Source organism: Phycisphaerae bacterium, assembly GCA_035384605.1.
Taxonomy (GTDB): Bacteria; Planctomycetota; Phycisphaerae; order UBA1845; family PWPN01; genus JAUCQB01.
This window is the reverse complement of sequence record DAOOIV010000029.1, coordinates 1-49,503: the sequence shown is the minus strand read 5'-3', so window position 1 is coordinate 49,503 and position 49,503 is coordinate 1. Positions and strand designations below refer to the sequence as shown.

Here is a 49,503-nt window from a genome sequence, read left to right as displayed (position 1 = left end):
GTTCACCTGAGCGATGACCAGCTTGGCCGATTCGGCGGCCGCCTTGGTGATGTCCACCGAGACGCCCAGGCTGCAGTTGCCGTGCTCGTCGGGCGTGCTGACCATGATCAGCGCCGCGTCGATGTCAATGCGCCGGGACTTGAACATCCCCGGAACCTGGGACAGGAAAATCGGCGTGTAATCGGCACGGCATTCATTCACCGGCCCGCGCACGCTGTTGCCGATGAAGAACGCGTTGGCCCGGAAATTCGGCGCATAGCGCGGGTCCGTATAAGGGGCCACTCCGAGGGTCAGCACGTGGATCACCTCCGTGTCGGCCAATCCGGCGCCTGCTTCCACCATCGTTCGCACGAGATGCTGCGGTTCGCCGCAGGCCGAACCCACGAACACCCGACTGCCCCGGCCGATCCGCTTGATGGCCTCGGCGGCGGGTACCAGCTTTGCGGCATATCGATCACGCCAGTTCGTACTCATCGCTCATGACTCCGACAAAATGATCCGCGCGTCGGCGACCATCGCGCCGCTGCCGCGGGCGTAGACGATCAAGGGGTTGATATCCAATTCCTTCACGTCCGGGTTCTCGGTCACGAATTGTGACAACCGCATGATGCACGCCGCAATCGCCGTCGTGTCCGACGGGGCTTCTCCCCGCACGCCCTGCAGAAGACGATGGGAACGAATGCTGGTCACCATTTCGCTTGCCACGTTCTTGCGGATCGGGGCCAGACGGAAGGCCACATCCCGCAGGGCCTCGGTGTAGATCCCTCCCAGCCCGAACATCAGCAACGGCCCGAAACGCGGGTCGCGGCTCATGCCCAGAATGATCTCCTTGCCCGGCGGCAGCATCTTCTGAATCAGCACTCCCCAGATCTCCACCTCACGCCCCATCTTGCTCCGCACCGCCGCCAGTATCTCGTCGTACGCTTGGCGGACCGAGTCGGCGTCTTTGAGGTTCAACCTCACGCCGCCCACGTCGGTCTTGTGCAGAATCTTGGGGCCGGAGATCTTCATTACCACCGGGTAGCCGATCTTCTCGGCGGCCGATGCCGCCTCCTCCGCCGAGGCGGCCAGAGAATAGGGCACCAGCGGGAAACCGTAGTGCCGCAACGCATCCAACGCCTTGATTTCCACCAGTTGGTTTCGACCGGCACGCCGCTCCTCGGCAAAGATCGCGGTTGCCCCCTCGCGGTTCGCCTCAAATCGTTCATACTCCTGCACCGGCGACCGGACCCATTCACCAAATTTGGCCTTGGCGGCCAGCGCCTTCATCGCGTTCTCCGGAAAGCGGTAGGTGGGTACGCCGTATTTCTTCTGAAGCAAATCAATCGCGCCGGCGACGTCTTCAAGACCCATCAGGCACGCTGCCACGGGCTTGTCCGTGAACTGCTTTGCTTCTCCGATGACCTCCGCGATCTCCATGACGTTGGTCATCGACTGCGGCGTGACCACCACCAGAACCTGGTCCACCCCTTCGTCCGCGATAACCGCATCCAGCGCCGCGCGGTAACGGTCATGTCGGGCGTCCCCGATGACGTCAACCGGGTTCTTCAGGTTGCTCGTCGGCGGAAGCTGGAATCGAAGCGACTTGGTCGTGTACTCCTGAAACTTGGCAAGCTTCAATCCGTAGCGAATACAGGCGTCGGTGGCCATGATGCCCGGTCCGCCCGCGTTGGTGACAATCGCCGTCTGCCGACCCCGGGACATCGGCGGGTCCGCGAACATCTCCGCCAGGTCAAACAACTCTCCCACGGACTCAACGCGAATGACGCCGGCCTGTGAGAAGATCGCGTCATAAACCTCGTCAGAACCGGCCAGCGAACCTGTGTGAGAGGCGGCCGCCGCGGCACCTTCCTGCGTCCGTCCCGTTTTGATCACCAGAATCGGCTTGGGGTTCGGCCCGTGCGTGATCTCGTGCGCCGCGTCAATGAAGGCCTGGCCGCCCGACAGGTCCTCGATGTACATGAGGATGACCTTCGTGCTCGGGTCGGCGGCGATCACCCTGAGCAGATCGATCTCGGTGACGTCGCACTTGTTGCCGAAGCTGACAAATCGCGAGAAACCGATTGCCTGTCCCTGCACGTAGTCGAGCAGCGCCGCAGCCAACGCCCCGCTCTGGGAAATCAGGCCCAGACACCCGGCCTGCGGCATCTCGCCGCCAAACGCCGCGTTCATCCGGACATCCGGGTGCGTGTTGACGATGCCCAGACAGTTGGGGCCTACGATCGAGAGCCCGCGCTCCGCGGCCAGGGCCTTTAACCTCTGCTCTCGCTCCGCGCCATCGCCGCCGATCTCCTTGAACCCCGCCGAGATGATGAGAAAGTGTTTCGTTCCCCTGTCCGCGCATTCGGTCACCACCGCCTCGACTCCCGGCGCGGGAACGATGATGACCGCCAGGTCGACGGTTTCATCGATGGCCGAAACGTTGGGAACACAACGAATACCCAGGATGCTCTTGGTCTTGGGGTTGACCGGGTAAACCACGCCGGTATAGCCGCCATAGATCAGATTGCGGAAAATGTCGCTCCCGGCCGTGCCTACGCGACGCGAAGCGCCGATCACGGCGATTGATCGTGGGGTGAACAACGGCTCCAGATCGCGAGTCTGTCGTTGGTCGGTTTGGCCGGTTGGCGATGCTTCGGTGCTCAGAGGCATCTGGCTCGACTCCTGCTGGAAAAACTGCGGTTCCCGCCATCTCGTGACCGCCCGGCGGGTTTCCGCTGACAGTCGGATGGTCAGCATACCATCCGAATCTGCAGTTTACCATGGGGTTGCTCGCACCGGCGGCGAGGCGAAGTCGCCGTCCATGCGGGGTGTTACGGCAGCTCGGCCCGGGCTGCGCTTCCCAGGTCGTTGCGGTGGGCTGGCCGGCATCTCCCATGCCTTCCGCACAAAGGATAACCGCAGCGTCTGCACGTCGCAAGAAACATCACTGCCGCCGCCGTCCACGCCCCGTTGAGCGTCCTTGTTCGTTTTCCGGTCCCCGGGCGATCTCCGGAAGCAACTTGTCGGCATGAATGCTCACTCGGCTGCCTCCGATGAGCGACCTCGGCGATCGGCTGAGTTCAAAAAGACGACGACGGCCGGCTCCAACGCCGGCCGCCACCGGTTCATGTCTCAATCGCGCCCCGATGCCCTCAGCCGTTCCAGCCCCGCCAGGTCTGCAGCAGCTTCATGTAGTTGCCCCGTATGAATGCCTGTGGGTCGGGGCACTTCTGCAAGCTCATGCTCCCTTGCATCTGACGCAGTGAAGCGTAGTCGTGCTCTTCCAGCCACGCGCTGACCTTGCGGATCATGGTCCGGATGTATTGCGGCCCGTTTTGGAGCAAAGCCGAAACAATCTGCACGGCGTGAGCCCCGCACATGACCGCCTTGATGGCGTCCAGCGGCGTGTGAACGCCCCCCGTCACCGCCAGCGAAGGCGACACCCGACCGGAGAGGATCGCCAGCCACCGCAACCGCAGGGGCAGTTCCGCCGAAGTGGACAACGTCAAATGCTGAATCACCTCAAGATTGTCAACATCGATGTCCGGCTGGTAGAAACGGTTGAAAAGAACCAGCCCGTCAGCCCCGACCTTCTCCAGCTCCCGCGCGACGTTCGCGAAGGACGAATAGAAGGGGGACAGCTTGACCGCCACCGGCACCTTCACGGCTTGCTTGACCGACTTGACCATGTCGATGGTCGCGGCGAAACGGGCTCCGCTCGGCTCATCCGGATCGGTCGGAACCTGGAAGACGTGTAACTCGATGGCGTCCGCCCCGGCTTCCGCCATCTGCCGCGCGTAGCTCAGCCAGCCTCCCGGCGTGCTCCCGTTCAGCGAGGCGATCACCGGAATGCCCACCGCCTGCTTGATCTTGCGGATCTGTTCCAGGTACTCGTCCGGTCCAAGTACGTAGTTGTCAGGAGTGGGGAAATAGGTCAGGGCTTCCGCGAAGGATTCGGCCGGCCCATCCATGCTCTGATAGGCCGTCATGCCCTCCGCTGCCAGTTGTTCCTCGAACAGCGATCTCATGACGATCGCCGAAGCACCGGCGTCTTCAAGTTCGCGGACCGTGTCCAGATTGTCCGACATGGGCGAAGCGCCCGGCATAAACGGATTCGCCATCTTAAAACCGAGGTAGGTCGTCGCAAGATCCATGACTCATGTCTCCAGTCTGTCAGATGAGGGTGAACTCGTAGCTCGCCGGTCTCTGCCGTTTCTCGCACCTGGTCCTACGCCTTCTGACCGTCTCCGTTGCCCTTGGGCACGCTGAGCTTTGCCAGATGATCGTACACCGCCACGCGTCTCGTGGCGGCAAGCTGCGCCTCGATCGACAGCCGTTGGAACCGGGCGGGATCGATCTTCTCAACCATCCGGAACCGGGTCTCATTACGCATGTATTCCTGCACCGGAATCCCGCTGGGCGTCGAGTCAAGCACGAGCGGCGGCTCTCCGGCGGCTTGTCGCCGCGGATCGTACCGGTAGAGCGGCCAGATGCCGCTGTCCACGGCCATCTTCTGTTGCTCCAAGCCATGGACGAGGTCGTAGCCGTGGGCAATACAGTGCGAGTAGGCGATGATCAGCGAGGGCCCGGGATAGGATTCCGCTTCCAGGAACGCTTGGACGGTGTGGGTGTCCTTCGCGCCCATGGACACGCTGGCTACGTACACATGTCCGTAGCTCATGGCCATCAGGCCCAGATCCTTCTTGCCTACCGACTTGCCTGCTGAGGCGAACTTGGCCGATGCCCCGATCGGCGTGGATTTCGACGCCTGACCGCCCGTGTTCGAGTAAACCTCGGTGTCCAGTACCAGCAGGTTGATGTCCCGCCTCATGCTGCAAACGTGGTCCAGGCCGCCGTAGCCGATGTCGTAGGCCCAACCGTCGCCGCCCATTCCCCAGACGCTCTTTTTCACCAGGTAGTCGGCCAGAAGGTTCAGCCGTCGAGCCGGCTCGCTGTCGATCCCGGCCAGTTTCTGACGCAGTGCGACCACCCGGTCGCGCTGGGCCTTGATCCCCGCTTCGGTGGACTGGTCGGCGCTCAACAGCTCGCTGGTCAGGTTGTCGCCGATCTGCGAACCGAGTTGGACCAGCAGTTCGCGGGCCTGCTCAATATGCTTGTCGATCGCCAGTCTGAAGCCGAAGGCGAATTCGGCCGCGTCCTCAAACAGCGAGTTGTTCCATGCAGGGCCGCGCCCGTTGTGGTCTTTGCAGTAGGGCGTCGTCGGCAGATTGCCGCCGTAGATCGATGAACAGCCCGTCGCGTTCCCGATCAGCAGGCGGTCGCCGAACAACTGGGTCAGCAGCTTGACGTAAGGAGTCTCGCCGCACCCGGTACAAGCCCCCGAATACTCGAACAGCGGTCGGAAAAGCTGCGAGCTCTTGACGTTGACCCGCTCGATGGTCGTCCGGTCCACGTCGGGCAGGTCGAGGAAGAACGTATAGTTGGCGCGCTCGCGGGCTCGGATCGCAATCTGCGGCTCCATATTGATGGCTTTGTGCTTCGGATTGGACTTGTCCTTGGCCGGGCACACGCTGACGCAAAGCCCGCAGCCCGTGCAATCCTCCGGAGCCACCTGGACCACAAACTTGCAGCCCTTGTACTCCTTGCCCTTGTAGTCCGTCGAGCGGAAATCCGCCGGCGCCTTCGAAAGCAACGCGGCGTCGAACACCTTCGGTCGGATGGCCGCATGCGGGCAGACGATCGAGCACTTGTTGCACTGGATGCAGAGCGATGGGTCCCAGATCGGGATTTCAAGGGCGATGTTCCGCTTCTCCCACTGAGTCGTGGCCGTGTCGTAGGTGCCGTCGACCGGGAAGGCGCTCACCGGCAGGGCGTCGCCCAGGCCGGCCATCATTACCGCAGTCACGCGCTTGACGAAGTCCGGAGCGGCATCCGAGACCATCGGCAGCCGCTTCTGCGTGGCCGTCGCCCGTGGCGGAACGCTCACTTCGTGCAGCTTGGCAAGCGTGGCGTCCACCGCGGCGTAGTTGCGCTTGACCACCTCTTCGCCTTTCTTGCCGTACGTCTTCTTGATCGCTTTCTTGATCTGGTCGATGGCCTCCTCACGCGGCAGAACGCCCGAAATGGCGAAGAAGCAGGTCTGCATGATGGTGTTTACCCGCGACCCCATCCCGGTCTCCTTGGCCACCGCGTAACCGTCAATGACGTAGAACTTCAGCTTCTTGTCGATGATGTCCTGCTGCACCTCCAGCGGCAGATGATCCCAGACCTCATCCTTGCCGTAAGGCGAGTTCAACAGGAATACCGCCCCCGGAGCCGCGTAGCTCAGCACGTCGTATTTCTCGAGGAACACGAACTGATGGCAGGCCACGAAGCTCGCCTTCTTGATCAGGTAAGGCAGACGGATCGGATTCGGCCCGAAGCGAAGATGCGAGATCGTCATCGCGCCCGACTTCTTCGAGTCGTAGACGAAGTAGCCCTGAGCGTGGTTGCCCGTCTCCTCGCCGATGATCTTGATCGAGTTCTTGTTCGCCCCCACGGTGCCATCGGCGCCGAGACCGAAGAACACCGCTTTGACGACGTCCGCCGGCTCGATGTCAAAGCTCTCGTCTACGGCCAGCGACAGATGCGTCACGTCGTCCACGATGCCCACCGTGAAATGCTGTATCGGGTTGCTCTTGGCCAGCTCATCGTACACCGCCTTGACCATTGCCGGCGTGAAGTCCTTGCTCGACAACCCGTATCGACCGCCGATGATCCGCGGGTCGTTGGCCAGCGGCGACGTGCCCCGTGCCCGCGCCTCCCGGATGGCCGCTACCACGTCAAGGTACAACGGCTCTCCGATCGCACCAGGCTCCTTGGTCCGGTCCAGAACGGCGATCGATTTCACGCTCTTGGGCAACGCTTGCAGCAGATGCTTGGCCGAGAAAGGACGATAGAGGCGAACTTTCACCACCCCGACCTTCTCCCCCTTGGCGACCAGGTATTCGGCGGTCGCGTGGGCGGTTTCCGCCCCCGAGCCCATCAGAATGATCACCCGTTCCGCATCCGGCGCGCCGACATAATCAAACAGGTGGTACTTGCGGCCGACCCGGCCGGCAAACTTGTCCATTGTCGCCTGGACGATCTCCGGGCACGCGTCATAGAAGCGGTTGCAGGCCTCGCGAGCCTGGAAGAAGGTGTCCGGGTTCTGGGCCGTGCCCCGAAGCAAAGGTCGGTCCGGCGTCAGCGCCCGATCGCGGTGCGCCTTGACGTACTGCTCCTCAACCATGAAACGCAAATCGTCGTCCGACAGCAACTCCATCTTGGCCACTTCATGCGAGGTCCGGAATCCGTCGAAGAAGTGCAGGAATGGTACGCGGCTCTGAAGCGAGGCTGCCGTGCCGATGCACGCCATGTCGTGGGCTTCCTGCACCGAGCCCGAGGCCAGCAGAGCAAAACCCGTCTGACGACAGGCCATGACGTCGGAGTGATCACCGAAAATCGACAAGGCGTGTGTCGCAAGAGTGCGGGCCGTCACGTGCATGCAGAACGAGGTCAGCTCGCCGGCAATTTTGTACATGCTCGGGATCATCAGCAGCAGACCCTGACTCGCCGTAAACGTCGTCACCAACGCACCGGCCTGCAGGGCCCCGTGGACCGCCGCCGCCGCACCGGCCTCCGACTGCATCTCGGTGACCTGCGGCGCTGTACCCCAGATGTTCTTCTGCCCCTTGGCCGACCATTCATCTGCGAACTCTCCCATGGGCGAAGAGGGGGTGATCGGATAAATCGCGATAACCTCACTGAGCCGGTGCGCCACCGAGGCCGCCGCTTCATTGCCATCTATCGTGGTGATGTTTCTTTGAGCCATTCGAGATCACTCCTTTGGAAACCGATTCCCGCTTCGGCTGACCGAGGCCGGCCGATCGTCGTTCTCGGTTGAACGTAGCTGGATTCATTTTCGGGGGCCAGCGGTTACCCCCGTCTTGCGGATGCACGATCTTGCCGGCTTCGAGCCGGTTCCATCGTAGCCGCGTACTGTAACAGGAATAGTGATGGTCTTCCAGCAGTCGCGAGCCGGTTTGCTTTTCGGCCTCTGCGACAGTCCGGGCGGGGGTACCACTGGGTGCTTTTCCCCCAGCGTCTTCTCTCGCCGCGCCAACACACGCGGTTGGTCCGTCGGCGTAGACCGGGAAGCCATCAGTCCAGAAGACCCAAGCCGCCCAACAATACCTGCCTTTGGTCTGGCGGGCCTCATTAGAACCTTACGGTCAGGCATCTGTGCGGCTTGCGCGCATGTTTCTGGATCGCAGAACGCTTGGTTGCGGCCCGCAAAAAGGCGGTCCGCCTCAGAACCTTACGGCCGGATATCTGTGCGGCTTGCGCGCATGTTTCTGGATCGCAGAACACTTGGGTTGCTGCCCACAAAAAGGCGGTTCGCCTTAGCTTCTCTGACCGGGTCCGAAACACCCACAGACGCGATCGCGGCCTCGGTGCGCTCGTGTCCTGGCGAAAAATGGCGGAAAAGCGACGATCAGCATCGCCGGGGTAGAGACACGGCGCCTTATGCAGCAGCGCCTATCTACCCAACCTCAACACACCGGTGTCGGCCCACCCCCTGCATCGATGAGATTCGGGGCCCTTGTCGTTCACAAATTCCTACCATAAAACAAGTTGTGTTAACGAGGGCAAGAAGAAACCGCCGGGCTGGGCGTTGAAATCCCTGTGGACACACCGCAAGGCACATCTCTTGGCGGTTGCCTGACAATCCCAATCCCCAACCTTGAATCTTGGCAGGATCCCCGGTGGCGGGCCTTACGGTTGTGCAACCGCTTTGGCGTTCTGACCTGCCTTCATCCCGCTCGCGGCGGTGGTGCGAGGTTGCGGGGTCGGGCTCTCCTTCGAGGGTAATCACCAGACCTCGCGCTCGCACGACAAGGCTGCGTCTGCTGTTGCCGGCGACGCCGTTGCACGGTAACTCGACAGCGTCTAAAATGCGGCCCCTCCCGGATTCGACTCCGGGATGCACCGCATGGGCGAACCGGCTTTGCTCCGCCCGGACACAAGCGGAGCTTCCGGGATCGCGACAGAGAAACCCATTGTGGGCGCCTCCCCGGCCGTGGTATTCGTTAACGATACCTTGGCTGGACCTCTGTCGGCGGATGACGGTCTTGAGGAAAACACCGGCCTGATCGGGCACGACCGCGAACCGGCGTGCTCGCGAGAGACGACTAACGTACGGTTGTCTCCGACAGGCGTTCATTTTCTGACTGAAGGAGCTTGTCTGAATGAGTGGCAGTGCACCATCCACGACTCAAGAACGCGTCTTTATGCCGCCGCCCGAATTTACGGCCAAGGCGTATGTCAAGTCCATGGAGCAGTATCAGCAGATGTACGATCGCTCCATCAAAGATCCCGAGGGTTTCTGGGGAGAGATGGCCTCGGAGTTCTACTGGAAAGAAAAGTGGACAAAGGTCCGAGAGTTCGATTTCAACGGCGACATCAGCATCAAGTATTTCATCGGCGGCAAGACGAACATCACTTACAACTGCCTGGACAGGCATCTCGACACGCGCGGCGACCAGGTCGCCATCATCTGGGAAGGTAACACCCCCGGCGAAGACGCCAGATTGACCTATCGCCAGCTCCACACCGAGGTCTGCAAGTTTGCCAACGTGCTCAAGAGCCGCGGTGTCAAGAAAGGCGACCGCGTCTCGATCTACATGCCGATGGTCAAGGAACTGGCGATCGCCATGATGGCCTGCGCACGTATCGGCGCGGTTCACTCGATCGTGTTCGGCGGATTCAGCCCCGAGTCGTTGTCCGATCGCATCGTCGATTCCGGTTGCCAGACGCTGATCACCACTGACGGCGTCTACCGAGGCTCAAAAGCCGTCACCCTTAAGGCCAACGCCGACGAAGCGATGGAAATGAGCGAGAAACAGGGCGCCCCTATCAAGACCTGTATTGTCTATGAACGCGTCGGCCAGGACCAGTTGCCCGTCTACATGAAGTCCGGTCGCGATTTCTGGTGGCACGACCTCATGAAGGACGCTTCACCCGTCTGTGAGCCGGAGTGGATGGACGCCGAGGACCCCCTGTTCATTCTCTATACCTCGGGTTCCACCGGTAAGCCCAAGGGCGTTCTGCACACCATCGGCGGTTACATGGTGTTCGTCGCGATATCGCACAAGTACATCTTCGACTACCACGACGGCGACATCTATTGGTGCACGGCGGACATCGGTTGGGTTACCGGGCATTCTTACATTGTCTATGGGCCGCTTTGCAACGGCGCTACCACCCTGATGTTCGAAGGCATCCCCACGTATCCCGATGCCGGACGCTTCTGGGATGTGGTGGACAAGTACAAAGTGAACATATTCTACACGGCCCCAACCGCCATCCGCGCGCTGATGCGAGAGGGCGAAGGCCCGGTCCTGAAGCGAGATCTGTCGAGCCTCCGGCTGCTCGGTACGGTCGGAGAGCCGATCAACCCCGAAGCCTGGATGTGGTATTACAAGTACGTGGGCAAGGAACGCTGCCCGATCGTCGACACCTGGTGGCAGACCGAGACGGGCGGTATCCTCATCACGCCGCTGCCCGGCTGCACCCCGCTGAAACCCGGTTCCGCCACGTTCCCCTTCTTCGGCGTCAAACCGGTCCTGCTCACCCCGGAGGGCAAGCGCATCGAAGGGCCGGGATCCGGCGTGCTGTGCATCGAGGAGCCGTGGCCGGGCATGATGCGGACGGTTTACGGCCAGCATGCCCGCTTCAAGGAAACGTACTTCTCGACGTATCCCGGCCTGTATTTCACCGGTGACGGCTGCCGCCGTGATGAAGACGGCTACTACTGGATTACCGGTCGCGTCGATGACGTCATCAACGTTTCCGGCCACCGCATTGGTACGGCCGAGGTCGAAAGCGCCCTCGTGTCACACCCCGCCGTGGCCGAGGCCGCCGTGGTCGGATTCCCCCATCAGATCAAGGGGCAGGGCATTTATGCCTATGTGACCCTCGTCGTCGGCCAGGAGTACACCGACGCGCTCAAGAAAGAACTGGTCGCCCACGTTCGAAAGCACATCGGGCCGATTGCCACGCCCGACGTGATTCACTGGGCACCGGGCCTTCCCAAGACGCGTTCCGGCAAGATCATGCGACGCATTCTCCGCAAGATTGCCGAGGGCGAGCCGGACAAGATCGGCGACACCACCACGCTCGCCGATCCGACGGTCGTCAAGAACCTCGTTGAGACGTATAAGCCGCTCTCGTGACCTGACAGTCACCGGCCGTGGGGATGGTCGACGACCGTCCCCACGGCCTTTTGTCTCATTGACGAGAAAAAACCAGATCTGGTACACAGCCAACGCATTTCCCCCGAGGAGCCGTTGGCTTGGAGCATCTCACATGACAAACGACTCCATCTCAGCTCCCGCGCCGCTTATGAACCGCTGGCTGGTCGTCATCGGCGCCGTCCTCATCCAATTGTGTCTTGGGGCGATCTATGCCTGGTCCGTCTTTACCCCGCCGCTGACCGCTGAGCCGTTCAACTTCAGCAAAGTCCAGACCCAGGTCATCTTCTCAGTGGGGCTTGCGGCTTTCGCGCTGGTCATGATCAAGGCCGGTATGTGGCAGGCGAAGTTGGGCCCGACGCGAGTGGCCAGGCTCGGTGCCGTTGTCCTTGGCCTCGGATACATTCTCGGCGGTCTTGCGAGCATGTCACTGACCGGACCAAGTGCATTCTGTGCCATCCTGGTGACCGTCGGATTGATCGGCGGCGCGGGCATCGGCTTGGCATACGTCGTCCCGATCGCCGTAGGCGTAAAGTGGTTCCCGGATAAGAAGGGCATGATCACCGGTCTCGCGGTGGCCGGTTTCGGTTTCGGAGCCCTGATCTGGATCTACCTCGGGCAGGGATTGCCCGACTGGACGCACATCGAGTGGGACGGACTCATCAAGCCTTTGGGTGTCGGGAAGGTGTTCCTGATCTTTGGCATCGCCTTCCTCGTGCTCATTCTCGTCGGCTCGATCTGGATGAAGAACCCGCCCGAGAACTACAGGCCCGCCGGTTGGGAACCGGCTTCAACGCCCGGCGCGGCCGGCTCTTCATCCGCCCAATTCGATTGGGACCAGATGCTCAGAACACCCCAGTTTTACATGCTGTGGGCTATGTTCATCTTCGGCGCGCTGGCCGGCCTGATGGTGATCGGCATCATCAAACTCTTCGGGATCGACGCATTACAGGCCGGTGGAATGGATCCCCGCCAGGCATCCCTTACCGCAGGCACGGCCATGGCTCTCTTTTACGCCTTGGCCAACGGTTTCGGCCGGATTATCTGGGGTACCGTCTCGGACAAGCTTGGTCGAAAGGCCTCGCTGGTGCTCATGATGGGGGCCCAGGGCATCGTCATGCTTCTTTTCTTCCATATGGGAGGCACGCCCGCCCTCCTCTATCTCGGAGCGGCCTTGGTGGGCTTCAACTTCGGCGGCAATTTCGCTCTCTTTCCGGCCGCGACGGCTGACTTCTTCGGCAACAAGAATGTGGGCAAGAACTACCCTTGGGTCTTCAGTGCATACGGCATCGGCGGAATCGTCGGCCCCATCATGGCCGGCCGGTTTGGCGATGCCGTCGGCTCCAGGGGCGTCGAGGCGTGGAAGCCGGCCTTTATCATTGCCGGTGTTGCCTGTCTCATTGCGGCGGTAATCGGGCTGATGTTGAAGCCGCCAAGACCGAAGGCCATCGCCTGACCGTGGTGGACATCGTGGACGGTCGCCGTCGTCGGGGAGGTGTCAATGCCACACGGGGCCTTCGTGACCGTAGTCAACTGCATGGATGGACGGCGATGGACGGGTTCAGGAGCCGGTGTCCGCTTGGCTGAACCAGCGGTTCCACGCGGACTGCGTGGACGCCGTCACAGAGCCCGGCCCTGACGGCCTTTTCAGCAGAAGCCAGTACAGCCTTATCGAGTCGATCCGCCGGCGGATGGACATTTCTGTTAATGCCCATGGCTCGCGCGTGGTCGCCCATCACGATTGCGCCGGCAACCCCGTGGAGAGGGACCAGCACCTGCGGGATCTCGCATGCGCATTGCGATGCATGGGGTCGTGGCATCTTCCCGTTCGCCTCCTCGGTCTTTTCGTCAACGAACGTTGGCAGGTCGAGCTGATTTGGGACACCGGCGGCAGCGCCTGAGCGAGGCGGTTCCGGCCTGGTGACTTGGTGGTGAAGAGGCCCTGATAGACTGCGGAATATGCGGAGTACACGGAAGGCGATGAGCGGATGGCCGGGAAAAGGCGGGGGGCGCTTCGCCAGTTGTCGGTGGCGGGGAGGGCGAAGTCGTCAGTGATGAGTTTTCAGTGGTCAGTGGGTGGGGGAAGGCTGCTGGACTGTTCGACTATTGGGCTGTCAGGCCATTCGGGTGCTGGGGGAAAGGGGCGGTAGCGATCGGTTGGTCGGAGACGCTGGGACTTGGCTCGACTGAGGCCTGAAAACTGACAACTGATTGCTTTCCGTCCCCCGTGCATCGGGCAAAATGCGGGGATAGTATGGAAGCTTCCGGTGGCACAGTGGGTGGAGCATTTCGGATCTGAGAGGCGGGTGGGATCAAGAGTGGGAATCGAACGGGTGGAGGACGGTGGGCGAATGGGAAAACGAACCAATGCAAAAACGAACCTGTCCCGCTTTCCGGATTCGCCCCGTGCTCGTTGACATGTTTGGACTCGTCAAAGCCGCGCTGATCCGGCCGTTCGATCATCTCACCACTCATGACCGCAGGTCTCCGAATGCCCTTGCGACAGTATACGTAGAATACCTCTTGCTGCCAGCCTGATGCGACGCCACCCCCCACCAGACCGTCTGAAACCTGGGGAGGACGAGACCTTGGCGGTTGTCCGCGTCTTTGGACCTGTGCGGCTTCGGCTTTCCATCAGACAGGGGCAGTTTGCCACTATTCCAGTGACAGCATATCCCAAGGTGTACGGGATGCCAATAAGGGAAAAGAAGCCCTCAGACGTCAGCAATCTGCGGTCAACGGGAGTCTGTTGGCACAATGGCCTGTTCGATTACCTGACTGCTCAACCGTTCGGCGATGAACAAGGGCTCCATTCCCGCCGCTGAGCGAGTGGCTACGTGGCTGGCGCGGGGCGAATGTGGAATGCTGAATGATGATGGGGCGGTGGGCGAGCCGGGTAACAGCGGCGGTCTCTGCGGCCTTGCGAGTGATTCGGGGGTTGTCGGTTGGAGGACCACGGGGATGGATTCGACAAGCTTACCCCCGACGAACTGCGTGGCTCGTCGAGGCTTGGGCACGGCGTGTGGTGGGCGCGGTGCGTCGCAGGCGGTAGGATATGAACCCGATACCACCGCGATGGTATTCTCCAGAGTGGAACGAGCATCAGGAGACGCAGCATCGGCCGATTCAGATCCGTTTTCGCGTCCGTGTTCCTCACCTTGGGTTGGCTGATGTCTGGGGAGGCCATCGCCGAATCGGCCGGCAGCCAGCCGACCTTTGAGCTGGAGCTGGTTCCCGGGAAAGAGGTGAGTCACTGGTCCGGGTTGCCCGTCTGGGGTGAAAAAGAGGCCCGCGAGCGCGGTTTCGAGCTGCCACCGCCACTGGGCGTCTCGGGCAACGTCTACTCGGCCAAACACAACTTCGACATACCGGAGACGAAACTTGGGGGGCCACGAGGTCCGTTGCTGGATGTCGGCAGCCTCGTTCGCGTCACCAATGTCAAGATAGCAGAAACAGCATGGACCTCTCGCTTTGACGCATGGGTCCTCCCGTTCCTGAACCTGTACGCGATCGCCGGCTACGTGGACGGAACGGCCGACATTGGAGTACGGCCTGCCATGCTCCCGATCGGCCCCAAGCTCGATATCCACCTGGAGTACGAAGGGCCGACGGTGGGTCTCGGGGGCACCCTGGCCGCCGGCTTCAACCCGATCAAGGATCGGCCCACGATCGTGTTCGGCCTGGCGGACCTGAACTTCACCCAGACCTTCCTCGACTTCAAACGCCTGGTCGCATCCTTGGATGCGGTCGATGTCGTGGTGTTCAGCATGCGGCTCGGGGTGAGGGAGCGCATCCTGCAGAATTCGTCACTCGGCGACGTGTACGTTTCCCTGTGGGGCGGCGCCATGTACCAGGGCGTCCAGGAGATCATGACGGGGCGCCTCGAGATCCTCGACTTGGACTACCGTGCGAAAGTGGAAGCCGTCAACCCGTGGAACACAATCGTTGGTGGCCGCTTGGAGATAGGCGAGAATATCTATTTGACAGTCGAGGTCGGCATTGGGGACCGCGAGTCGCTGATGCTGGAGGCCTCGTTTCGATTCTGAGATGCGGCAGGCCGTAGAGTCTACCTCGGGAGAAGCATCGGGGCTCCTGCTGCGCTCTGGGAGCTACGCAGGACGAGTGATCGTTGCTCCCCCACCCGGCGCCGCGCGAGATAGGGGAAGGTAGACAGGAGAGCAGGGGACAGTTGAGCAGGAGAAAGAGAGCTGACAGTCGAGGAGGGTCCGCGAGCGCGGACCGCTATAAGGAGACTGCTGCTTCCTCCCGCCTTCGGCGGGCTTCGGCGTGGCGAGCACGGTCGCGGTTCTGAAAGGAGAACAGCCGCCGGCTTACGAGCTGCTGGGCGGGGCTGTTCTTGGGTTCGGGGGTGGGGCGGCATACAATACTTGCGTGAGGACTGGCTCATCGAGCGATGTCGAGCAGGAGCGGTCGCGCCGGCGGTTGGCCGTCCAGGGGCGTGTGCAGGGAGTCGGCTTCCGGCCCTTCGTCTGTCGACTGGCGAATGCCCTTCGGCTGGGGGGCTTCGTCGGCAACGACACCCATGGGGCGTTTATCGAGGTTGAAGGCCCCGCCTCGGCGATCGACGAGTTCGAACGGCGATTGAGAGAGGAGCTGCCGCCGCTGGCCCGTATCGCACAATTGACCGGCAGTCCGATTGCGTCGGTCGGCGAGACGACATTTCGTATCATCCATAGTTCGAGCGCCGGCCGGCAGGACGCCGAGATCACGCCCGACACGGCCACCTGCGCAGATTGCCTGCGAGAACTGTTCGATCCAGCCGATCGGCGATACCGCTATCCCTTCATTAATTGCACGAACTGCGGCCCCCGGTACTCAATCATCCGGGCGGTGCCGTACGACCGGCCCAACACCACCATGCGGCGGTTCGCCATGTGCCCGCTGTGCCAGGCCGAATACGACGACCCGGCGAATCGGCGGTTTCACGCTCAGCCGAATGCGTGCCCGGTGTGCGGGCCGCGTGTGTGGCTGAGCGACGGGAACGGGCGCGAGATTCCCGGTGACGCCGTCCGGCTGGGCGCCGCGATGCTTCGTGACGGGGCGATTGTTGCGATCAAGGGCATCGGCGGATTTCACCTCGCCTGTCGGGCTGATCAGGATGAACCGGTCGCCCGTCTCCGCGTGAGAAAAATGCGCGAAGCCAAGCCACTGGCGCTGATGGTCGCGACTATTGAGGCAGCAAGCGAGATTGCTGAGGTCGATGAGGCTGCGGTCGCCGAAATGAGCAGCCCGGTACGCCCGATTGTGCTTCTGCCCAGGAAGCCGCAGGCCTCGATCAGCCGTAACGTCGCGCCGGGCAATGACTGTTTCGGTATCATGCTGCCGTATACCCCGCTACACCACTTGCTGATGGCTGAAGGAACAGGACCGCTTGTGATGACCTCGGCCAACCCCACCGATGAGCCTCTGTGCGCCCGAAACGAGGAGGCGATGGAGAGACTCGCGACCATCGCCGACGCCTTTCTGATGCACGATCGCGACATCGAACGCCGCGTCGACGATTCGGTCGTCAAGTTGATGACCGGACCGCATCGCAAGCTGGTGATGGTACCCATCCGCAGGGCTCGCGGCCTGGCCCCGGCGCCCATTCACGTGCCCGCGGAATCGCCTCTTCCCGTGCTCGCTGTGGGGGCCGAATTGAAGTCCGCCGTTTGTGTCCTCGACGGCCGGCAGGCCGTCCTGAGCGAGCACCTTGGCGAATTGGAGAATCCCGCCGCTTTCCGCAATTTCACCGCCACGATCGAGCAATTCAAGAAGCTCCTCCGCGTCGAGCCACGAATCGTCGCCTGTGACATGCACCCGGACTATGCCGCGACCCGATACGCCGCAACCCTGGGACTTGCCGTGACTCGGGTCCAGCATCATCACGCCCATATCGTCAGTTGCATGGCCGAGGCAGGCATCACCGGGCGCGTGCTCGGCGTTTCCTGCGACGGCACCGGCTACGGCACCGACGGTGCCATCTGGGGCTGTGAGGTCTTGGCCTGCGACGAGGCAGAGTTCCAACGCGTCGGCCACTTGCGATACTTCAAGCTGGTGGGCGGCGATCAGGCGGCCAAGGATGCCTGGCGGCCGGCGGCGGGCCTGCTGCACGAAACATTCGGCCAGGACTGGATCCGGGTCGCCGGCCCGTTCCTGGGCAGAATCGAGGAACAAGCCCTGAAGCTCGTCGCTCGGCGCTTCGCCTCTGCCGGCCGGATTCCCTGGACGTCCAGCCTCGGCCGACTCTTCGATGCCGTGGCCTTCCTGCTGGACATCTGTGATCGGAATCAATACGAAGCAGAGGCGGCCATGGCTCTGGAGGCCGTGGCAAGAGCGGCGGCGCCGACAGGCCCACTTGCTTACAACGTCCAGAAGCCGGAGAATGATGGCCGGCCGGCCGTCTGCGACTTCCGGCCGATGGTCAAGGAGCTGATGGCTCGCGCAGCCGATGGCCCGGATGCCGGCACTTTGGCTCGGGCATTTCACGAAGCCTGTGCCGGCATGCTGGCCGATGTTGTTGAGTATGCCGCGGCCCGGACAGGTATACGTCGTGCCGTTCTGAGCGGCGGCTGTTTCGCGAACCGACTGCTGCTGGAATCGCTGACCGACCGGTTGATCCAGCGAGGCCTGACGGTCTTCTCACACCGGGAGGTTCCGACGGGTGACGGTGGTATCGCCCTTGGGCAGGCGGTGGTCGCCGCTGAACGCGTCAGAAGAGGTCTCGTATGTGTCTAGCCGTGCCTGGCAGAGTGCTGGACATCCGCACGCCCGAATCAGGCGCGCCAATGTCGACCGTCGGCACCGTCGATTTTCAGGGCACGCGCCTGGAGGTCGGTCTCGCCTTCACGCCGGAGGCCAAGGTCGGCGACTGGGTGCTGGTACATGCCGGTTATGCCCTCAGTGTGCTGGATGAGGCCGAAGCTATGCAAACCTGGACGTATCTGAAGGCCGCAGGCCTGGCCGATCTGCCGCCGGAGTTGTCGGGCGGGCAGTAACGTCGTCAACCTCGACTGTGAGCTGATATGTCGCACCTGAGCATTGAAGAAATGAAGGAACGGATCGCCGACGTTGCTCGAGGATTGCGGCCGATTCAACTCATGGAGATCTGCGGCACCCACACAGTGGCTCTCTTCAGGACCGGCGTCAAATCGCTCCTTCCCCCGACAATCCGCATGGTCAGCGGCCCGGGTTGCCCGGTTTGCGTGACCTCCCAGGGATACATCGATGCCGCGTGCGAAGCGGCCATCCGCCCTGAGGTCACAATTTGCACCTACGGCGACATGGTGCGCGTCCCGGGCAGGACCGGCAGCCTCGAAAAACAGCGGGCTCGCGGTGCTCAGGTGGTGGTCGTGTATTCCGCTCGTGATGCAGTCAAGTATGCCGCTGATCATCCCGATCGTCAGGTGCTCTTCCTGGCCGTCGGTTTCGAGACGACCGCCCCGATCACGGCCGCCGCAGTGCTCGACGCCCAGAACCGCGACCTTCGCAACTTCTTCATCCTGTCCGGTCACAAGCTGGTCATCCCGGCCATGGTCGCACTGCTCTCGGCGGGTGACGTGCCGATCGACGGCTTTCTCTGCCCCGGCCATGTAACGGTTGTGATCGGTTCGGCGGCTTATCGGCCGGTGGTCGAGCAGTTCGGCAAACCCTGCGTGGTCGCCGGCTTCGAGGCTGGACAGATGCTCCTGGGCTTGTTGCGTCTGCTCGAGCAGATAGCCTTCGGGGAGTCGAGAGTCGAGAATGTCTACGGCGTTGCCGCGACCGAACAGGGTAACCTGGCCGCCCGCGAATGTATCGATAGGATCTTTGAGCCCGCCGATACCGTCTGGCGGGCCATGGGCACGATTCCCAAAAGCGGCCTTGAGCTTCGCCCCGCATTCAGGCGGTTTGATGCTGTTGCCGGGTTAGGCCTGACCATCGGTGAGGATTATGAGCCGCCCGGTTGCCGATGCGGCCAGGTGATTCAGGGCAGGCTCCTGCCCACCGATTGCAGTCTATTTGGCAAGGCCTGCATGCCGACTACGCCCGTGGGGCCGTGCATGGTCAGTTCTGAAGGCACGTGTGCGGCTTGGTACAAATATGGTGGAGCGCGCTTTGCGGAACGGTGATGAAGGCCATATGTACGCCGGGCCGTGGGCATGGCGCCCGGCACCTTTTGGACAAGCATGACCCATGACTCGGAATGAGCCATCAGGAGAGGAGCAAATCGTCCTGGCCCACGGCGGGGGCGGCGAGCTGACGCGGCGACTGATCCAGGAGCGTTTCCTGTCCCGCCTGTCCAATCCTTTGCTGGAACCGCTGACCGATAGCGCCATACTCTCGGTTTCCGGCCGGGTCGCCTTTACCACCGATGCCTTTGTGGTTCAGCCGCTGGAGTTCCCCGGCGGAGACATCGGTCGCCTGGCAGTCTGCGGGACGGTCAATGATCTGGCCGTGGCCGGAGCGATACCCAGAGCCTTGAGCCTCGCCATGGTTATGGAGGAGGGCCTTGAACTGGCCCTGCTGGATCGTGTGATACGATCGATTGCCCAGGCCGCGTCCGAAGCCGGCGTTGTAATCGCCACCGGCGATACAAAAGTGATCGAGCGACACGGCGGCGACGGATTGATCATTACCACCGCGGGAGTCGGCGATGTGCGAGAAGATGCCCGTCTTGGCCCTGACCGGTTGGTGCCGGGTGATGCCGTGGTCGTGACGGGCCCCATCGCCGAGCACGGCTTGGCGATCATGTCGGTTCGTGAGGGGCTCGGCTTCGACACGCAACTGACCAGCGATGTGGCGCCCCTCGCCGGCCTCGTCGATGCCATGTTTAGTAGCGGGGCGGATATCAAGTTCCTGCGCGATCCGACGCGAGGCGGCATGGCAGGGGTGCTGGCCGATCTGGCTGAGGAATCCGGCCTCACCGTCGAGGTGATCGAAGAGTCCATCCCCATTACGCCCGTCGCACGCCACACCGCCGAATTGCTCGGCCTGGACCCGCTGACGGTCGCCAACGAAGGCAAGGTCGTGGCTCTCGTCGCGGGAGAAGACGCGGGCCGGTTGCTGCAAGCGTGCCGCAATCATCCGCTGGGCCGTCAGGCGGCGGTCATAGGCCGGATCGTTCGGCGCGATCCGCCGTTGGTCGAACTCGTCACCCCCGCAGGGGGACGAAGAATCATTCAACGGCCCTACGGAGAGGATCTGCCGCGGATCTGCTGACCGCCTCGGGCATTCGAGAACGCGTTGCGATGCACGAAATGGCCATTGCTTCCGAAATCGTTGATTGCCTGCTCGACATCGCAGGGCGCTACAAGGCCGCGCGCATCGGCGAAGTCGAGGTCGAGATTGGCCGCATGCGCCAGGTCGTCCCTGAGGCTCTCGAAATGGCCTTCAGCGCCGCCGTCGTGGGGACCGTGGCCGAAGGGGCGACCTTAAAGCTCCGGGAAATCGACGTTTCGGCAGTGTGCAATGATTGCGGCGCCGCGTACAGCCCGGACATCGATGTCAGCTTCATGTGTCCTTCCTGCGGCCATGCCAACCCCCGCATTACGGCCGGTGATGACATCGTCCTTCGCAACATCACTTGCGACGTGGACGAGGAGTATCGATATGAAGCAGATCCACGTGATTGAGAGCGTCCTTAAGGCCGCCGAAACGGCGGCCGGCGAGAATCGCCGTCTTCTTGATCAGGCCGGCTTGTTGGCGATCAATCTCATGAGCGCCCCCGGCAGCGGCAAGACCACCTTGCTCGAAAACACCATTCCGGCCTTGGGCCCCGACTGCCCGTGTGCCGTGCTGGTAGGCGATCTTCAGACCACGCGCGATGCCGAGCGGCTCGGCCCTCTCGCCGTTGAAACCGTCCAGATCAATACCGGCAAAGGCTGCCACCTCACGCCCGGCCAAGTGGCCGAGGGGTTGCGCCGCCTCGACCTGTCCCGGTTCGCGTTCCTGTTTATCGAAAACGTCGGCAACATGGTTTGCCCGGCCGCGTTCGATTTGGGCGAACACCTGCGCGTCGTGCTCCTCAGCATCCCCGAGGGCGACGACAAGGTCGCCAAGTACCCCACGCTCTTTCAGAAGGCCGACGTCGTGCTCCTGACCAAGGTGGATTTGCTCGACATCCTCGATTTTGACGTCTCAAGAGTTCGCCAGGATCTGTCGCGGCTGAATACCCGAGCCCCGTTCTTTGAAATATCAAGCAAGCGCGGCGACGGCATGGACCGCTGGTTGGCATGGCTCAACGACCGGCGACAGGCACGATCGAAAGCAAGTCGATAGGCCGTGCAAGTGCCCGCGTCCCCGCATGGGCAGGTGCAGGACGCAGGGTCTGCGCCTGTGGACCCGTTCGGACCTCTGCACTGCCATGGCGTCGCTCCGTCTCGACCGCACGTTCCGGAGCATGCCTCATGTTCTCCCGCCCGACAACACCGGCGCAGCCTCTGCGAGCCGGCCGGAACCGTCCGTGGCCCATGGCCTGCACCGCTGCTCTTTGAGAAGTGAAGATCGACTCCTCCGGCCGAAAGCCAAGACCGGTTCGTGACGGTCTGGGCGGCGCTTTCAGAACCCCGCGCGGAAGCGAGCGGGCGGACCGCAAAGGGCCAAGATCGCCAGGGACGCTGTCCCTGCGGTCGCGGCTCTGAAAAAGCCGCAGGGTCTCCCGGTCTCCCCGCCACAACCCCCGCCCGCCTTTGGGACAACGAAGATACCTTCCGCGCCAAACGAACCCAATGGATGACCTAACCTATTGTATAATAAAGAGATACAAGCGTCTTCCAGTCTGAGAGTCAATTCGGCAGCTTCTCACCCAAGGCTGCGCAGATGGCCTCGAGATCGTCGGCCACCTTTCGCGGCGTGTTGGCAAACCTGCCCTTGGGTGGAACGGGTGGCGGGGGGGGAATCGCCTTCATGTCGATGCCGGTATGGTACTTGACCGTGGCATCCGGGTCCTTCAACTCGTGCCCGGTAAGAATGCAAACCACCTGCTCGTCCGGCGAGATGATCTGCTCGCGCAACAGCATGTGCAGACCGGCCACACTGGCGGCGCTGGCCGGCTCGCAGCCGAACCCGTACCGGCCGACCAGGGCCTTATGCTCCAGAATCTCATCGTCGGTTACCTCCCGCACCAGGCCGTTCATTACTTCCAGGGCTCGCAGGGCCTTGGGCAGATTCACCGGCCGCGCGATCTCGATCGCCGAGGCGACGGTGTGCGGCAGGTAGCCGGTCGAATCAAACTCGGCGTAAAGATTCTTCACCTTCTCCTGGTCATAGCGGCCGCCGTTCCACCGCACGCCTTCCTTCTCATGCAGCCGGTACAGCGTATTGGCTCCCGTCGCGTTGATGATCGCCAAACGCGGAATTCGCTTGATCAAACCCAGACGGTGCAGCTCCAGAAAAGCCTTGCCGAAGGCACTGCAATTCCCGAGGTTGCCGCCGGGAACGATGATCCAGTCCGGCACCTCCCAGCTCCGGGCCTCCAACACGCGATACATGATCGCCTTCTGCCCCTCGAGCCGGAACGGATTCATCGAGTTCATCAGGTAGATCCCGAGCTTGTCCGAGATCTGTTTGACGCGCCGCATGCAGGCGTCAAAGTCGCCCTCGATCTGAAGCGTCAGAGCCCCGTAATCCAGGGCTTGCGAGAGCTTGCCGTACGCGATCTTTCCCGAGCCGATGAAGACGATGCCCTGCATCGGCGGATCGGTCTTGTTGGCGAACATCGCCAGCGAGGCGGAAGTGTTGCCGGTGCTCGCGCAGGCCACCCGCGTCCTTCCCAGGGCCCGGGCCAGCGAGAAAGCCGCGGTCATGCCGTTGTCCTTGAAGCTGCCGGACGGATTGAGCCCCTCGTATTGCAGAAACAGACGCCCGGGCTTCATGCCCACCTCGGCCGCCAGCCGGTTGTTCTCCTCCAGCAGCGTCCGGCCCTCGCCGATGGTGACGATCTGCTCGGGCTTGACGAAGGGAATAAGCTCTCTGAACCTCCAAACACCTGAAAAATCCAGCCTACCCTCCGCGTTCAACCCCTTGGTGGCCCAGCGGTGCTCGAAGAACTCCAGCGACGTGGGCACCGCCAGCCGGTCCCAATCATAGGCGATGTCGAACAGCGAACCGCACCTGGGACAACTGAAAACCACTTGATCGACCGAGAGGGTCTCACGACAGTCGGGATTGATGCAGATCTGGTAAGCTTTCTCAGCCATCGCATGTCCTGTTCCCGGCGGCGCGCCGCCGGTTGCGCTCAGGGTGCCGCGCCAACTGACTCCTGAACACTCTTCCGGGAAGTCGGGGCGCGGCCCAGCCGGGTCGTATGATGGGACAATATAAGCCGGACGAATGCCAAGTCAAAACGGCCTCACGCCCTCCGCTGAGCCTCTTCATCCCGCTCTCGTTGTCGCCGCGTGGCCTGGGCAAGAATCTTCTTCTCTTTACGCGTCAGGCTGGCCAGCCCCTGGTCATGAACCTTCGCCAGAATCCGATCCACCTCGGCCTGCTCCTCAGCGAGCATTCGCTGTTTCTTCTCCCAGGCGCCCTCTCCTCCCTTGCTTCGCCGGTCGCCCGAGCCGGGAAGGATCGTGACGCCTCGACCGAATCCCAAACGGATACGAGGCATGACTCCCCATGCGTAGAAGACCACGATCGCCGCCATGGCCCCGGCGGCGTGACACAACTCTCCCCCCCGGTTGAACGAAGAACTGGGGCTCAGCACGGTCAACACCGCGATTGCCAGGACAATCAGCCCGAAAACGCGAATGGGCATCGGAAAGACGAGCAGGATGATCTGGATGTGAGGGAAAAAGATGATTGCAGCCATGAGCAGCCCGTAAACGGCGCCGCTGGCGCCCACCAGCGGAATGCCAACGTGCGTTTCATCCGCCCAACCCAGACCAAGGTAAGCCAGCCCGCCCAGCAGGCCGCAGGACAGGTAGAACTGGAGAAAGCGGTGCTGGCCGAAGCTCCGCTCGAATTCACTGCCAAACACGTACAAGCCGATCATGTTGAAAACGAGGTGCCACGTGTCGGCGTGCATGAACATGTAGGTGAGCGGTTGCCAGAGGCGCAACGATAAGACGCCATCCAGGCTCAAACCAAAGGTCAAAACGGAGTAGCTCTGACTCCAGTTCTGAGACAGACTGTGAAAGAGGAAGACGACGACGTTGATCACGATGAGCCACATGACGATCGTGCTCGGCCGCCGCAACTGGATGCGCAGTTCAGGCTGGGAGTCGTCAGCCGCGTAAGGTCTGTCGCGCCAGCTCATGGCTTGTCCCCCGACCGATACCGATGGTGGTAGACATGAAGCGATGCGATGGTCTTGCCATCAACGATGCGACCGTCGGTTGTCGCGGCCAGAGCATCATTCAGGGGCATGATCTCAATGCGGATCTGCTCGGTGGCTTCCAATCGCTGTCTCGTAGGCGTCAGTCCGGTGCCCACAAACACGTACATTCGTTCATCGGTGAAGCCCGGTGTGGTGTAGAACTCGCACAGCCGCTCCAGCTGGGCGGCTTTGTATCCCGTTTCCTCCTCCAGTTCGCGGGCCGCACATTCCATCGGCGGCTCAGGCGGCTCCAGCGTTCCGGCCGGCAGTTCAAGCAGCTCGGCCCCGGCCGCGAACCGATAGTTCCTGATCATCACCACCGTCTCGGAATCGAGCAGCGGTACGATCGTGACCGCCCCCGGGTGGACGACCAGTTCACGCCGAACCATTCCCTGCCCCGGAATGTGGTATTCCAGGCGCTCCACTCTGAACCTGCGGGTCTGAAGCAGCACTTCGCGCATGGAGGCTTTATCGGCAACCTGTAAACGACAATTCGACGCCTTCGATCAGACGTCCCTCAGGAACACCCGGAACCTCAACGGCTCAATCGGATTATAACTACTGCCGCCCGGCGTGCGAGGAACGGCGCGAGTCGAGCGCCAAGCCGCTCGCAGGCCGCTCGTGTGGTCCGGGGCTGTCTTGTCAGTCTCCCGACGGATTCTTATAGTGAAGCGACAGTGCCAAGGGAGTCCTTACCACTAGAACCGTCGGCCGGAGCCGAGGCCAAGCGCGTCTGCATCATGGGATCGACCGGATCCATCGGCAGAAGCACGATGGACGTCGTGCGCTCTCTCGGTCCACCGTATCGCGTGACGGGATTGTGCGCCGCTCGCCGATGGCGGGAGCTGGCCGCTCAGGCCGCCGAGGCCCGGCCCTCGGCCGTAGCCCTCGCTCAGACAGATCATGCCAAGGAACTCAAACCGCTGCTGAACGGGTCCACAGAGCTTCTTGTTGGCCCGGAAGGCCTTGTGGAACTGGCCGCGCGACCCGACAGCGATTTCGTCGTGGCAGCCATCGTCGGCGCCGCCGGCCTCCCTTCGACAATCGCGGCCGTCCGAGCCGGCAAGCGAGTCGGACTGGCCAACAAAGAAGCCCTTGTGGTTGCCGGATCGATCCTGATTCCCTTGGCCCGCAAGTCCGGTGCCTGCCTGTTGCCAATCGACAGTGAACACTCAGCCATTTTCCAATCCATGACGGCCGGCCGTCCGTCCGAGGTGAAGCGAATTCTCCTTACCGCCAGCGGTGGTCCCTTCAGAACCTGGTCCGGCCCCGAAATCGCCCAGGCTACCGTCGAAGATGCCCTCAGGCACCCGACCTGGAAAATGGGACCGAAAATCACTGTCGACTCAGCCACAATGATGAACAAGGCCCTTGAAATCATTGAGGCTCGCTGGCTTTTTGGGCTTCCGGTCGAGTCGATTGAAGTGCTGGTCCACCCCGAGTCGATCATCCATTCAATGGTCGAGTTCTGTGACGGGTCGGTGATCGCCCAACTGGGAACGCCCGACATGCGGACGCCGATCCAATACTCGCTGACCTACCCCAATCGCGTGCCGGGGTGTGCGACGCGGTTGGACTTTGCTACGATCCGCAGGCTGAACTTCGAGCCGCCGGATCTGGAGCGGTTTCCGGCTCTGAGACTGGGGTACGAGGTCGCTCGAGCCGGGGGGACCGCCGGGGCGGTCTTCAATGCGGCCAACGAGGCCGCCGTCGAAGCCTTCTTGAACCGACGAATCCCATTCGGACGCATCGTACAATTGATTGAGGAGGTCCTGGGACGGCATGCGGTAAGCCCCAGCCCGGATCTGGACGAACTCTTGGAGGCCGACGCGTGGGCTCGGCGCGAGGTGAATGAATGCTTGAAGGACTGATCGGACTATCCGCTGTGGGGCAAGCCGTCCCATTGCTCGGGAGCGTAATGGGCACATTATTCGGCTACGTGCTGATCATCCTTGGTTTCTCGTTCCTGATCTTCGTACACGAACTGGGACACTTCCTGGCCGCCAAGGGCTGCGGGGTCCGGGTGGATCGTTTCGCCGTCGGTTTCGGCAGGGCCTTGTGCTCTTATCGGAAAGGTCTCGGTTTCCGCTGGGGATCCTCCGAGGAGCAATACCTGGAGCGATTGAGGGAACACGTGGAGCGCAAGCGGCAAGCCGAGCTTCAGTTCAAGGAGAAGACTTCAGTCACCGACGAAGAGCTGGCACGCGCTGCCCAGGAATTGAAGCTCGGTGAAACCGAGTATCGCTTCAATTGGATGCCCCTCGGCGGCTACGTGAAGATGCAGGGGCAGGAAGACTTCGAAATCGATAAATCCGGCGAGATCGAGGTTAAGAACGATCCTCGCTCGTTCCTGAACAAGTCGGTCGGACGCCGGATGATCATCGTTTCCTCCGGCGTGGTCATGAATGCCATATTCGCCGGAATTCTATTCATGATCACTTACATGATCGGCAAGCCGGCAATTCCGCCGATTGTCGGCGGAGTCATGCCGGGTTGGCCCGCGGATCGCGCCGGCCTCCTGCCCGGTGATCGGATCATCGAAGTTAACGGCGAGCGCATCACCGATTTCGACGGCCTTCGGATGGCCACCATTCTGGCCGACCCCAACAAGCCGATGTCCATCGTCTTCGAGAGACAGGAGCACAAGGATGGTCCGCCCGTCAGGAATACCGTCGAGATTCAGCCCAACATGGATGACGTCTTGGGCGTGCTTGTGCTCGGAATCCGTTCCGGCGGAAACAACATTATTGCCGGCGTCTGGCCGGATCCCAAGCTTGCTCCCGAGGAGCAGCCGCAAATCGGTGACGAGGTCCTGGAGGCCGACGGACGCAAAATCACGAACTCTCAGGATCTTCTGGCCGTCCTCCAGCGGCGACAGGGGGATTATGCCCGACTTGTTGTTCGTCGGAGGCTGGAGGACGGTACCAACGTCACCCGCGAGGTGAAGGCAAGAGCCCTGCGTCGCCTGCTGCCTCGCGGCGAAGGCAAAGAGAGCGATCAGGAATTGTTGGGTTTCATGCCGCGAACCTGCGTCGCGTCAGTTGAGCCGAACAAGCGAGCCGACCTCGCGGGGCTCAAGGCCGGTGACGTGATCCTGAAATGGGGCGAGCAACCGGACCCGACGGCTTCCGAAGTTCGTGACGCGATCGCTGCCAACCCCGAGCGAGACATACGGGTGAGGGTGCTCCGGCACGAAGGCTCGCAACCACCCCAGCACGTGTGGCTCGTGGTGCGGCCCGCTGCCGGCGCCTTGGGACGGGGCAGACCTCACGTAGGCATGAACATGGAAGCCGACGCCGAGGGGCCGCCGTTCGTCGCGGGTATTGCACTCGAGGTCCGCGAGGGCGTTCCTACGGCGGCTGCGCCATTGAAGGAGAAGATGCCGCGAGGTTCGCTGATCACGAGCATAAACGGTGAGCCGGTCGCAACCTGGGGCGAGGTGGTTGATCGATTCTTCAAGTTCGCCGGGGGCGAGGTTCAGGTGGCATGGCGCACGCCCGAAGGGCTGGAGCAGCGCGGCAGCATTCGCGTGCCGGCGACGCTTGGAACAATCTTCCCCTTGCCCGGCGATCACGTCATTGTCAGGATCGACGACCGTCGCACCGCGGAGGTTAAGATCCGGGATCAGTATACTCCTGTCCCGGTCGGTACCTGGTTGGGCGCGAGTCATGCTCTCGAAATGTGTATCGGCCGGAAGATCGAGATCGAGCACCGCGGCATGCAGGGTAACGCCGGCCATACTGAGCTGGTCGAGGTGACCAGGGAAATGCTCGACACGTGGCCGATGAGAATCGCGTATGATCGCGTGACTTTGGAAACGTATGCGCTTCGCGAGCACTTCCGCGAACCCAACCCGATCAAGGCCATGATGATCGGTGCCCGCCAGACGTACTACTTCATTGAAACGGTCTACCTGGTCATTCAGCGAATGGTTGTCGATCGTACCGTCGGGTTTGACACGGTGGCCGGACCGATCGGCATCGTGAAGGCCGGAAGCGACATCGCCCAGGAAAACTTCAGCAGCCTGCTCTATTTCCTCGCGCTGATCTCGGCCAACCTGGCGGTGATCAACTTCCTTCCGTTGCCCATCTTCGACGGCGGTGTCATGGTCTTTCTGATCATCGAGAAGATCAAAGGAAGCCCGATCCCGCTCAGGGTTCAGGTGGTTACCCAGCTCGTCGGACTGGCCCTGATCGTCACCATCTTCGTCTACGTGATGCTGAACGATATTCAGCGGATTTTCGGCTGAGTCTGAAGGCAGGATCCTGATCAGCCGCCCGGCTGCGGGGTCTCCCCGGATTTCCACCATGTTTCCCATTGCTCGCGAAGCATCCCGGCCGGTCGCGTATTCGCCGGGCCGCTGGCCGCCCTCGGCGAGGTTCCTCCGGCAATCATCGTGAGGGAACGCAGAGCCGCTTCGGCCACCGTGTGAGCGCGGGCCACAGTCACCGACTCGGCATTGATCCCTCTGGCGGCGAACTGGGCGCGAGCATCGGCCAGGGCCTTGGCGGCCGATCGCTCGGAATAGAGCATGGATCCCAGCGAGCGCGTGTCATCCAGCAGGGCGATCAACCCGGGCACGGCCGTTCGAGACCCGATGATGCCCAGCGAATCCGCAACCTGCCCGAGTAGATCCGGCTCGCTCGCCTCAGAGAGAACATCGACGAGGATCATCTCCGCCTGCTCTCCTGGGATCCGCTGCAGCGCCACGATGGCATGGCGGGCCGCCTTTCCGCCGCGGGCGACGATCTTCTCCAGCTCGGGGATGAGCGCCATCGCCGTCCCACGTCGAGGATCGGTCAACGAAATGGCGGCTGCGTCAGCCACCTCGTCATCCGGATCGTTCAGCAGATCGAGCAGGACGTGCTCCACCTCCTGCCCCCGACAGTTGTCGAGCACGGCAACGCCCAGCCTGCGAACGCGTGGATCGGTGTTTCGGACAAGACGTTTGGCCGGACCGAACGCACTCTCCTCAGTGCTTGCCAGGCACAGCAGGTAATAGTGTATGTCCTGCGGACTCGACGACTGGGCGAGCTTCCGGGCCCACCAGTAGGCGCGGATCTCTGCGCGGTACCACATGGCCAGGCACCACAAGGCGACCAGCAGGGCGATGATTGCGATGGTCGGTCGTCGTCCCCGACCGGGGAGAGGGGCATTGCGTTGAGACGGCAAGGAGGTGCCGGACTGTTCCACGTCAACCATTGGGACTGACTTTCCTGCTCAGGCGGCCTATGCCGTTCGGGATGCGTCGTTTCAACGTCCTCATGTGACTGTACCTGTCGGACGCCAGACGGTCAACGCGTGCGGCTCTTCATCGCCTCCGCGTCCACTGCTCATCGCGGTACTTGAATACCAGTCGCTCAGCCGTCTCCAACTCGCCGTTGCTGAGCTTCGCGGGTTTGCCGGCCGGGGCACGGGTGATCTCCTCGACCAGCCGCGGCAGCCAGGTGTTGATGACGACCGGCGCATACTCCGCCACGCTCGCGCAGCACTGTTGCTGAAACCGGTTGTCCAGAATGAGCGAACCATGTTGAAGGATCGCTGTGCGCAAACGCCTTTGCGCGCTTCCCATGATCTTACGCCCGTCCGTGAGCAGATCGAAACGGTTGTGGCGATCGAAGCAGAAGAACGGCCCTCGATGTGACGCGCCGCCCGATGCGGAAGGTCCTTTGATCACCGAGACTCCCAGATTCGTCAGGAAGCGGGCGAAGGCGTCGTGAACGACGTCGTACAGGCCGGCGGCACCGCACGCGGGCAGCAACGGATGATTTGACGGCAACACGAGAGAATAGGTCAATTCCAGATCATGAAGGATGGCGCCGCCGCCCGTGAGCCGTCGAACCACCGGTAGGCCTCCGGCCGGCGGCGGCAATGCGGCATAGTCCGAGTAGGACTGGAAATAGCCAAGCGAGACGGTGGGCGGCGACCATCGATAGAAACGCAACGTAGGCGGGGCGCCTCCTTCCGATACGGACAGGAGAATCGCTTCATCACGCGCCATGTTGACCGGGCCGTCGGCCGGCCCGTCACTGATCCATCGCCAGTCACCCACAAGAGCCATAAAGATCCACATACTGTTTATCTGTGGCTCGCCTTTTCAACATGGCCAAGCGAGCCGCTGCCACTGTAGTGGCCAACCGTCCGATAAACAAGGCCTTCCCAGTCTGCAAGGAAGACGTCCGGCGTGATTTCGTCGCATGCGGACGCGCGCGACCGGGCCGGGGCGCGGTGACGCTCCAAAGGGTGGAAATCCTCAAGGCAGCTTTGTAGACTGAGTTCTGTTCAGGTTGGCGAGTCCCATATGCAGGGTTGGTGCGGTCAGCCAGTACAGGCCGTGAAATGGTGCCAAGGTCCGGACACCAATACGCGGCAAGTGGTGAGCGAGGCGAGGGGTCGCAGACAGTACTGTCCTGGGGGCAAGGATCGCCCGCTGCCGCCGCTACGGGGGCAAGTCCCGATTCGGATTTCTCCGCGATTTTGTGCCGCGACATTGCGTTAACGGACGCGCCGCAACCGTTTTTTGGGGTTGCGGCTGATAATAGCGGCCGGTAGCGCATAGAGAGCTGTGGAAGTGCGTATCGGACGCAAGAACTCCGTCGCCACAGTGGACTCGCTATGGATCGGCGGGAATAATCAGCAACTTCGGTGCGGGTGAGGAGACATCCCCGTCAGAAAGTTGCGATCGCTGGTGAAGGACACCGGACGATCGGGGATGAGAGGCGGAGGTTGAGGCGATGACCGCTTTGTTTGTCGCAGTATTGGTAATGGCACCAGGCGTTGGAGAGTGGGAGCCCGTGGTGATGGACGTTTCGGCGTATTGTCCCTGTCCGCTGTGCTGCGGAGCCCATGCCAGCGGGATTACCGCCAGTGGCAAGCCGGCGGTTGGCAAGCTGATCGCAGCTCCATCGTCTTACGCCTTTGGTACGGAGATGCGGGTTCCCGGTTATGGGACAGCCAAGGTGCTCGACCGCGGCGGAGCGATCAAATCGGCGGGGGAATGGGTACGCAACGTAAAGATCGGTGATGAGAAAGTGGCGGACGTCAAACTGCAACACGATCGGATTGATCTGCTGTTTCCGACGCATGCCGAGGCCCTCAAGTGGGGTCGGCAAACCCTGACGGTGTGGGTCAGGCGTTAACCCAGACGGCAGGAGAAGGAGCGTTGCCCCGATCCGACGGCAATACATAGAATCGGTTTTTCAGTTCCTTTGTTTCCCCATGGTATGGCGCCTCGGCGGGCATGATGCCAAGTCCGAGGCGTTTTGCTGCGCCTGACGACTTGCCCCGAAGTAAAGCCGCGCCCCGCCGGACTGTGGCTCTCATTTACTCGAGTCCTGCTCAGACCGCCGGCGGAGATCGGGCTTGCGGGCCGCGGTGACTTCATCGAGGCGATGCACGGGCATCGTAAGCGGTGCCTGGCGAAGAACCTCGGGCTCTTCGCGGGCTTCTCTCGCGATCTGGATCAGAACGTCCGCGAAGTGATCAAGCGTTGCAAGTGACTCGCTCTCGGTCGGCTCGACCATCAGGCAGTGATGCACGGGCCAGCTCATCGTTGGCGGGTGAAACGAGTGGTCGATGAGACGCTTGGCAATGTCGATCTCGGTGACGCCTTGCTCTCGAAACTCCGGGACCATGATGAATTCATGGGCATAGGGCGGATCGAAGGGGAAGCGGTAATGGTCGCGGAGGCGGGCGGCAAGGTAGTTGGCGGAGAGGACCGCTTTCTCGCTGACCTCGCGCAACCCCTCGGGGCCGAGCATGCGGATGTATGCGTAGGCACGGATGAGGATCCCGATCTGCCCGTAAAACCAGCGGACGCGGCCGATGGATTGGGGGCCCGGGGCTGCCCAATCGTAGCGGCCGTCTTCACCGCGGACGACTTGCGGTCCGGGAAGGAAGCCGCGCAGCCGTTCGGCGACCGCGACGGGACCGGAACCCGGTCCGCCACAACCGTGCGGGGTCCCGAAGCTCTTGTGAAGATTGAAGTGCATCACGTCAACGCCGAAATCGCCCGGACGTGCGATCCCCAGGATCGCGTTCATGTTCGCACCATCAAGATAGAGCAGAGCGCCCTTGGTGTGCAGAATGTCGGCTATTTCGGCAATCTGGGGATCGAAAAGCCCGGCGGTGTTCGGGTTGGTGATCATGAGAGCGGCCGTCCGGTCGTCCACCTTGCGGCGAAGATCGTCCAGATCGACCCGGCCGTCGCGGCGGGAAGCCACCGTCACTATTTGCCGTCCGCAGACTGCGCAGGATGCCGGATTGGTGCCGTGCGCCGTATCGGGAGCCAACACCTTCGGTCTTGCTTCCCCGCGGCTGCGATGCCAGGCACTGATGATTTTCAGACCGGTCATCTCGCCGTGGGCCCCCGCGCAAGGTTGCAGGGTCACCTCCGCCAGACCGGCAATCTCCGCCAGAAATATGCGCAAGTGATAGAGCAGCTCCAGGATGCCCTGTACGTCCTCCGCAGGCTGGAGCGGGTGCAGTTCGGTGAAGCCGGGTAAGGAGGATACCCGCTCACCGACTTTGGGGTTGTACTTCATTGTGCATGAGCCAAGCGGGTAAAAGTTGCCGTCAACACTGAACTGGCGATGAGCCAGTCGCGTGTAGTGACGCACAAGATCGAGTTCGCCGATCTCCGGAAGGGGGGGCGGCTCATCGGCCAACAACTCCGGGGGAATGACGGATGCGGCGTCGATGGCAGGTGTATCGCCGGCCGGCAGCGAGACGGCGGAATTGCCAGGAGCGCTGAGCTCGAAGACGAGTCTTTCCGGCGGCGGCAGTGCAGCTCGTCCAAGGGCATCTTTGTTCCTCGTAGCTCCGATCGGCTCCGCGCTCATGATTTCGTCTCTTCCTGCTCCTGCCGTGTCACAGCGGCTTGCCCCACCACGCCTTGTAGCTTTCAGCGGTGTGGAGCTGTTTGCTCTGCATATCGAGAATCAACAACGAAGGAAAATCCTTCTGCAAATGCACCAGAATCCTGATCAGATCGGCGGCGTTGCAGTTGTTTTCGACGTAAATGGCCGCGTGTCGGGGAAAGATCCGCGCATAACTCATTCCTCGACCTAAATAGTCCACGGCGTCCTTGGGGCCGGGCCGGCATCCTTCCAGCTTGAGCAGTGCGGCGCGCACGACCTGCACGTCGGCGAAAGGCGCAGCTTTCTTGACGAGTCGGGCCGCAGACTCGGGTTCAACCGGAAACTTCGTGCCGGCCGGCATCGTCAGTTGAACGAATTCGACGTCGTAACCCATGGAGCGCGGTCCTCGTATTCAACGCTTGCCCAGAGCGCCGACAAGATGATCGATTTCCTTCTTGCTGCGTTTCTCGGTACAGGCGACCATGAAACAGTCCGCCAGCTCAGGATACCATCGTCCCAACGGTACACCGGCCAGGATGCCCGCCCTGCGGCACTGCTCGAGCACCCTGGGCACCTCGCGGTCGCTCTGAACGACGAATTCCTTGAAAAACGGCGAGGCGAAACGAAGCTTGAAACCGTCGACTGCCGCGATGGCCTGGGCCGCGTAATGAGCCTTCTCAAGGCAGAGCCGTGCGATGCGGGTCAGGCCGTGCGGCCCAACGGCGCTCAGGTAAATGGCTGCGCGAATGGCCAGCAGGCCCTGGTTCGTGCAGATGTTGCTGGTTGCCCGCTCCCGGCGGATATGCTGCTCGCGCGTCTGCAGTGTCAGGCAGTAGGCGCGCCGGCCGCTGAGATCGGTGGTTGCTCCGACCAGGCGACCCGGCAGCTTGCGCATGAATTCGTCCCGGCAGGCCATGAAGCCCAGCGTGGGGCCGCCAAAGGACATGGGTATGCCCAGCGGTTGTCCGTCGCCGACCACAATGTCCGCGCCGAGTTGCCCCGGCCGTTTGAGCAGGCCGCAACTAAGCGGATCCACGGAGGCAATGACGAGTGACCCGGCCGCCCGGGCAATCTCGGCCAGCCGGTCGAGTCTTTCAATGCACCCGAAAAAGTTGGGGGTTTGAATGACCACCGCCGTTGTATCACCGTCAACCACGCTGCGAAACTCATCCTCGCTCGTACGGCCATCTTGCATGCCGCAGGTGGCGATTTCCATCGGTAAGTCGCGAAGATAGGTCTGCAGAGTCTCGCGGACGTGCGGATGGACGGTCATCGGCAAGACCACGCGGCCTCGGCCATTGATTGACCGGGCCATCAGGACTGCCTCGCTCACCGCGCTGGCTCCTTCGTAGAGCGATGAGTTGGACACGTCCATGCCGGTGAGCTCGCAGATGAGCGTCTGGTATTCATACAGTGCCTGGAGAGCACCTTGGGCGGCCTCGGGCTGGTAGGGGGTGTAGGCGGTCACAAACTCGCTTCGACAGGCCAACGCGTCCACAACCGTCGGAACGAAGTGATCGTAGATTCCGGCCCCCAGGAAGCAGACTTGCCGATTGCAGCCTTGATTGCGGTCGGCAAGTCGCTCCAGATCCGCAAGCAGTTCAAGCTCGGTCAGCGGAACGGGCAGATCCAACGGGCGATCGAGGCGCAAACGGTCGGGGATGCCTCCGAAAAGCTCGCCCACGTGGCCGATGCCGATGGTTGCCAGCATGTGCTGCACGTCACGTTCTGTCAGTTGCGTGAATCTCATCGTGTCGGCTTGGCTTCATGAGGCCGCTGCAAGCAACCGGTCATACGCCGCCGCATCCATCAGCGCGTCGAGCTCGGAAAGGTTCGCGGCGCGAATCTTGACCATCCAGCCCTGTCCGTATGGGTCATTGTTCACCAGCTCGGGGGCATCACCAAGTGCCTTGTTGACCTCGATGACCTCCCCGCTGACGGCGGTATATAACTCGCTGGTCGCTTTGACGGACTCGATCTCGCCGCATGCCTGACCTGCCGTCACTCGGGTGCCGATCGACGGAAGATCAACAAAAGTGATGTCGGCCAACTGATCCGTGGCGAACTGCGTGATGCCGATGGTCACGACGTCGCCTTCTGCAAGACACCATTCGTGTGTTTTTGTATATTTGCGATCGCTCGGAGTGGGACTCACCTTAGCCTCCTTGTATTTGCCGGCCTCGTGGCTTTGTACGTCAGGTGCCGGTCTTTTGCTTGTAGAATGGCAGTCTGACGATGGTCGCATCGGCCTGTTTGCCACTCAGGTCCACGGTGAGCGGGCGGCCCTCCTGGGCATGAGCGGCATCGACGTAAGCCATCGCAATGCTGCGTTCAAGGGTGGGGGAGAACGTGCCGCTGGTGACTTCGCCAACGGGACGGTTCTCACTCAGCACCGCGGAATGCGGCCGTGCGATCCGGCGGCCGGTCAGTTCGAGGCCGACCAGCCTGCGCGAGGGGCCGGCCTGTGAAATTCGCCGCAGAGCCTCCGCGCCGATGAAATCCTTGCCGAGGTCAACGCACCATTCCAGTCCCGCGCTGAGTGAGTCGGTGTGTTCGTGCAACTCATGTCCATACAGCGGCATGCCCGCCTCCAGCCGCAGCGTGTCCCTGGCGCCAAGACCCGCGGGTTTGATGGTGTTACTCGCGACCTCATCCCCGACGAGATAGCTGCCGACGAGCTGGGCTACGTTTGCAGGCAGGATGATCTCGAAACCGTCCTCGCCGGTGTAGCCGCTGCGGAAAATCGCGTAGGGGGTGAACATGTAGTTGCCGCTGCAGAAATGGTAACGCCTCAGATCCGCCACGGCGATTGGCAGCAGCCGGCTGACCAGCTCGACGGCCAGCGGCCCCTGGATGGCGACCATCATCGTTTCTTCGGTTCGATCCTTGATATCCAGATCGCTCCCGCTCGCGTGCCGGCGGAGCCACGCGACGATGCGGTCGCGATTCGAGGCATTGCAGACCACCAGCCAGTGGTCCTCGAAACGCGACACGATGACGTCGTCGAGAATTCCACCGTCCTCCCGGCAGATATGACTGTACAACGATTGGCCGACGACGGCCTTACCGACCCTGCGCGTGCAAATACGTTCGAGAAGAGACTCGGCATCCGGGCCGGTCAATTCGATTCGTCCCATGTGCGAGACGTCGAACACGGACGCGGCAGATCGAGTATGCCGATGCTCCTCGATGATGCTCGTGAACAGGAGGGGCATTTCCCATCCCGCGAAGTCGACCATCTTGGCCCCGAGCCGAGTGTGGAGATCGTAAAGAGGTGTTCTTCGCACGATTCCTTCCGTGAGAAAGCCTGTCCCAAGCGATGCCATGTTTACATCGGTTGCTGAGCGTACTCTTGCCCAACGAGGCTGTCAAACGCGGCCGGCCAGCGCGTCGGCGAAACGGATCCGCTCGGCAAGCAGTTCGCCCGCCCGGTCAAAGATGCTCTCCGGAAACCCCAAGGCGGTTTTGACGGCGATATCTTGGTCGAGCCAGGACTTCAACTGGCGAATGGTCCTGTATTGCCGACCAAGCTGGGGCCAGAAGACGATCGGGAATGGTGGGATCGGGAAATCACTGCCATGGACGAGCTTATGGTGGATTTCCGGCATCCTGGCGAGCTTCTTGAGCCAGACCGCCTTGTTGATCATGGTCATCCCGGCCAGATCGGCGTAAAGAGGGGCGTCGGCGAATTCACCTGTCAATGCGTCCAGCAGTGTATGCAGCGTCCTGGCGGAGGTGACGGGCCAGAGCGGCGGGCTTGCGACGTGAGCGATGATAACGGTGGGAGGACACTGTTCCTGCCGTAGTTGCCGAAGAGTGCGAAGCCACGGTGCGGGATCCTTGAAACGTGGATGCATGTTGCCGAGCGCCGCCTCACAGCCGCAATGAATCAAAACCGGAATCTTCAGCGAGGCGGCACGGCGAAGAAAATCGATGGTTCGCGGATCCTGCCCGTCGATGTTCTGACTCAGCGGAAGCCACTTGACCAGGACGGCTCCGGCCGCCGCGACCTCCTCCAGCATATCCATTGCGGTTTTCCGGCCCACGCGGCGATAGGGATGAATCGAAGCGCCGAAGAGGATTCGTCGGGGATGGCGCAGCCACAACTGACGCGCGTAGGTGTTGGAGACATAGAGATCCGAGCCGTGCTGCCACAGATGACGGCGCGACCCGAGCGGCCGGCCTTCATCGGTATGGTACTGGTCGAACGCCAGGAGAACGACGCGGTCGACGTTCTCCGCGCCGAGAATGTGATCTAACAGAATGTGCTCCACCCTTGCATCGAATTCCTGTTCCGAGGTGCGGCCGCCGCCGAGCCCGAAATGCAGGCGGGCCAGACGCATGAACACGCCATAGTACATCACGTCGGAGAAGTAGGAGTCGCAGGGAGCATATTGGCCGGGGGCCTCGAATGAAAACCGGCCCTCGTCGCCACAGAGACGCCGTCGCTGGCCGATGTGGCAATGAACGTCCACTCTCATGTAGTCGCAGGTTTCCTCTGCTATCGTCTGCGGCCAATCCGGCGGGGCCGGCGAGAGTCGCGCCTGCGGACGGTCTTGCGCTCGACTCTGGCCGCTTTCCTGCCGCGATCAGGCTCTCCTCGTTTCGCAACCGAAGGACGAGCACGGCCCGTGCCGGTTTTCAGCGAATCGGCCGTCAGAACAAGGTCCAACTCACGGGCCGACAGATCAACACCGGCCAGTTGGACGTTCACCGCGTCGCCGATCGCGATCCGTTTGCGGCTGCGCTGGCCGACAACGCAGCCCGAGCGGACGTCGATGTCCCACCAATCGTCGGGAAGGTCCGCGAACCGCACCAGACCGTCCACGCGATACTTGAGCAACTGAACGTAGACGCCGACGTTGGCGACGCCGGTGACCACTCCCTGCTCGATATCGCCGACGCGTTTCTCCAGAAACCGCAGTATCTTCACCAGTCTGATTTCGCGCTCGGCCGCCTCCGCGTTCCGTTCAGTGAAGCTGCAGTGCGCGCCCAGGACGGCCAATTCCTCGCTGGACGGCGCCCGGGACTTGCCCTGCGGCGAGTCGAGTTGGTGCTCGAGATACTGCTGTAATAACCGATGGACCACCAGATCCGGATATCGGCGGATTGGTGAGGTGAAATGGGTGTAATGGCGGCTGGCCAGGGCAAAGTGGCCGATCATGGCCGGCGAGTACTCGGCCTGGGCCATGGATCGCAGCACGGCAAGATTGACAGCGAATGCCTCTGGTTGACCACGAACGCTATCGAGCAATCGGATCATGTCGGATCGTTCAAGCCGTTTGGGAACCGGCTTGCCCAGGACGCGGAGGAAGCCGGTGAGCTTGTTTTGACTCTCGGCCGGCGGCTCAGGGTGAATCCGACGCAGGTGCGGCACGCCGAGGCGGTGGAACAACTCGGCGACCGCTTCGTTGGCCTCGACCATGAACATCTCAATAATGGTATGCGCGAAGGCGGTATCCTCCGGGATGACGTCGATGACCTCGTCACCGTCGTTCACGATCAGTTCTACCCCGGGCAGATCGAGCACGATCATTCCTGCCGCCAGCCGCCGTTTCTGAATCAGGCGGGCCAGGTGTTCCATACTCTTGAGCAAGGCCACGACCTGGGGGTTCACGCCCCGCGTTTCGCCCGCCAGGACGCGAGTGACCTCGCGATACGTCAGCCGCTTGTGGGATTGAATGACCGTGTTGGCAAAGCGACTCGCGATCCGCCTCCCCTTCGTGTCATACTCAATGAAGACGCTCTTGGCGAGCCGGGGTTCACCCTCCTGCAGGCTGCACAGGCCGTTACTGAGGACCTCTGGCAGCATCGGAATGACGTGCCGGGGAAAATAGACGCTATTGCCGCGCAGCCGGGCCTCCACGTCCAACGGGCTGTCCGGCCTGACAAACGCCGACACATCGGCAATATGCACGCCCAGTTCATACCGCCCTCGCGCCGATCTCCGAATGGAGATGGCGTCGTCGAAGTCCTTGGCGTCATCGGGGTCGATAGTGACCACGACTTCCCGGCGCAAGTCCTCGCGGCTTCCAAGCTCCGTTTCGAGCGCGTACTTGCGCACAACGTGCCGCACATCGTCTGCCACTTCGGGTGGAAACGCGTGACGGAGATGGTATTGATGGATGATGCTCAGCGTGTCGACGCCAGGATCGGATCTGCGACCCAGGACCTCGATGATGACTCCGCGTCCGGCTCGCGTGGCGGAGGGGAACTCGGTCAGCTCGACGACGACTTGGTCGCCGGTGCGGGCTCGCGTCGAGCCGACGTCGCCGACAATCACCGGAGCGTGAAGAGCGTGTCCGTCGGGGATCATAAGCCATTGCTCCCCTTGCCGGATCAGCTCGCCGACGAATCGACTCTGGCCGCGTTCAATAATCCGCGTAACCTCTCCCTCGACGAGGGCCGAATCGCCTCGCTTGCCCCGACGGGTGATTCTGGCCTCGACCGTATCGCCGGTGATCGCCCCGCCGGCGGCTCCAGGGGGGATGAACAAGTCCCCGTGATCGGTCGGGTTAGCCGGCACCACGAAGCCGAAGCCCCGCGGGTTGCCGCGGAAGGTTCCGATGATGACCCCGACGGCCGACGGCAGCATGACGCAGTTGCGGCCGCCGAGTATGACGCGGCCGGCTTTCATCAGGGACTTGACCGCCGCGCGGAACTCGCCGTATTCCTTCTCCTCGATGCCGATGGATTGGGCAAGCCGGCGCGCGCGCTGCGGCCGGTAATCCTTGCGACTGACATGTTGCAGAATGCGATTAGTGAGATCGTTTGTTGTGTTAATGCGTGACTCCTTCACCGGCTCGCACGTCTTGGCCGGCATCCTGTTAGCTTACAGGCAGAGAGTCAAAGCTTCAACCGGGTCGAAGATGAGGGTTGGGCTGCGGCGGACCTCAAGCCGCAAGATCGAACGTGCCGTCCGGGCGCCGGAAGCTTAGGGCGCGGGATCTATGCGGCCTGCGCGCACGTTTCCGGATCACGGTGCGCTTGGGGCGCGGTCCGCCCGGGATCACGTCCAACTGTCATAGTCGTCGGACAGCACCCATCGCCGGACGCGTCGAACGATGTCGCGATGGAGGGCCGCAACCTGTTTCTCCGGCAGCGCCAGCACAACGCCGATTTCCGCGAAGGTGAGCCTTTCGCAGTACTTCAGCGTGATGATCAGCCGCTCCTTGGTAGTGAGCCCTCGAAGAAGAAAACGTTTCAGCTTTTTCCACGGGGGCGGGGTGTATGTGATGGCCTCGAATGCGGCGGCCTGCAGACCGGCCCGACGCGAGGATGCGGCCGCTCTGGACGGAATCTCACGTTTCCTGGCGGGCGGTGATTTGAGGCCTGCGTATTGCGATGCCATGGGTGACCTCCCTGCCGCTTGCCGCCTCCCTGAAGGAGCGGCAAGCTGACTGCCGATAGCGTCGCGCTCCGGCGACGTCATCGCACATGGAAATGACCTCGTGTATGACAAGCCCTGAAGTGACCGACTCACGGGCGACGTGGCAATCAGAAGCGAACGAGCAGGCATGCATTGCCGTGAAGAATCGCGGAGCGACTTGTTGAATGCTGCAGTCATGGCCTCCTCCATCAGTCAACACATGCCGCACGCACAACGATGGATGACAGGGTTCAAAGCTTACCTGTCCTCTTCACGAATCGAGATACTGGATTATCGGACAGCTTTCGTCGAGGCGTTTACCCCAAAGTTGGGGCTGGCGGGCGCTTCCACGGATGGGGCGGCCGGTTGCAGCCACCCTTCAGTGGCTGTCCGCAAGTCCGGTTGGAGGCGCGGACGTTGGAACGTGGTCGTTGCAGGCGGCCGGATCGGAACGAGAGCCCCGCTTCTCAGTATTGCCGTCGGGGGCCGCGGCGTGCCAAGGACTCCGAATATCGACCGGATCAGCGCTGGCTCAGTCGCGCCGCGTTGGAGTCTGCTCGGCTTCCAAGCCGGCGGTGTCTCGAAACCCGGCAGCTCATGGAGCCCGCAATAGGCCGGCCAAGGAAATGCCGTGACGTCGGCCGCTCGGATGGTCTCGGAGGCGGCGAATTCGCCGCCATTCTCAGTCTGATGCTCAGGGTCCATCAGCTCTGTATGACATTGACTCCGACCCGTGTTTGCCGCTCGCGGCTCTGCGGGCGGTTGACACGGTCCGGGTACTTCCTGGCGAACTCTCTGGCCGCCCAGGCCATCTCTTCCAGCGTGACGATCTTGTATTCCCTGTCACCAAGGATTTCTGCCACCCGCACATAATCCTCAGGGCAGAAGCCGTTCTGCGCCGAGGTGTTGCCCTTGGCGTCTGGAACGGCGAACACGGTTATGAATGCCGGCTTGTGCAGGATGTCGGCGGCGGCCTTCTGGATCGCCTCGGCCATGTCTTCCGCCGTCTTCTCGCTCGGGAAGTAGTGTAGCCCGCTGTACCGCAGAATCACCGGGGTGCCGGCCCGTGTCATCTTCACTTGTCCCGGCCCGCAAGGCAGAATGAACGCCTCGGTGTGCGGGCTCAGCTCGGCATAGCGCTCGTAGACCGGGCGGGAGAAGTGGATCCAGCAGTCCATCGTCTGCAAATCTGCCCGCTCCATGAACTTGTCGGATTCACGGAAGAATTCGTCGGGTTCCGGCATCCAGTTCGGGTAGGTATAGCCCGCGCCGCTGCAGCCGCAGAAGAAGTAGTCCTTGTCGGTCATGGTGCTGTAGTAGTACTCGGCCATGGCCGGGGCGACGTCGAGCATCCGCGGTTGAAAGCCCCAGTTGATCGGCACCCGGCCGCGATGGGGATCGTGCCAGGCCCCGCCCTGGAAGCACATGTGGATCTTGAGGGCGTCGCCCTCGGTGGTCATGAAGGCGACGTAGTACTTGTCTTCTTCCAGGCGCAACTGCGACTTGTCGACGTGCGATTTCTGTCGGAAGGTCTTCATCTCGACCGGCACCTGGGCGTGGAAACTGAGGTTGGGGGCCTCGGTGCACATGATGTAGTTGCTGTTCAGCGAGGCCATCTGGCAATAGCGGTCCTCGGGTTCACCCCAGCCGTAGACGCCGCAGTTCGGCCCGGCATAGCTGTGAATGCGCCAGATCCGCTTGTTGTCCTCGGCGTATTCGCTCTTGGTGCTGCACCGGAAGATGAATGCCCTTCGGGCCACCGCCAGGTCGAGGGTGTGGATCGACATTCCCGTCCACAGATTATCCACGCTGTAGATCATTCCCGGTTGACAACGGGGCAGGAGATTATCAATCGCGTAGTCGAGCGGTTCGAATTCGTCCTTCCATCGCCCGACGAGGTCATACGCGATCGTCAGGTCGCCGTACCGGGCGGTCAGCTTCTCGGCGATATCGGGCTTGACGGGCAGAAGGTCTTCCAGACCGGCCAGAACGCATGCCACATAGAGCGATTGCTCGACGCTCGGGTCGTGGACCACCAGCCCCTTGAAGGCTTCGCGAAAGCGGTCGATGACCTCAAACACGTCGGCGAGCGTCTCGAACTCGATGCCCTTGGCCCTGGCGTAGTAATCGCGCCAGGTCTGGTCGGCCGGCTTCCAGTTCCAGAACTGGGTGTCGTACATCAGCCGCGGGCCGGTGCGATTGACCAGGCCCTGCAGGGCGTACATCATCACTTGGTTCTTCCAGCCGTTGTCCTCCAGAGCCAGATGCCCCTTGGCCCACTCGGGTTGGCCTTCCTTATACGACGGCACCCGCCCGCCGGTGATGTTCGGGTCAATGAGAGAATCCAGGTTGAACCAGACGGCCTTTTCGCTCACGGCAGTGAATCCTTCCGCTGAAATAGCAATTGTCGATCCCGCTCCGATTCCTGTTCGTCGCTGTGGTCTCCCCGACGGGGCTCATGTTACTGTGCGCATCATCCGCTGCAAGGTTTCCGGGGCTTGCCCTTGAGCTTGGCTGCTGCTATGATGCCTGCGGCGATGGAGTCCGCCCCTAACCGGTCGCGCAGACCTGATGACTCCTACCCGGATCGACCTGGGTGGGGTCCGCGCGACGTAGACCCTGTAGATAGACCCTGCCCGGCCGATCGCCTGAGCGGGGTTTTTTGCTGGATGCAGGGCTTGCGCGTCGCATGGATTGGACATGGTCAAGCTGGTGTTGGTCTTTCTTGGCGGTGGGCTGGGATCGTTGTGTCGGTACGGGTTGGCCGGCTGGGGGCAGCGGCTGGTCAACGGATCGTTTCCAGTGGGGACTCTCCTCGTCAACGTCCTGGGGTGTTTTGTGATTGGATTCCTCAACTACCTGTTCAACGGCGGCGCCTATCTCATCCGGCCTGAGTATCGTGTAGCTCTGACCATCGGCGTGCTCGGTGGTTTCACGACGTTCTCGACATTTGGCTGGGAAACATTCGCGATGGCCAACGACGGCCAGGGACTCCGAGCCGTGATGAATCTGCTGCTCAGCGTCACGCTCGGATTCTCGTCCGTGCTGGTCGGCTATCGGCTTGCCGAGAAGTGGTTTGGAGCCGGGTGATGGCCGCAATGGTTCAGTCACCGCTGGTGGAAGCCACGACGCAGAGTGATGCCCGGCGCAGGAGGTAGTTCTACATGACGGACGTATGGTTCACCGCGGCCTTGTGGGTGGGACTGGCGCTTGTGGCCACCTTGCTTTCCATCTGGCTGCGGGTGGCGACGGCCCTCTCAGAGATTGTGGTTGGCACGGTTGCTCAACTGATCATCGGCGCCGTCGCCGGAGTTGCCGCCCTGGGGGCCCAGGAGCCTTGGATCAAGTTCCTTTCGGGGACGGGGGCCATCGTCCTGACGTTCCTCGCCGGCGCGGAGTTGGACCCGACGGTGTTTCGCGCCAGGTGGAAGGAGGCAACCGTCATCGGGCTCATTGCTTTCTTCACGCCGTTTCTCGGCTGCGCGGCGGTGGCTTACTATGTGTTGCACTGGGATTCCAAGGCGAGCTGGCTGGCCGGCGTGGCCCTGTCCACTACCTCCGTCGCCGTCGTTTATGCGGTCATGCTCGAACTCGGCTTCAACAAAACCGATTTCGGTAAGGCTGTGCTGGCCGCCTGCTTCATCAACGATCTTGGCACGGTTGTGGCTCTCGGGCTCATCTTTTCGCCGTTTACGATCCGTACGGGCGTGTTTGTCATAGCAAGTGTCGCCGTCTTCGCGATCATTCCTTTTTTGACGCCATGGTTCTTCAGGAGGTACGGCAACCGGCCCTCGGAACTGGAAGCGAAGTACCTGCTGCTGCTCCTGTTCGGTATGGGAGCATTGGCTGCATGGGCCGATAGCGAGGCCGTGCTGCCCGCCTACATGATCGGAATGGTGTTGGCGGGCACGGTGGGCAAGGATCATGTTCTGGTGCGTCGGCTGCGCACACTGACGTTCGGCCTGCTCACGCCGTTCTACTTCATTCGAGCGGGATCGTTCGTGTCCGTTCCGGCCCTGATCGCCGCGCCGGTGACTTTCATGATCTTGTTGGGTGCTAAGGTGGTCAGCAAGTGCCTGGGCGTATACCCTGCCACCAAGGCCTTCCGGTACGAGTACCGCCAGGCCGCATACACCACCTTGCTGATGTCGACCGGTTTGACCTTCGGGACGATCTCGGCGTTGTTCGGTCTGACGCATAACGTCATCACCCAGAGTCAATACTCGTACCTGGTCGCGGCCGTCGTCGCCAGCGCCGTCATCCCCACCCTGATCGCCAATGCCTTCTTCATCCCATATGACCTGTTGCCGAAACGCACCAGAGCTACAATGCCCGACATACGGCCGGCCGGCAGCCGCGAGATGACAGCAACCGCCGTACTGGACGGCGAATCAGTTCTGCCTGAAACGTGAGAGGGCAAACCATGAAGACCATTCTTGCAGCTAATGACGGATCTGAGTCAGCCAAACGGGCGTTCCAGTTTGCGCTCCAACTGGCCAAGGCATTCGGCTCCAGCGTGGTTGTTGTCTCGGTGGCTCAGCCATCCGAACCCCCCACGTCGGTCGAGACGCCCGCCTTGCTGGACGCCGCGACGGAGCATTTCGAAAAAGACTTTGTTGCTTTTCGTGAGGCCGCCCAAGCGGCGGGGGTGCCGCTGGAAACCGACGTTGTCGTCGGTCATCCTGCCGATCAGATCGTTCATCAGGCGGTCCAACGGCAGGCCGACATGATCGTCATGGGCCATCGAGGCAAGAGCAGGTTCCAGCGCTGGCTGCTCGGATCGGTCTCCAAGCGGGTTCTCAGTTATGCGCCCTGTACCGTGACCGTGGTGAGGTAAACGATGAGACTGGAAGGCGAAGCGCAGTTGCTCCGCGTGTTCATCGGTGAGGGCGACAAGTGGCACGGTGTGCCGCTGTATGAGGCCATCGTGATGAAGGCCCGCGAACTCCACTTGGCCGGCGCCACGGTGCTTCGTGGTCCCATGGGTTTCGGTGCGCACAGCCGTTTGCACACAGTGAAGGTCCTTCGGTTGTCCCAGGACCTGCCGATGGTGATCGAGATCGTGGATACGCAGGAGAAGATCAGCACCCTCCTCCCGCACATTGACCAGATGGTCACAGAGGGCCTTGTCACCCTGGAGAAGGTCCACGTGATCAAGTACCTCGCAAACGGTGGGGATGCGAGAAAGGAATAGTCCGTCGGTCGCCGCATGAGGGTCACCCGTGTCGTCGGACAAGAGCTCCGAACGTCGAGCATGCAGCCGCGATCGGGAATTCGTTCGCGAGCAACTCCTGCGGCCCGGCCGATATTTCGGCTGCGAGCACGACGCCATGGGTGTTTGCTTTCTTGGCCGGGAGGCATTCAGTCCGGCGGAATCCGAGTTTCGGCGGGCGGTGTGGCTGAACCCTTACGATGCGACGTTCAGGACGCATTGGGCGATCGCGATGCTCCGGCTGGGCCGCATGACGGAGGCACGAACCCTGCTGGAAGAGATACTTCACGAGAACGCTGACAACCTTCTGGCCGGCAGACTCTGGGATCAAAACCGGCCCGGCGGGGCTCGGCGGTAAAGCGACCGACGATAGAGCAGCGTCGCAATTTCCTGCGGCACCGAGACCTGCGGCTGTCCCGTCTTTGCCGCAGCGGATCGTCGTATTCGCACTCTGTCATTCGTGTCGACTCGAGTGTCCCGGTTATTCTCGTTCGTCACATGAGTCCCACATTCTGCTGTACGCTGCGTATCGCCTCCGCCGACGCCCTGAGGGCCTTCAAATCCTCCGCCGACAGTTCCGGGCAGATGAGGCGATCCGCGCCATTTTGATTGACAATCGTCGGCACGCTCAGGCAAACGTCGGTCAGACCGTATTCGCCCTGCAGAAGAGTGGAAACCGTCAAGGCGCTGTTCTCGTTGCGGATAATCGCGGTGGTGATCCGCAGCAATGCCAGCGCCACGGCGAAGTTGGTCGCTCCCTTCGCCTCGATGATGTGATAGGCCGAGTTGCGGACCTGCATGGCGATCCGCTGACGGTCCATCTGCGGACACTTGTGCGGGCAGGCGCGGCAGTAGTCCGCCATGCGCATGCCTGCCATCGTCGTGATGCTCCAGGCGACCACTTCGCTGTCGCCGTGCTCGCCGAGTACATAACCGTGGATGCTCGCAGGATCAACGCGGCAGTGACGGCCGAGAAAGAAACGGAATCGCGCGGTATCCAGTACGGTGCCCGAGCCGATGACACGGCCGCGAGGCAAACCCGAGAACCGGATCGCCGCGTAAGTCAGCACGTCCACCGGGTTGGTCACCATGACCACGATCGCTTCGCGAGTGTGTTCGATGATTCGACCAACCACCGACCGGCATATCTCCACATTGGTTCCGACCAGGTCCAGCCGCGATTGCCCCGGTTTCTGTGCCGCTCCTGCGGTAATGATGATGACCTGGGCACCGCTGCAATCGGGATAGTCTCCCGCTCGGACTTCCACGGGGGGCGTGAAGCACTGTCCGTGGCTCAGGTCCTGTGCCTGCCCCTCCGCGCGTTCGTGGTTCGCGTCAATCAGAACGATCTCGCGGGCCGCGCCTCGCATCTGTAGGGCGAAGGCGCAGGTGCTCCCCACCTCACCGGCCCCGATGATGACGACCTTCCCGGCGGTCATGCTCATGTTGGCTCCTCGGTGCCCGTCCGGCTAGGCTTATCCGTGGTTGCTTTCCTCCCATCCCTTGCCTGGCCCGCGCACAAGTTCGGGGGCCGGTCCTGGATGGGGTCCCGGATGCATACAAAGACGCACAGGGCACGCAAAACATCATAGGCCCTGCGCTTGCGGGAAGACAGACAGGAGACATGAATGAGCTCTTACCACTGCTGCGTCGTTGCCCTTGCAGTGTTTTTGTCTGGTGGAGGTCCGGCCTTGGCCGGACAGGGCGATGGCCCCGTGAAGCTGTCGATCACCCCCGACGGCCGGCTGATGCTGAATGGCCGCCCGCATTTCTTCATCGGTTTCGCCCCGGGGCCGCCTCTTGATTTCCAGACGCCCGAGGGCGGCGACGGCTGGGCTGAGATGGCCGAGGGTGGTATGTCCGTGGTCCGCGGTGGACCATCCCGCGACGGATGGACGCCTCAGGCCGAGGAACAGTTTTCTCAATACCTTGACGCGGCTCACCAACGCGGTGTGTACGTCTGGCCGTTTCTGCGTGAAATGGTCGAGCTGAACAGGCCGGGTATGCGACAAAGGCTCGAGGCCTTTATCCGCAAGTACCGGAGCCACCCGGGCATCCTCTTTTGGAAGAGCGCCGACGAGCCCGAATGGGGCAAGCTCCCAGTCGAGCCGCTCAAGCAGGCCTACGACCTCATTCATGAGCTGGATCCCGCCCGTCTTGTGTGGTTCTGCCACGCCCCCCGCGGCACGCTGGAGACGCTGCGTCCGTACAGCGCCGCCTGTGACGTTCTGAGCATCGACATCTACCCGGTCAGCGAGCCGCCCGGCAAGCATTCTCTCGATGCCAACAAGGGCCTAAGCATGGTGGGCGATTACACCCGTCGAACGGTGGAGCTGGCCAAAGGCGGTAAGATGCCTTTCATGGTCTTGCAGGTTTGCTGGAGCGGCGTGAACCCTGCTCACAACCCCAAGAACCGGCTGATGTTCCCCACGTTTCGACAGGAACGCTACATGCTCTACCAGGCAATCATCTGCGGCGCCAACAGCGTGTCGTTCTTCGGCATGCCCGTCGGACTCACCGGTCGTGACGCCGAACTCGGTTGGAACTGGACCTTCTGGCGTGCGGTGCTCAGGCCGCTTCTGGCCGAGATCAGGCCGGGAAGCGAACTGTATCCCGTGCTGACTCTGCCGGACTCGAAGTATCCGTTGGAGTTCACCGGCGCCCCTCAGATCGAGGCCCGGTGGAAGGAAGCGAGCGTCTACCTGTATATCCTCGCGGCCGCCCGCGAGGGCGAGACGGTCGAGGTGACGTTTTCGGGGCTGCAAGATGGTGAGGTCACAGTCCTGCACGAGAATCGCACGCTTCAGGTTGTTGACGGCTCGTTCACAGACACCTTTGCCCCGCACGATGTACACCTTTACCGGGCCTTGCGGCTGCTGTCAGCAGCGTCGCGCCCCGCGTCTCGCTGAGATACCGCGGCAGGAACAAAAGTCCCCGCCGCGAACCGCGAGTTCACCCCTGGAGCAGGAATCGTCCAGATGTCTCTACGAAAGCGCAGGCTATCGAGGATAAAACGACCAGTTGCACTTCGGGCAGCGGCCCGGTCGACCGTTCGGTAGTCGCCGCGGCAGCTGGGTTCCATCGTTTGGGCATTCCACGGCCGGAACCGCCGCAAACTTGCCGCACGAGGGACAGCGAAACAAGACTACCCCGCCGTCTTCCCGAGTGTCGGGAGCTTTGATTCCGCCTTCCTTGGTGAGCTTCTCGTAACCGGCCGGCGTCAAGGCGTAGACGTGTTTGCACTCGGTGCAGATGTAGGTCATCGCCGATTCGGGCGTGTCCGGCTGTTTCTCCTCCCGGTTCCTCCAGGCAACGGCAACTGCCGCAATCGCCAGACCTGCCAGCGCTACGATCAGGACAATCGTTTTCCGCTTGCCGGAAGGCTCTGACTGCTCCGCGTGGCCACGACTCATCACAAACTCCCCGATGCCCAGACTTCGTTATGAGGGGCTCTGCTACCCGTGCCGCCGCCCCTCAGCCAGGGCCGTCACGCCGAAGGCATCCGGCGGACACCCACCGGCGGCGCAAACCCTACTCGGCGCCGTAATCGA

General features: G+C 62.0%; 39 protein-coding genes and 1 riboswitch. Of the genes, 19 read left to right on the top strand and 20 right to left on the bottom strand.

All coding sequences use genetic code 11. The features are described 5' to 3' along the window. The 4 genes from PLL20_08995 to nifJ all read right to left on the bottom strand — a co-directional run. Window positions 1–474: hypothetical protein (locus PLL20_08995; protein ID HPD30117.1), on the bottom strand; the 474-nt coding region annotated here is incomplete at its 3' end. Window positions 475–477: 3 nt separating this feature from the next. Then, a complete protein-coding gene (locus tag PLL20_08990; protein ID HPD30116.1) occupies window positions 478–2,652 on the bottom strand; it encodes an acetate--CoA ligase family protein in 2,175 nt (724 codons plus the stop codon). Between the two features lie 482 nt (window positions 2,653–3,134). Continuing rightward, complete coding sequence (locus PLL20_08985; GenBank protein ID HPD30115.1) at window positions 3,135–4,136, bottom strand: dihydroorotate dehydrogenase-like protein; 1,002 nt, start codon at window positions 4,134–4,136, stop codon at window positions 3,135–3,137. Between the two features lie 74 nt (window positions 4,137–4,210). Then, window positions 4,211–7,795, bottom strand: coding sequence for a pyruvate:ferredoxin (flavodoxin) oxidoreductase (gene nifJ, locus PLL20_08980; GenBank protein ID HPD30114.1), 3,585 nt, complete (start codon window positions 7,793–7,795; stop codon window positions 4,211–4,213). A 1,417-nt stretch (window positions 7,796–9,212) separates the two neighbouring features. Here nifJ and acs point away from each other — a divergent pair. From acs to hypB, 10 genes are all read left to right on the top strand, one after another. Next, the gene (gene acs / locus PLL20_08975) at window positions 9,213–11,198 is read left to right on the top strand and encodes an acetate--CoA ligase (protein HPD30113.1); all 1,986 of its coding nucleotides are present in this window, start codon (window positions 9,213–9,215) and stop codon (window positions 11,196–11,198) included. Between the two features lie 133 nt (window positions 11,199–11,331). Then, window positions 11,332–12,672, top strand: a complete 1,341-nt coding sequence (locus PLL20_08970) for an OFA family MFS transporter (protein HPD30112.1) — start codon at window positions 11,332–11,334, stop codon at window positions 12,670–12,672. Window positions 12,673–12,787: 115 nt separating this feature from the next. Next, window positions 12,788–13,117, top strand: coding sequence for a hypothetical protein (locus PLL20_08965; GenBank protein ID HPD30111.1), 330 nt, complete (start codon window positions 12,788–12,790; stop codon window positions 13,115–13,117). A gap of 1,269 nt (window positions 13,118–14,386) precedes the next feature. Further along, window positions 14,387–15,262, top strand: a complete 876-nt coding sequence (locus tag PLL20_08960) for a hypothetical protein (protein ID HPD30110.1) — start codon at window positions 14,387–14,389, stop codon at window positions 15,260–15,262. A 241-nt stretch (window positions 15,263–15,503) separates the two neighbouring features. Further along, window positions 15,504–17,954, top strand: a complete 2,451-nt coding sequence (hypF, locus tag PLL20_08955; GenBank protein ID HPD30109.1) for a carbamoyltransferase HypF — start codon at window positions 15,504–15,506, stop codon at window positions 17,952–17,954. After that, window positions 17,945–18,214 carry a HypC/HybG/HupF family hydrogenase formation chaperone gene (locus PLL20_08950; GenBank protein ID HPD30108.1) on the top strand — a complete coding sequence of 90 codons (270 nt, stop codon included), beginning with the start codon at window positions 17,945–17,947 and terminating at the stop codon, window positions 18,212–18,214. The genes hypF and PLL20_08950 overlap by 10 nt, the downstream gene beginning before the upstream one ends. 27 nt (window positions 18,215–18,241) lie before the next feature. Continuing rightward, window positions 18,242–19,327, top strand: a complete 1,086-nt coding sequence (gene hypD, locus PLL20_08945) for a hydrogenase formation protein HypD (protein ID HPD30107.1) — start codon at window positions 18,242–18,244, stop codon at window positions 19,325–19,327. Between the two features lie 64 nt (window positions 19,328–19,391). Further along, window positions 19,392–20,417 (top strand): hydrogenase expression/formation protein HypE, encoded by a 1,026-nt coding sequence (hypE, locus tag PLL20_08940; GenBank protein ID HPD30106.1) that lies wholly within the window; start codon window positions 19,392–19,394, stop codon window positions 20,415–20,417. A 38-nt stretch (window positions 20,418–20,455) separates the two neighbouring features. Next, window positions 20,456–20,830 (top strand): hydrogenase maturation nickel metallochaperone HypA, encoded by a 375-nt coding sequence (locus PLL20_08935; protein HPD30105.1) that lies wholly within the window; start codon window positions 20,456–20,458, stop codon window positions 20,828–20,830. Further along, a complete protein-coding gene (gene hypB, locus PLL20_08930; protein HPD30104.1) occupies window positions 20,808–21,476 on the top strand; it encodes a hydrogenase nickel incorporation protein HypB in 669 nt (222 codons plus the stop codon). Before PLL20_08935 ends, hypB begins: the two co-directional genes overlap by 23 nt. Before the next feature lie 506 nt (window positions 21,477–21,982). Here the strand turns inward: hypB and thrC are convergent. The 3 genes from thrC to PLL20_08915 all read right to left on the bottom strand — a co-directional run bounded on the left by thrC (window position 21,983) and on the right by PLL20_08915 (window position 24,974). Next, window positions 21,983–23,395 (bottom strand): threonine synthase, encoded by a 1,413-nt coding sequence (thrC, locus tag PLL20_08925; protein ID HPD30103.1) that lies wholly within the window; start codon window positions 23,393–23,395, stop codon window positions 21,983–21,985. 152 nt (window positions 23,396–23,547) lie between these two features. After that, on the bottom strand, window positions 23,548–24,453 hold the full coding sequence (locus tag PLL20_08920; GenBank protein ID HPD30102.1) for a rhomboid family intramembrane serine protease: 906 nt from the start codon (window positions 24,451–24,453) through the stop codon (window positions 23,548–23,550). Further along, window positions 24,450–24,974 carry an NUDIX hydrolase gene (locus tag PLL20_08915; GenBank protein HPD30101.1) on the bottom strand — a complete coding sequence of 175 codons (525 nt, stop codon included), beginning with the start codon at window positions 24,972–24,974 and terminating at the stop codon, window positions 24,450–24,452. The genes PLL20_08920 and PLL20_08915 overlap by 4 nt, the downstream gene beginning before the upstream one ends. A 216-nt stretch (window positions 24,975–25,190) precedes the next feature. Here PLL20_08915 and PLL20_08910 point away from each other — a divergent pair, with 216 nt between their 5' ends. Next, window positions 25,191–26,384, top strand: a complete 1,194-nt coding sequence (locus tag PLL20_08910) for a 1-deoxy-D-xylulose-5-phosphate reductoisomerase (protein ID HPD30100.1) — start codon at window positions 25,191–25,193, stop codon at window positions 26,382–26,384. Then, window positions 26,369–28,762 (top strand): site-2 protease family protein, encoded by a 2,394-nt coding sequence (locus tag PLL20_08905; protein ID HPD30099.1) that lies wholly within the window; start codon window positions 26,369–26,371, stop codon window positions 28,760–28,762. Before PLL20_08910 ends, PLL20_08905 begins: the two co-directional genes overlap by 16 nt. A gap of 20 nt (window positions 28,763–28,782) precedes the next feature. Here PLL20_08905 and PLL20_08900 read toward each other — a convergent pair whose 3' ends face one another. Continuing rightward, complete coding sequence (locus tag PLL20_08900; GenBank protein ID HPD30098.1) at window positions 28,783–29,715, bottom strand: hypothetical protein; 933 nt, start codon at window positions 29,713–29,715, stop codon at window positions 28,783–28,785. A 109-nt stretch (window positions 29,716–29,824) separates the two neighbouring features. Beyond that, window positions 29,825–30,574, bottom strand: a complete 750-nt coding sequence (locus PLL20_08895) for a lipoate--protein ligase family protein (GenBank protein ID HPD30097.1) — start codon at window positions 30,572–30,574, stop codon at window positions 29,825–29,827. 673 nt (window positions 30,575–31,247) lie between these two features. Between PLL20_08895 and PLL20_08890 the strand changes: the two genes are divergently transcribed. After that, entirely contained in the window at window positions 31,248–31,652 is a 405-nt protein-coding gene (locus tag PLL20_08890) for a 3D domain-containing protein (protein ID HPD30096.1), read from the top strand. Window positions 31,653–31,832: 180 nt separating this feature from the next. Here PLL20_08890 and gcvPB read toward each other — a convergent pair whose 3' ends face one another. The 9 genes from gcvPB to PLL20_08845 form a co-directional block, all read right to left on the bottom strand. Next, window positions 31,833–33,353, bottom strand: coding sequence for an aminomethyl-transferring glycine dehydrogenase subunit GcvPB (gcvPB, locus tag PLL20_08885; protein HPD30095.1), 1,521 nt, complete (start codon window positions 33,351–33,353; stop codon window positions 31,833–31,835). A 28-nt stretch (window positions 33,354–33,381) separates the two neighbouring features. Further along, window positions 33,382–33,765: a hypothetical protein gene (locus PLL20_08880; protein HPD30094.1), complete on the bottom strand. Its 384-nt coding sequence runs from the start codon at window positions 33,763–33,765 to the stop codon at window positions 33,382–33,384. Window positions 33,766–33,783: 18 nt separating this feature from the next. Continuing rightward, a complete protein-coding gene (gene gcvPA, locus PLL20_08875; protein ID HPD30093.1) occupies window positions 33,784–35,121 on the bottom strand; it encodes an aminomethyl-transferring glycine dehydrogenase subunit GcvPA in 1,338 nt (445 codons plus the stop codon). A gap of 15 nt (window positions 35,122–35,136) precedes the next feature. After that, entirely contained in the window at window positions 35,137–35,526 is a 390-nt protein-coding gene (gene gcvH, locus PLL20_08870) for a glycine cleavage system protein GcvH (GenBank protein ID HPD30092.1), read from the bottom strand. Between the two features lie 40 nt (window positions 35,527–35,566). Then, window positions 35,567–36,658, bottom strand: coding sequence for a glycine cleavage system aminomethyltransferase GcvT (gcvT, locus tag PLL20_08865; protein HPD30091.1), 1,092 nt, complete (start codon window positions 36,656–36,658; stop codon window positions 35,567–35,569). Between the two features lie 81 nt (window positions 36,659–36,739). Then, window positions 36,740–37,852, bottom strand: a complete 1,113-nt coding sequence (locus PLL20_08860) for a hypothetical protein (GenBank protein HPD30090.1) — start codon at window positions 37,850–37,852, stop codon at window positions 36,740–36,742. 20 nt (window positions 37,853–37,872) lie between these two features. After that, window positions 37,873–40,194, bottom strand: coding sequence for a ribonuclease R (gene rnr / locus PLL20_08855; protein HPD30089.1), 2,322 nt, complete (start codon window positions 40,192–40,194; stop codon window positions 37,873–37,875). Between the two features lie 186 nt (window positions 40,195–40,380). Then, entirely contained in the window at window positions 40,381–40,722 is a 342-nt protein-coding gene (locus PLL20_08850; protein ID HPD30088.1) for a sigma factor-like helix-turn-helix DNA-binding protein, read from the bottom strand. 722 nt (window positions 40,723–41,444) lie between these two features. Next, window positions 41,445–43,115 (bottom strand): GxGYxYP family putative glycoside hydrolase, encoded by a 1,671-nt coding sequence (locus PLL20_08845; protein HPD30087.1) that lies wholly within the window; start codon window positions 43,113–43,115, stop codon window positions 41,445–41,447. Between the two features lie 149 nt (window positions 43,116–43,264). Further along, a riboswitch (Fluoride riboswitch) is annotated at window positions 43,265–43,328 on the top strand. A 112-nt stretch (window positions 43,329–43,440) separates the two neighbouring features. On the opposite strand from PLL20_08845, the gene crcB reads away from it, so the two are divergent. From crcB to PLL20_08820, 5 genes are all read left to right on the top strand, one after another. After that, entirely contained in the window at window positions 43,441–43,830 is a 390-nt protein-coding gene (gene crcB, locus PLL20_08840; GenBank protein ID HPD30086.1) for a fluoride efflux transporter CrcB, read from the top strand. Between the two features lie 74 nt (window positions 43,831–43,904). Continuing rightward, window positions 43,905–45,152, top strand: a complete 1,248-nt coding sequence (locus tag PLL20_08835) for a cation:proton antiporter (protein ID HPD30085.1) — start codon at window positions 43,905–43,907, stop codon at window positions 45,150–45,152. Window positions 45,153–45,163: 11 nt separating this feature from the next. Then, a complete protein-coding gene (locus PLL20_08830) occupies window positions 45,164–45,577 on the top strand; it encodes a universal stress protein (GenBank protein HPD30084.1) in 414 nt (137 codons plus the stop codon). A gap of 3 nt (window positions 45,578–45,580) precedes the next feature. Then, complete coding sequence (locus PLL20_08825) at window positions 45,581–45,934, top strand: DUF190 domain-containing protein (protein ID HPD30083.1); 354 nt, start codon at window positions 45,581–45,583, stop codon at window positions 45,932–45,934. A 28-nt stretch (window positions 45,935–45,962) separates the two neighbouring features. Beyond that, window positions 45,963–46,310, top strand: coding sequence for a hypothetical protein (locus PLL20_08820; GenBank protein ID HPD30082.1), 348 nt, complete (start codon window positions 45,963–45,965; stop codon window positions 46,308–46,310). A gap of 136 nt (window positions 46,311–46,446) precedes the next feature. Here the strand turns inward: PLL20_08820 and PLL20_08815 are convergent, their stop codons facing one another. Continuing rightward, entirely contained in the window at window positions 46,447–47,391 is a 945-nt protein-coding gene (locus PLL20_08815) for an L-lactate dehydrogenase (GenBank protein HPD30081.1), read from the bottom strand. A 189-nt stretch (window positions 47,392–47,580) separates the two neighbouring features. Here PLL20_08815 and PLL20_08810 point away from each other — a divergent pair, with 189 nt between their 5' ends. Next, the gene (locus PLL20_08810; GenBank protein HPD30080.1) at window positions 47,581–48,861 is read left to right on the top strand and encodes a glycoside hydrolase family 2 TIM barrel-domain containing protein; all 1,281 of its coding nucleotides are present in this window, start codon (window positions 47,581–47,583) and stop codon (window positions 48,859–48,861) included. Window positions 48,862–48,951: 90 nt separating this feature from the next. Here the strand turns inward: PLL20_08810 and PLL20_08805 are convergent, their stop codons facing one another. Further along, window positions 48,952–49,365, bottom strand: a complete 414-nt coding sequence (locus PLL20_08805; GenBank protein ID HPD30079.1) for a hypothetical protein — start codon at window positions 49,363–49,365, stop codon at window positions 48,952–48,954. Between the last annotated feature and the right edge of the window lie 138 nt (window positions 49,366–49,503).

Bases quoted from the DNA above. Each gene is read 5' to 3' on its own strand.
- PLL20_08990 (HPD30116.1), bottom strand. From the start codon at position 2,652: ATGCCTCTGAGCACCGAAGCATCGCCAACCGGCCAAACCGACCAACGA.
- PLL20_08985 (HPD30115.1), bottom strand. From the start codon at position 4,136: ATGGATCTTGCGACGACCTACCTCGGTTTTAAGATGGCGAATCCGTTT.
- nifJ (HPD30114.1), bottom strand. From the start codon at position 7,795: ATGGCTCAAAGAAACATCACCACGATAGATGGCAATGAAGCGGCGGCC.
- acs (HPD30113.1), top strand. From the start codon at position 9,213: ATGAGTGGCAGTGCACCATCCACGACTCAAGAACGCGTCTTTATGCCG.
- PLL20_08970 (HPD30112.1), top strand. From the start codon at position 11,332: ATGACAAACGACTCCATCTCAGCTCCCGCGCCGCTTATGAACCGCTGG.
- PLL20_08960 (HPD30110.1), top strand. From the start codon at position 14,387: ATGTCTGGGGAGGCCATCGCCGAATCGGCCGGCAGCCAGCCGACCTTT.
- PLL20_08950 (HPD30108.1), top strand. From the start codon at position 17,945: ATGTGTCTAGCCGTGCCTGGCAGAGTGCTGGACATCCGCACGCCCGAA.
- hypD (HPD30107.1), top strand. From the start codon at position 18,242: ATGTCGCACCTGAGCATTGAAGAAATGAAGGAACGGATCGCCGACGTT.
- hypE (HPD30106.1), top strand. From the start codon at position 19,392: ATGACTCGGAATGAGCCATCAGGAGAGGAGCAAATCGTCCTGGCCCAC.
- PLL20_08935 (HPD30105.1), top strand. From the start codon at position 20,456: ATGGCCATTGCTTCCGAAATCGTTGATTGCCTGCTCGACATCGCAGGG.
- hypB (HPD30104.1), top strand. From the start codon at position 20,808: ATGAAGCAGATCCACGTGATTGAGAGCGTCCTTAAGGCCGCCGAAACG.
- thrC (HPD30103.1), bottom strand. From the start codon at position 23,395: ATGGCTGAGAAAGCTTACCAGATCTGCATCAATCCCGACTGTCGTGAG.
- PLL20_08920 (HPD30102.1), bottom strand. From the start codon at position 24,453: ATGAGCTGGCGCGACAGACCTTACGCGGCTGACGACTCCCAGCCTGAA.
- PLL20_08915 (HPD30101.1), bottom strand. From the start codon at position 24,974: ATGCGCGAAGTGCTGCTTCAGACCCGCAGGTTCAGAGTGGAGCGCCTG.
- PLL20_08905 (HPD30099.1), top strand. From the start codon at position 26,369: ATGCTTGAAGGACTGATCGGACTATCCGCTGTGGGGCAAGCCGTCCCA.
- PLL20_08900 (HPD30098.1), bottom strand. From the start codon at position 29,715: ATGGTTGACGTGGAACAGTCCGGCACCTCCTTGCCGTCTCAACGCAAT.
- PLL20_08895 (HPD30097.1), bottom strand. From the start codon at position 30,574: ATGGCTCTTGTGGGTGACTGGCGATGGATCAGTGACGGGCCGGCCGAC.
- PLL20_08890 (HPD30096.1), top strand. From the start codon at position 31,248: ATGACCGCTTTGTTTGTCGCAGTATTGGTAATGGCACCAGGCGTTGGA.
- gcvPB (HPD30095.1), bottom strand. From the start codon at position 33,353: ATGAGCGCGGAGCCGATCGGAGCTACGAGGAACAAAGATGCCCTTGGA.
- PLL20_08880 (HPD30094.1), bottom strand. From the start codon at position 33,765: ATGGGTTACGACGTCGAATTCGTTCAACTGACGATGCCGGCCGGCACG.
- gcvPA (HPD30093.1), bottom strand. From the start codon at position 35,121: ATGAGATTCACGCAACTGACAGAACGTGACGTGCAGCACATGCTGGCA.
- PLL20_08860 (HPD30090.1), bottom strand. From the start codon at position 37,852: ATGAGAGTGGACGTTCATTGCCACATCGGCCAGCGACGGCGTCTCTGT.
- rnr (HPD30089.1), bottom strand. From the start codon at position 40,194: ATGCCGGCCAAGACGTGCGAGCCGGTGAAGGAGTCACGCATTAACACA.
- PLL20_08850 (HPD30088.1), bottom strand. From the start codon at position 40,722: ATGGCATCGCAATACGCAGGCCTCAAATCACCGCCCGCCAGGAAACGT.
- crcB (HPD30086.1), top strand. From the start codon at position 43,441: ATGGTCAAGCTGGTGTTGGTCTTTCTTGGCGGTGGGCTGGGATCGTTG.
- PLL20_08835 (HPD30085.1), top strand. From the start codon at position 43,905: ATGACGGACGTATGGTTCACCGCGGCCTTGTGGGTGGGACTGGCGCTT.
- PLL20_08830 (HPD30084.1), top strand. From the start codon at position 45,164: ATGAAGACCATTCTTGCAGCTAATGACGGATCTGAGTCAGCCAAACGG.
- PLL20_08825 (HPD30083.1), top strand. From the start codon at position 45,581: ATGAGACTGGAAGGCGAAGCGCAGTTGCTCCGCGTGTTCATCGGTGAG.
- PLL20_08815 (HPD30081.1), bottom strand. From the start codon at position 47,391: ATGACCGCCGGGAAGGTCGTCATCATCGGGGCCGGTGAGGTGGGGAGC.
- PLL20_08810 (HPD30080.1), top strand. From the start codon at position 47,581: ATGAGCTCTTACCACTGCTGCGTCGTTGCCCTTGCAGTGTTTTTGTCT.
- PLL20_08805 (HPD30079.1), bottom strand. From the start codon at position 49,365: ATGAGTCGTGGCCACGCGGAGCAGTCAGAGCCTTCCGGCAAGCGGAAA.